This window comes from Streptomyces sp. NPDC007346 (assembly GCF_040703535.1).
Classification (GTDB): domain Bacteria; phylum Actinomycetota; class Actinomycetes; order Streptomycetales; family Streptomycetaceae; genus Streptomyces.
In genome coordinates, this window is the sequence record NZ_JBEYKR010000002.1 from 115,343 (window position 1) to 161,954 (window position 46,612).

Here is a 46,612-nt window from a genome sequence, read left to right on the forward strand (position 1 = left end):
GGGAGAAGGCGCGGACGGTCCTGCGCTCGTCCATGCGCTCCCGCAGCCGGGCGGCGCGGGCGAGGGACTCCTCGGGGGCGGTCCTCGCGGGGCGGTAGGGGGTGGGGCGGTACGGGTCGCCATGGGTGGGCGACCACTGCTGGGGTGCGGGTGTCGTGTCGGACATGGGCGCAGTGTGCGCGGCGGGGACGGCGGGGGGAAGCGGGGCTTCGGACAGGACGGGCACGGGTCCCGGTCAGTGTCCGGTGACCGGAACCGCCTGTCCGCCCGCCCGTTCGCCTGTCTGTCTCTGTCTGCCTTCTCTGTTTGTCTGCCCGCTTGTCCTCCTGCCTGCCTGCCGCCCGTTCGCTTGCTCGCCGGCGGGTCTCGGGGTGCGCGGATCAACTCCCTCCGGGACACGCGGTCTTGTGAGTTAGGTAATGTCCATGTCAAATTCCTTCTCGGTACGTCCCCACACGTCACCCGAGAAGGAGTTCCCCCATGAGACGCGACTCCCGTGCCCGCCTGGGCCTTTCCCTGCTGCTCGTCGCCGGCGCCCTCGGCCTCGGCGCGGCTCCCGCCACCGCGGCCGACGTCCACTCCGCCACCCCCACCACCGCGGCGATACCCTCCGCCTCCGCGTACGCGCTCGACGCCGCCGTCGAACGCACGCTGGGCGCCGACACCGCCGGAACCTACCTCGACTCCAGGACCGGGAACCTCGTCGTCACCGTCACCACCGACCGGGCCGAGGAGCAGGCCCGAGCCGCCGGGGCCACTGTGCGCCGGGTGGCCCGCAGCGCCGCCCAGCTCGACGCCGCGATGGAGACCCTGGAGGCCGAGGCGAAGATCACCGGGACCTCCTGGGGTGTCGACCCGCGCACCAACCAGGTCGTCGTCGAGGCCGATTCCTCCGTCTCCGTACGGGACATGGCCCGCATCGAAGCCGTCGCCGAGCGGCTCGACGGTGCGGTCGCCATCAAGCGCGTACCCGGCGAGTTCCGCCGCGAAGTGCTCGGCGGTGGAGCCATCTACGGCGGCGGCAGCCGCTGCTCGGCCGCCTTCAACGTCACCAAGGGCGGGGCACGTTACTTCGTGACCGCCGGGCACTGCACCAACCTCTCCGCCAACTGGTCGGCCAGTTCGGGCGGTTCGGTCATCGGCGTCCGCGAGGGCACCAGCTTCCCGACCAACGACTACGGCATCGTCCGCTACACCGACGGTTCCTCGCCCGCCGGAACCGTCGACCTCTACAACGGCTCCACCCAGGACATCACCTCCGCCGCCAACGCCGTCGTCGGCCAGGCGATCCGCAAGAGCGGCTCCACCACCCAGGTGACCTCCGGCACCGTCACCGCCGTCAACGTCACCGTGAACTACGGTGACGGGCCTGTCCACGGCATGGTCCGCACCACCGCCTGCTCCGCCGGAGGAGACAGCGGCGGCGCCCACTTCGCCGGCTCCGTCGCCCTCGGCATCCACTCCGGCAGCTCCGGCTGCTCGGGCACGAGCGGCTCGGCCATCCACCAGCCGGTGGTGGAGGCGCTCTCGGCGTACGGCGTCACGGTGTACTGAGCCACTGCCCGCCCCCCGGCCCGCAGCCCGCCCGGACCACCGCGCACCTCGGTCCGGGCGGGCCCCGGCCGTGTCCCGCATCGCCCCTGCGTGCCTGGTCGGAGCGGGCCCCTGGGAAACTGGGATCATGACCGAGCCCCCCGCGGTGCGCGCCGCCCACACCTATGAGCTGACCGCGGCTGTACGGGACGAGATCCGCACCCTGCTGGACACCGCCTTCGACGGCGGCTTCGGCGACGACGACTGGGAACACTGCCTCGGCGGCGTCCACGCCCTGGTGCGCGACACCGGCGGGCTCCTGATCGCCCACGGCTCCGTCGTCCAGCGCCGGGTGCTCCACGACGGCCGCTCGCTGCGCGCCGGGTACGTCGAAGCCGTCGCCGTCCGCCCCGGCCGCCGCCGCCAGGGGCTCGGCCACCGGGTGATGGCCGCGCTGGAACGGGTCGTCGACGGGGCGTACGAGTTCGGCGCCCTGTCCGCCTCCGACGCGGGCGCGGCGCTGTACGCGGCGCGCGGCTGGCAGGTGTGGCCGGGGAGCCTCGCCGCCCTCGGCCCGCAGGGGACCCTCGCGCTGCCGCAGGAGGAGGGCAGCACCTACGTCCGCCCGGCCGCCGGCCACGCGCTGCCGGCGGCCGGCCGCCCGCTCGTCTTCGACTGGCGCGAGGGCGACTTGCTCCGACGGCGGCTTGCTCTGACGCCGAACTGCTCCGACGGCGGCCTGCTCCGACGCCCATCTGCTCCGACGGCGGCCTGCTCCGACTGCGGCCTACTCTGACAGCGGCCTGCTCCCACGGCGACGTGCGCTCACGGTGACGTGCACTCCCGGTGATCCGCTGCGACGGTGGTCCGCCGTGGAGCGCGGGGAGGGGGGCAACTCCCCGCCGGGCGGGCTCAGTCGGCGACCCGGATCAGCATCTTCCCGGTGTTCTCGCCCCGCAGCATCCCGAGGAACCCCTCCACCGTCCGCTCGAATCCGTCCACCACCGTGACATCGGGCACGACCACTCCGCTCCGCACATGCGGGACCAGGAAGTCCTCCAACTCCTGCTGCACGTCACGGTGGTTGCGTACCATCACCCCTTCCAGGCGCAGGCTCTTCTCCACGATGTCGAACAGGTTGCGCGGGGCGGCCGGCGGCTCGTGCGCCGAGTGGTACTGGGCGATGGCCCCGACCCACGCGATCCGCCCGTGCTCGCGGAGCACCGAGATCGCGCCCTCCAGATGGTCCCCGCCGACGTTGTCGACGTAGGCGTCGATGCCGTCCGGGGCCGCCTTCGCCAGCAGCTCCCCGACCGGCCCGTCGTGGTAGTCGAACGCCGCGTCGAAGCCGAGCTCCCCGGTCAGCCGGGCCACCTTCGCGGGCGTTCCCGCGCTGCCGACGACCCGGCCGGCGCCGAGCAGCCGGGCGATACGTCCCACCGCCGTACCGACCCCGCCCGCCGCCGCCGAGACGAAGAGATCCTGACCAGCCCGGAACTCCAGCGTCCGGGTGAGCGCCACATAGGCGGTGAGCCCGGTACCGCCGAGGATCGACATGTACGCGGTGAGCGGGACCCCGTCGTACGCGGGCACCTTCCGCACCCCGGTCCCGCCCGGCGCCACCACGGCGTGGGTCCGCCACCCCTCGCGGTGCAGGACGAGGTCGCCCTCCGCGAGGCCGGGGGCGCGGGAGGCCGTCACCCGGCCGAGGGCGCGGCCCTCCAGCGGGACGCCCAGCTCCCAGCCGCCGTCCATCTCCTCGCGGTGGTACGGGTCCACGGAGAGGTAGAGGTTCTCCACCACGGCCTCCCCGGGAGCGGGATCCGGCACGGGCGACGTGGCGACGGAGAAGAGATCCGCCGTCGGGAAGCCGTGCGGGCGGGCGGCGAGGTGGAGGGTGCGGGAGGTGGGGGCGGTGCGGCCGGTGCGCTGTGTCGTCATGCTGCTGACGGTAGAAGGGAACGCGGTGGCCGGGCAGGGGGTCGCGTCGATGGAAGAATCGTTTCCATGAGCAGCTTTCATGGGTCTTCGGTGTCTCGTCCGGTCGAGGGTGCGGGACGGGCCCCGCGATGACCGACCTCGCCCCGCACGAGCTTCGCGTCATCGTCGCCGTCGCCGAGGCGCGCGGGTTCTCCGCCGCCGCCCGGGGCCTCGGCATGACCCAGTCCGCCGTCTCCCACTCCGTCCGCACCAGCGAGCGCCGGATCGGCGCCGTGCTCTTCGAGCGCGGCCGCCGGGGCGCCACGCCGACCCCGGCCGGTGAGGTGGCCGCCGCTCACGCCCGGCGCGTCCTGCGGCTGCTCGACGTGATGGGCGCCGAGGCGCGGGGCATCGCCGCAGGCCCCGCCGGATCGGACACCGTGAGCGGCCCGCTGCGGATCGCCGCGTTCCGCAGCGCGGCCCTGCACCTGCTGCCGCCGGCCCTGGAGCGCCTCGCGGCCCGCCACCCCGGCATCGAGCCGGTGGTGCGGATGGTGCGTGAAGTGGGGCCGGGCACGGCCGGTGAGGTGCTGGAGGGACGGGCCGACCTGGCCGTCGCGACGATCGGGACCACCTCGCCCGTGCCACCCGGGCTGACCGGCGGCGTACTCCTGGAGGAGGAGTACGCCCTGGTGCACCCGGCCGGGCACCCCGCGCCCCGGACGCTGCCGCTGGTCGACTGGGACGAGAACTGCACCTCGTACACGCGTGACTGGTGGGCGGCCCAGACATGGCTGCCCCGGGCGACGGTGCAGGCGGAGGACGACGGAGCGGTGCTCTCGATGGTGTCCCGTGGTCTCGGCATGGCGATCATGCCCGGTCTGTCCCTGTACGGAGCACCCGACGGAATCGAGATCACCGCTCTCGGACCCGACCGCCCCACCCGCTCGATCGGCTATCTCACCACTCCTGAGCAGGCACGATCCCTCGCCGTAAGGGCGCTGATCCGGGAGCTGCGAGCCGAGCGCGGGGGAGCGGCCGTCTCAGATAGTAGGAAGTCCGACTAACTGTAGAGACAGAGCGGCCCGACTGTCCTAGCTTTGTAGGAGCCGAACGAATCGCTCGATCGAGCGACTGTGGCGGTTGCGGGCGCACGCCTTGAGGCAGGTAACCCCTGCGGCGTACGCTCCCCGCCCCTTCCGGCACCTCGAAATCCGATCCCGGCCCGGCCTCGGCGCCGCACCGCGATGTGCGGCCTGCCCCCGGCATCCATGCGATCTCAAGGAGTCGATCCATCATGGCCAACACCACCACCCGCCGCGTCCGTCACTCCTCCCGCCAGGCCGAGGCCGAGCGCAAGAACGCCGCCGCCGCCCTCCAGCGCGCCCTCGACCGCCGGGACAACGGCGGCGCGACCGGCCACTGAGCCGCCGCGACGGCCGCGCAGAGGCCCGCCCGCACGCACCGCTCGCCGCTCGCCCCCACCCCGTACAGTCCCCACGCCCCCAGCAGTCCGCACACCCGAACGCGCTTGCGCTCGTCCGCATGGTGGACGCCGGATGTCATGGGGTGGGACGCACCGTTAGGCTTCCCGTATGTCTCGCAGCATCGATCTCGCAGTGATCCCCGGTGACGGAATCGGCCAGGAAGTCGTGGCCCAGGGCCTCAAGGTCCTCAACGCTGTCCTCCCGCAGGATGTGAAGCTGGAGACCAAGGAGTACGACCTTGGCGCCCAGCGCTGGCACCGCACCGGTGACACCCTCCCGGACGCGGAGCTGGCGGCGCTCAAGAACCACGACGCCATCCTCCTGGGCGCGATCGGCGACCCGTCCGTGCCCTCCGGTGTCCTGGAGCGCGGGCTGCTGCTGAAGCTGCGTTTCGCGTTCGACCACTTCATCAACCTGCGGCCCTCCAAGCTCTTCCCCAACACCGCGACCCCGCTCGCCGGCCGCCCCGACATCGACTTCGTCGTCGTCCGCGAGGGCACCGAGGGCCCGTACACCGGTAACGGCGGCTCGCTGCGCACCGGCACCCCCGCCGAGGTCGCCACCGAGGTCAGCGTCAACACGGCGTACGGCGTCGAGCGCGTGGTGCGGGACGCCTTCGAGCGCGCGGCCGCCCGCCCGCGCAAGAAGCTGACGCTGGTCCACAAGAACAACGTCCTCGTCTACGCCGGCCACCTGTGGAAGAACACCTTCGACCAGGTCGCCGCCGAATACCCGCAGGTCAGCACTGACTACCTGCACGTCGACGCCGCGACGATCTTCTTCGTCACCCAGCCGGAGCGCTTCGACGTCATCGTCACCGACAACCTCTTCGGCGACATCCTCACCGACCTCGCCGCCGCCGTCACCGGCGGTATCGGCCTGGCCGCCTCCGGCAACATCAACCCGACGGGTGCGTTCCCGTCGATGTTCGAGCCGGTCCACGGCTCCGCCCCCGACATCGCGGGGCAGGGCAAGGCCGACCCGACCGCCACGGTCCTCTCCGTCGCCCTCCTGCTGCGCCACCTCGGTTACGAGGCCGAGGCCGCGCGCATCGAGGACGCCGTCTCCGCCGACCTCGCGGAGCGCGACGGGGCCGCCACGCGTACGACCGACGAGATCGGTGACGCGCTCGCGGTACGCGTAGCGAGCTGACCCGACGACTCCACTTCGAAGCCGCCGGGTCGCATCAGCGCCCGGCGGCTTCACCTGTGCGGCCCCCGGGTGCCACCATCGACCCCCGGACCGCATTCCCACCATTTCGTGCACGGCCCCCCGCAAGTGATAATCGAACGCGGGGCCGTGGCTCGCGGTGAAGCTCGGACGTCCTAGGACCTGACCGGAAAGCATCGGTCATGAACGGGCGTGGGCGCGGTCCATCACACACAAGACCGGTGAAGGACACGCACTCATGACGACGCCCACGATCGAGCTCAAGCCCTCCTCGAACCCGCTGTCCGACGCGGAGCGCGAGGCGATCCTGGCCAACCCCGGATTCGGCCGGCACTTCACCGATCACATGGTGACGATCCGCTGGACCGAGGGCCGTGGCTGGCACGACGCCGAGCTGGTCCCCTACGGCCCGCTGTCGCTGGACCCGGCCAACATGACCCTGCACTACGCGCAGGAGATCTTCGAGGGGCTCAAGGCCTACCGCCAGCCCGACGGCTCGGTCGCCTCGTTCCGCCCCGACGCCAACGCCCGCCGCTTCCAGCGCTCGGCCGCCCGCCTCGCCATGCCGGAGCTGCCCGTCGAGACGTTCATCGAGGCGTGCGACGCGCTGGTGCAGCAGGACAAGGCGTGGGTCCCGGCGCACGGCGGCGAGGAGTCGCTGTACCTGCGCCCGTTCATGATCGCCACCGAGGTCGGCCTCGGCGTGAAGCCGGCCAACGAGTACCTCTTCCTGGTCATCGCCTCGCCCGCCGGCGCCTACTTCCCCGGCGGTGTGAAGCCCGTCTCCATCTGGCTCTCGGAGAACCGGGTCCGCGCCGTCCCGGGCGGCATGGGCGACGCCAAGACCGGCGGCAACTACGCGGCCTCCCTCCTGGCCCAGGCCGAGGCGGCCGAGCACGGCTGCGCCCAGGTCGCCTACCTCGACGCCGTCGAGCACAAGTGGGTCGAGGAGCTCGGCGGCATGAACCTGTACTTCGTGTACACGCGGGAGGACGGCTCCAAGAAGATCATCACGCCCGCCCTCACCGGCTCCCTCCTCGCCGGCGTCACCCGTGACTCCCTCCTCAAGGTCGCCCGCGACCTCGGTTACGGCTCCGAGGAGGGCCGCGTCTCCATCGACCAGTGGCGCGACGACACCGCGAAGGGCGTCCTCACCGAGGTCTTCGCCTGCGGCACCGCCGCCGTCATCACCCCCGTCGGCATCGTGAAGTCCGCGGGCGGCGAGTGGACGCAGGGCGACGGCGCCCCCGGCGAGGTCACCATGAAGCTGCGCGACCGCCTGCTGGACATCCAGCGCGGCATCGCCGAGGACACCCACGGCTGGATGCACCCGCTCGGCTAGGGCGTGTCCGGCGGATCAGGACCGGAGAGGCCGTGCCAGGCGTCGCGGACCCGGTCAAGATCCCCGGGCGCGACCTAGGCCCGCTGTCCCACCCAACATCCGCCCAGGACCCGCACGCTTCGGCGCGCGGGCCCTGGGCGGCAGCGGTGGCGTGCACGAGGGGCAGGCGCCGGATGGCCACCGGCGAGAGCGGAGAGCCGGTCACCACGGCACGGCGGCCGGGCCGGGGGCACGAAGGAGGGGGCGCCGCAGTCCTTCCCCCGGCCCCACCGCCCGTGTCCCGTGAGCGCGTCCCCGCCCGACCCGCCGTGCCGTACAGATGCGACCAGCGTCACGCCCGCATCCTGAGACACGGCCGTCACCGAGCCGTCGCTGTGCGAGACTTCTGCCGTGCCCTCGTTCGTCATGATTATTGGCAGCAGGCGCGCCGGTCCGCAGTGACCGTCCCGTACCACCATGTACGGCGCGGCCATCGTGCCCCAGACCCGCGCGCAGACCTCTCGCACCCGCGAGGGGTTTTTTCGTTTTCCGGCCCGTACCCGGGCAGGGCGGAGCGCGCGGGATGATGGGGGCAAGTGGAGCCCGATCGTCCGGATCCACTCATCCGACAGGAGTCAGATCAGCATGACCACCAAGGCCAACGCCACCGACGACAGTTTCCATGTCTTCGACACCACACTGCGCGACGGTGCTCAGCGTGAGGGCATCAACCTGACGGTCGCCGACAAGCTGACCATCGCCCGGCACCTGGACGCCTTCGGGGTGGGGTACATCGAGGGCGGCTGGCCGGGCGCCAACCCGCGCGACACGGAGTTCTTCGCCCGCGCCCGGCAGGAGATCGAGTTCGAGAACGCCCAGCTCGTGGCGTTCGGCGCGACCCGCAGGGCCGGTGGCAGCGCGGCCGAGGACCCCCAGGTGGCGGCGCTCCTGAACTCCGGCGCCCCGGTGGTCACGCTGGTCGCCAAGGCGCACGACCGCCATGTGGAGCTGGCCCTGCGCACCACTCTGGAGGAGAACCTGGAGATGGTCCGCGACACCGTCTCCCACCTGCGAGAACAGGGCCGCAGGGTCTTCGTGGACTGCGAGCACTTCTTCGACGGCTACCGGGCCAACGCCGCGTACGCCAAGTCCGTGGTCCGCACCGCCCACGAGGCGGGCGCCGAGGTCGTCATCCTCTGCGACACCAACGGCGGCATGCTCCCCGCCCAGGTCCAGGCGGTCGTCTCCACCGTCATCGCCGACACCGGAGCCCGGCTCGGCATCCACGCCCAGGACGACACCGGCTGCGCGGTCGCCAACACCCTGGCCGCCGTGGACGCCGGCGCCACCCACGTGCAGTGCACGGCCAACGGCTACGGCGAGCGCGTCGGCAACGCCAACCTCTTCCCGGTGGTCGCCGCCCTGGAGCTGAAGTACGGCATGAAGGTGCTGCCCGAGGGCGCGCTCGCCGAGATGACCCGGATCTCGCACGCCATCGCCGAGGTCGTCAACCTCACCCCCTCCACCCACCAGCCGTACGTCGGTGTCTCGGCCTTCGCCCACAAGGCCGGGCTGCACGCCTCCGCGATCAAGGTCGACCCGGACCTCTACCAGCACATCGACCCGGAGCTGGTCGGCAACACCATGCGGATGCTGGTCTCCGACATGGCGGGCCGCGCCTCCATCGAGCTGAAGGGCAAGGAGCTCGGCATCGACCTCGGCGACGACCGCGCCCTGGTCGGCCGGGTCGTGGAGCGGGTCAAGGAGCGCGAGCTCCAGGGCTACACCTACGAGGCCGCCGACGCCTCCTTCGAGCTGCTGCTGCGCGGCGAGGTGGAGGGCAGGGCCCGGCGCTACTTCCGTACGGAGTCCTGGCGGGCGATCGTCGAGGACCGCCCCGACGGCACCCACGCCAACGAGGCCACCGTGAAGCTCTGGGCCAAGGGTGAGCGCATCGTCGCCACCGCCGAGGGCAACGGCCCGGTCAACGCCCTGGACCGGGCCCTGCGCGTCGCCCTGGAGCGGATCTACCCCCAGCTCGCCAAGTTGGAGCTGGTCGACTACAAGGTCCGCATCCTGGAGGGGCGTACGGGCACCGAGTCCACCACCCGGGTCCTGATCACCACGGGCGACGGGGACGCCGACTGGGCGACCGTGGGCGTCGCCGAGAACGTCATCGCCGCGTCCTGGCAGGCGCTGGAGGACGCGTACACCTACGGGCTGCTGCGCGCGGGCGTGGAGCCCACCGAGTAGCCCCGGACCCTCCCACCGAAGCCGCCGCCCCGCAACGGGGTGGCGGCTTCGGCATGTCCGGGGCCCGCGCCACGCTTACGTGTTCCTGTCAAGGAGCTATGCATTCAAGAAGTGAACACATGAGGCGTCCTGCCTGGTCGGGAGATGGGTCCGGACCAATCTCGGTGTGAAGTATTGACGGTCCTGTGTCGGCGGGGTTAACTCCTGCCGCAACAGCCGGTACCGGTTCCGGAACCGGTACCGGAGGCACCGGGCACCCGTGCCCGGCCATGCCCCGGCGTGCTCGCGCCACCCCGCTCCCGCACCGCTCCTTGCCTGCTCCTGCCCTGTTCCCGCCTTACTCCCACCCGGTCCGACGGAGGCCCAGATGCGTGTCACCATCGCCGATGTCGCCCGTGAGGCCGGCGTCAGCAAGACGACCGTGTCCCGGGTCATCAACACCAAGGGCGAAGTGGACCGTTCCACCGCCGCCCGCGTTCGTGAAGTGATCGCACAGCTCGGTTATGTGCCCAGCTCCGGAGCCGTGGGCCTGGCCCGCGGCTCCAGCCGTACGGTCGGCATGTTGGTCCCCTCGCTGACCTGGCCCTGGATGGGCGAACTGCTCCAGGGGGTCGTCGACACCGTCGAGGCCGCCGACTACGGGCTGCTGCTGTTCACCTGCAACCGGGGCGCCGAGTCCGTCCAGCGCTTCACCAGCCAGGTGTCGGCACGCGCCTTCGACGGGCTCGTCGTCGTGGAGCCGGAGAACACCCTCAGCCACCTCACCGCCCTGCACCGCGACGGCCTGCCGATCGTCCTCATCGACGACCGCGGCCACCACCCCGAATTCCCCTCCGTCGTGACCACCAACCACGAGGGAGGAGCGTCGGCGGCCCGCCACCTGCTCGCCGCCGGACGCTCCAGGCCCGTCGTCCTCACCGGCCCCCAGCACTTCGGCTGCGTACGGGACCGGCTCGGCGGATTCCGCTCGGTCCTGCCCGAATGCCTCGTCGTCGACGGGGACTTCACCGAACTCGGCGGGCGCCTGGCCATGGAGGAACTCCTCGCCCGGGGCGTCGAGTTCGACTCCGTCTTCGCGCACAACGACATCAGCGCGGCCGGCGTGCTGCGGGCCCTGCGGGGTGCCGGCCGCCGGGTCCCGGACGACATCGCGGTCGTCGGCTTCGACGACATCCCGATGGCCGAACACACCGAACCGCCCCTCACCACCGTGCGCCAGCCCACCCGCCGCATGGGTGAGACGGCCGCCCGGATGCTGCTCTCCCACCTCGGCGGCACGCCCGTACCCGACGGCCCGGCCGTGCTGCCCACCGAACTGGTCGTGCGCCACTCGGCGCCGTGACGGACCCGGCCGCCCGGCCGCGCCCCGCTCGCCCCCTTCCACCCTCCGCCGGGTCGCACCGACCCGGCAGCCCCTCCCTGGAGTCGCCATGTCCGTACGCCGTCGCACCACGCTCAGAGCGGTCGCCGCAGCCACCGTCGCCATCGCGCTCGCAGCCGGTTGCTCGAACGCCAACTCCGGTGCCAACAAAGGCGACGGCGGTGCCGCCACCGGTGTGCTGACCCTCGGCAAGCCGGACGGACCGCAGACCAACAACAGCAACCCGTTCCTCAGCACCTCGGCGGGCGCCACCCTCGGCTACCGGTTCATGATCTACGAGCCGCTGGCCATGACGAACATGATCAAGCCCACCGACAAGGCGGACCCCTGGCTCGCCACCGACTGGGAGTGGGAGGACAACTTCACCAAGGTCACCTTCACCCTGGACGAGCGGGCGAAGTGGTCCGACGGCAAGCCGCTGACGGCCGCCGACGTGGAGTACACCTTCAACCTCCTGAAGAAGCACCCGGCGCTCAACGGCAACGGCATCCCCTTCGACGGGATCGCGGTCGAGGACGGGAAGGTCGTCCTGACCTTCGAGGAGTCCCAGTTCGTCAACCAGAACAAGATCATCCAGACCTTCATCGTGCCCAAGCACATCTGGGAGAAGGTCGAGAACCCGGAGACCTGGCCCAACCGCACCCCGGTCGGCTCCGGCCCGTACAAGCTCAAGACGTTCACCCCGCAGACCACCACCCTGATCGCGACGCCGACCTACTGGAACGGCAAGACGAAGGTCAAGGAGCTGCGCTACACCGCGTACAACGACAACAGCGCCGCCACCACCGCGCTGGCCACCGGCAAGGTCGAGTGGTCCTTCGTGTTCATGCCGAACCACAAGCAGCTCTTCATCGACAAGGACCCCAAGAACCACAAGCTGTGGTTCCCCTCCGGCCTCGGCATCCACGGCCTGTGGTTCAACACCGCCCGCAAGCCCTTCGACAACCCGGCGCTGCGCAAGGCGATGGCGATGGTCGTCGACCGCAACGCCATCCACGTCCAGGCCCAGGCCACGCTCTACCCGGAGATCACCAACCCCACCGGCATCCCGCTCCCGGCCGGTGAGCCCTTCCTCGCCCCCGAGTACCAGAACGCCACCACCAAGCCCGACGTCGCCGGGGCCAAGAAGCTGCTCGCGGACGCCGGCTTCAAGCTGGAGGGCGGGGTGCTCAAGGACCCGTCCGGCAAGCCGGTCACGCTCACCTTCACCGACCCGGCCGGCTGGAACGACTACATCACCGGCCTCGCGATCATCAAGGACAACATCAAGCAGCTCGGCATCGAGGCCAAGGTCAAGACCCAGACCGCCGAGGCCTGGGGCGTGGACGTGGCCAACGGCAACTTCGACGCCACCCTGCACTGGACCAACAGCGGCGCCACGCCCTACGACATGTACCAGAACGTCATGGACGGCGCGATCCTCCAGCCCATCGGCAAGAGCTCCCAGCTGGGCAACTTCGGCCGCTTCAAGAACGACGAGGCCACCAGCGCCCTGAAGGAGTACGCCAACGCCAAGGACGAGAAGACCCGTACCACGGCCCTGAACACCCTCCAGAAGATCTTCGTCGAGGAGGCGCCCATGATCCCGACGGCCGCCGCGCCCATCGGCGCCGAGTACTCCACGAAGAACTGGATCGGCTGGCCCACCGAGGCCAACCCCTACGCCCCGCCGCAGCACACCCAGCCCAGCGCGCTGGAGATCGTGCTGAACCTCACGCCCGCCAAGTAAGTACGGGGAAGAACCGGCCATGACCACCGATCAGTCCGAGACCGTGCGCACCGGCACCGACGTGGTGCTGGAAGCGCGCGGTGTCACCAAGCACTTTCCCCTGCGCCGCACCGCACGCGACCTGTTCGCCCGCGAGCGCCGCAGCGTCCACGCCGTCGACGACGTCTCGCTCCAGCTCAGGCGCGGCACCGTCACGGCCCTGGTGGGGGAGTCCGGCTCGGGCAAATCCACCGTCGCCCGCCTGCTCGCCCAGCTGTACCCGCTCACCTCGGGTGAGATACGGCTGGGCGGCACGCCGGTGAAGGCCGGTCGTGGCCGGTCCTTCCGCCGCTACGTACGCCGGGTCCAGCTGATCTTCCAGGACCCCTTCGCCTCGCTGAACCCGGTGCACACCGTGCGCTACCACCTGACCCGCGCCCTGAAGATCCACGACCGGGCGGGCAGCGGCGAGAAGGAGCTGGAGCAGGCCCTCACCGACCTGCTGAACCGGGTCCAGCTGACCCCGCCCCACCAGTACCTGGACAAGTTCCCGCACGAGCTGTCCGGCGGGCAGCGCCAGCGCGTCGCCATCGCCCGCGCGCTCGGCGCCGACCCGCAGGTCCTCCTCGCCGACGAACCGGTCTCCATGCTCGACGTGTCGATCCGGCTCGGCGTCCTCAACCTGCTGCGGGACCTCAAGGAGCGCCTGCACCTGGCGATCCTCTACATCACCCACGACATCGCCTCGGCCCGCTACTTCGCGGACACCACGCTGGTGATGTACGCGGGGAGGATCGTCGAGGGCGGTGACAGCGAGAGAGTCACCCAGCACCCCGCCCACCCCTACACCCAGCTCCTCATCGCCTCCGCGCCCGACCCCGACCGGGTCGTCGCCGAGGCGGAACAGCAGGAGACCGGCACCGGCGAGCCGCCCTCCCTCATCGCCCCGCCGGCCGGCTGCCGCTTCCACCCCCGCTGCCCCAAGGCCATGGAGCGCTGCCGCACCGAACTCCCGCCGCGCTTCGACCTGGCCAACGGGCAGTGGGCGGCCTGCTGGCTGTACGAGGGCGGCGAGGCGACCCCGTACGACGGCACGGGCACGCAGCCGCACGAGAGCACGGGCGTCACACCGCACGACAGCACGGGCGTCACACCGCACGACGGCACGGGCACCACGCCGCACGACGGCCCGAGCCCCCGCACGACCACCGAGGAGGTCTCCCGGTGAAGTACCTCCTGCAACGGATGGCGTTCTACGCGGTCACCGCCTGGGCCGCCATCACCATCAACTTCCTCATCCCCCGCCTGATGCCCGGCGACCCCGTCCAGGCGCTGCTCAGCCGCTACCAGGGCCAGCTCGACACCAAGGCCATCGACTCCCTCAAGGCCCTCTTCGGCCTCGACGAGAAGCAGTCGCTCTGGCAGCAGTACACCGACTACTGGGCCCATCTCCTCGACGGCGACCTCGGCCTCTCCTTCACCTTCTTCCCCACCCCGGTCAGCGAGGTGATCGTCCAGTCCCTGCCGTGGACGCTCGCCCTGGTCGGCGTCACCACCCTGCTCAGCTTCATCCTCGGCACTGGCATCGGCGTCTACAGCGGCTGGAAGCGCGGCTCGTGGCTGGACGGGCTGCTGCCCGTCACCACCTTCATCTCCGCCATCCCCTACTTCTGGCTCGGCCTCGTCGCCATCGCCCTGTTCGCCGAGAAGTGGTCCCTCTTCCCGAACTCCGGCGGTTACGACAACGGCCTCGTCCCGGCCTTCGACTGGCCGTTCATCTCCAGCGCGCTCTACCACGCCGTCCTCCCCGGCGTGACGATCGTGCTCAGCGCCGTGGCCGGCTGGATCCTCGGCATGCGCAACATGATGGTCACCGTCTCCTCCGAGGACTACGTGATGGTGGCGCAGGCCAAGGGGCTCTCGGAGCGGCGCGTGATGTTCGGCTACGCGGCCCGCAACGCGGTCCTCCCCAACATCTCCGGCTTCGCCCTCTCCCTGGGCTTCATCGTCGGCGGCACGCTGCTGGTCGAGATGGTCTTCACCTACCCGGGCATCGGCTTCCAGCTGCTCCAGGCGGTCGGCGCCAAGGACTACCCGCTGATGCAGGGCGTCTTCCTGATCATCACGCTCTCCGTCCTCGCCGCGAACCTGCTGGCCGACCTCGTCTACGCCGCCCTCGACCCCCGCACCCGGAAGGAGGCGTAGGTCCCCATGTCCATCACCGCCACCGATGTCGCCGTCCTGGACGGCGCGCCCGCACCCGAGGCGCCCACCCGCCGGGCCCGGCTCCGGTTCCTGCGCGGGGGCAAGACCCGCACCGGGCTGCTCATGCTCGCCTTCTTCGTCCTGCTGGCCGTCATCGGCCCGTGGATCGCCCCGTACGACCCCGACGCCATGAGCGACCAGCTGCTCCGACCCCCCTCCGGGGCGCACTGGTTCGGCACCACGCACACCGGGCAGGACGTCCTCTCCCAGATCCTCGTCGGCACCCGGGGCGTCCTGATCGTCGGGTTCGTCGCGGCGGTCATCGCCACCGTGCTCTCGGTCCTCATCGGGGTCACCGCCGGGTTCATCGGCGGGGCCGTCGACGAGATCCTCTCCGCGCTCGCCAACATCTTCCTGGTGCTGCCCGGTCTCCCGCTGATCATCATCGTCGCCAGCTTCGTCCCGGACACCGGCGACCTGCTCATCGCCTTCGCCATCGCCCTGACCTCCTGGGCCTGGGGATCGCGCATCCTGCGCGCCCAGACCCTGTCGCTGCGCCGCCGCGACTACGTGGAGGCCGCCCGCGCCACCGGCGAGTCGACCTGGCGGATCATCCTCTTCGAGATCATGCCGAACCTCACGGCGGTGATCGCCTCCGGCTTCGTCGGCACGGTCATCTTCGCCGTCCTCACCGAGATCACCCTCGCCTTCATCGGCGTCGCGGACATCTCGCACTGGAACTGGGGCACGGTCCTCTTCTGGGCCCAGTCCAACCAGGCCCTCGCCCAGGGCGCCTGGTGGTGGTTCGTCCCCGCCGGCCTGTGCATCGCCCTGCTGGGCACCGCGCTCACCCTCATCAACTTCGGCATCGACGAGTTCGTCAACCCGCGCCTGCGCACCGCCACCGGCTCCTCCCGGAAGGTCAAGATGCGCGTCGGCTTCACCCCCGTCGCCCGCAGGCCCCTGGACGGCGGGCACCGCAAGCCGCCCGGCGGCGACGGCCACCGTCAGCACAGCAGCAGCAGCAAGGAGCCGCGCACATGAGCGCCGAGCCGGTCCTGACCATCAGCGGACTGAACGTCGACTACGGCACCGACGACCGGGCCGTGCACGCCCTGCGGGACATCGACCTCACCCTCCACCGGGGTGAAGTCCTGGGCCTGGCAGGGGAGTCGGGGTCGGGTAAGTCGACCCTCGCGTACGCCGTGACCCGGCTGCTCTCGCCGCCCGGGGTGATCACCGGGGGAGAGGTCCACTACCACCGGCCGGGCGGCGACCGGCTCGACATCCTCTCGCTCTCCCCCGAGCAGCTGCGCGCCTTCCGCTGGCAGGAGCTGTCCATCGTCTTCCAGGGGGCGATGAACTCCCTCAACCCGGTGCACACGGTCCACAGCCAGCTCACCGACGTGCTGAAGGCCCACCGCCCCGACCTCAAGAAGGCCCAACGCACCGACCGGGCCAAGGAGTTGCTGAGCCTCGTCGGGATCTCCGCCGACCGGCTGGCCGCCTACCCGCACCAGCTCTCCGGCGGGATGCGCCAGCGCGTGATGATCGCGATGGCGCTCGCGCTGGAGCCCGAGATCGTCATCATGGACGAGCCGACGACCGCCCTGGACGTCGTGATGCAGCGCCAGATCCTGCGGCGGCTGGTCCAGTTGAGGGAACAGCTCAACTTCTCCGTCGTGTTCATCACCCACGACATCTCGCTCCTGATCGAATTCTCGGACCGGATCGCGATCATGTACGGGGGCCGCATCGTGGAGGAGGCGGGCGCGGCGGAGATCTACCGTGACCCCCGCCACCCCTACAGCGACGGGCTGCTCCACTCCTTCCCCGCGCTCCACGGCCCCCGCCGCGAGCTGACCGGCATCCCCGGCTCGCCCCCGCACCTGTCCGCGATGCCCACCGGCTGCGCGTTCCACCCGCGCTGCGGCAAGGCGTTCGAGCCGTGCGACGTACGGGTCCCGCTGCTGGCGCCCCCGGCCGGCGGCCCGGACTCCGCCGCGCCGCCCGCCGATGACCGCCGCACGGTCGCCTGCCACCTGCACGCCTGACCAGGACCCTCCCTACGTACGGAGACCGGATGAACCCCGCCACCACCCCGCAGCGCACCCTTCGGCCCACCGCGGTACGCGGGCTCCCGGCCGGCTTCCGCTGGGGCGTCGCCACCTCCTCGTACCAGATCGAGGGTGCGGCCGCCGAGGACGGCCGCACCCCCTCCATCTGGGACACCTTCTGCCGGGTGCCCGGGGCCGTGGAGGGTGGTGAGAACGGGGACGTGGCCTGCGACCACTACCACCGGATGGAGCAGGACGTGGAGCTGATCGCGGGCCTCGGCGTGGACACGTACCGCTTCTCGCTCGCCTGGCCCCGCATCCAGCCGGGCGGCCGGGGCCCGGCCAACGCGAAGGGCCTCGACTTCTACAAGCGGCTGATCGACGAGCTCCAGGGGCGCGGCGTCACCCCCTGGATCACCCTCTACCACTGGGACCTGCCGCAGGAGCTGGAGGACGCGGGCGGCTGGCCGGCGCGGGACACCGCCCTGCGCTTCGCGGAGTACGCCTCCCTCGCCTACGAGGCCCTCGGCGACCGGGTCGAGCACTGGACCACGCTCAACGAGCCCTGGTGCTCGGCGATGCTCGGTTACGCGTACGGCCTCCACGCCCCCGGCCGCAAGGACCTCGGGGCCTCCCTGCACGCCGTCCACCACCTGCTCCTGGGCCACGGGCTGGCCGCCCAGGCGATGCGGGAGGCGGCGGGGAGCAACCCGCTGGAGCTCGGCATCACCCTCAACCTGGGCACCGCCACCCCCCAGACCCCCAGCGAGGCCGACCGGGAGGCCTGCCGCCGCGCCGACGGGATGGGCACCCGCCTCTACCTGGACCCGCTCGTGCGCGGCCACTACCCGCAGGACGTCATCGTGGACCTGGCCGCCCACGACATCGAACTGCCCATATATGAAGGTGACTTGGCCGCCATCTCCACGCCCCTCGACGTCCTCGGCGTCAACTTCTACCGAGGGATGCAGTTCTCCGGTGTCACCGAGGACGGATCACCGACCGACGCCGAAGGGCTGCCCGTGGTCCGCGTGGTGGAGCGGGACCTGCCGCGCACCGCCATGGACTGGGAGATCACCCCCACCGAACTGACCGACCTGCTGGTGCGGTTGGAGCGGGAGTACGGCCTCCCGACCGTCGTCACCGAGAACGGCGCCGCGTTCGACGACACCGTGGCCGACGACGGCTCGGTGCCCGACGCCGACCGCACCGCCTACCTCGCCGACCACATCGACGCCGTCGTCGCCGCCCGCGCCCAAGGGGCCGACGTCCGGGGCTACTTCGCCTGGTCGCTGATGGACAACTTCGAGTGGGCCTACGGCTACGACAAGCGGTTCGGCATCGTCCGCGTCGACTACGCCACCCAGACCCGCACCCTCAAGGACAGCGCCAAGTGGTACCGCGACACGATCCGGCTCACCCGGGACGAGAGCGCGTAGCACCTCCAAGCCACTGACGTACAGGCCCGTTCGTGCACTCGACCGCCGGAGGAGAAGCCGCCCCCATGCTCCCCACACCGCACCCCCGCTCCCGCCCCCGCAAGGGCAGAAGCAGACCCGCCACGGCCGCCCTGGCCGCCGCCGCGGTCCTGGCCACCCTGCTCGCCGGAGCCGCGCCCAGCCAGGCCGCCGCCGACGACCCGGCCCCCGTGCTCATCGACCGCTTCGAGGGCGAGGTGCCCCTCGGCGACGAGCCGCCCGCCGACGCCCTCTTCACCTGGGGCGGCGGCGCGGACGACCACCCGCAGCTGAAGCTGGCCGAGCGGGACGACGCCCCCGAGGGCGAGAAGGTCCTCGAAGGCACCTACGACATCAGCGCGTACGGCGGGTTCAGCCACGAGTTCGCCGTGGACACCCCGCCGCAGGACTGGACCGCGCACAAGGGCATCCGCTTCTGGTGGTACGGCCAGAACACCGCGCCCCTGCCGCCCGGTTCGGGCAAGCGCATCCACTTCGAGATCAAGGACGGCGGCGCGAACGGCGGCGCCTCCGAGCTGTGGACCACCTCCTTCACCGACGACTGGGAGGGCTGGCAGCTCGTCGAGATCCCCTTCGCGGACTTCGTCTACCGGGCCGACTACCAGCCCGTCGGCGGCATCGACCAGATCCTCGGCCTGAACGAGATGTGGGGCTACGCCCTCACCCTGCCGACCGGCGCCCCCGGCACCTTCGCCCTGGACGCCGTCGAGCTGTACGGCAAGGCGGACCCGGCGCTCACCGCGAGCGTCGTCACCGACGCGGCCGTCCACCCCGTGAAGAACGGCAACAGCGCGGACATCGCACTCTCCGTCGCCACCACCGGCTCGGTCCCCACCGAGGAGCCCATCACCGTCACGTACGCCACCCAGGGCGGCACGGCGCAGGCGGGCAAGGACTACACCCCGGTCACCGGCAGCCATACCTTCCCCGCGGGTACCGCCTCCGGCACCACCCACAAGGTCACCGTCCGCACGGCGAAGGCGTCCACGCCCGCCGAGGCCAGGACGATCCCCCTGGAGCTGACCGTCACCGGCGCCAAGGCCCCCGCGGAGAACCCGCAGGTCGTCATCGACGCCCACGGACTCCCGTACCAGAACGCCAGGTTGCCGGTGAAGCAGCGGGTCGCGGACCTGCTGGCCCGGATGTCCCCGGCCGAGAAGGCCGGCCAGATGACCCAGGCCGAGCGCAACGCGCTGCGCACCCCCGGCGACATCGCCGCCTACGACCTCGGCTCGCTGCTCTCCGGCGGCGGCTCGGTCCCCACCCCCAACACGGCCGCCGCCTGGGCCAGGATGGTCGACGCCTACCAGCTGCGCGCCCAGGCCACCCGCTTCCAGATCCCGCTGATCTACGGCGTGGACGCGGTGCACGGCCACAACAACGTCGTCGGCGCGACGATCATGCCGCACAACATCGGCATCGGCGCGGGCCGCGACCCGAAGAGCGCCGAGAGGACGGGCGCCGTCACCGCGAAGGAGGTGCGCGCCACCGGCGTCCCGTGGGACTTCGCCCCCTGCGTCTGCGTCACCCGCGACGAGCGCTGGGGCCGCTCCTACGAGGCGTTCGGTGAGGACCCGGCCCTGGTCGAGGCCATGGAGACGGTCATCCAGGGCATGCAGGGCGCCCCCTCCGGCAAGGACCTGCACCGCAACGACAAGGTCCTCGGCAGCGCGAAGCACTTCGTCGGGGACGGCGGCACCGAGTACGGCTCCGCCACCACCGGCTCGTACACGATCGACCAGGGCATCACCAAGGTCACCCGCCAGGAGCTGGAGGCGGTGCACCTGTCGCCGTTCGCGGAGTCGGTCAAGCGGGGCGTGGGCACGATCATGCCCTCGTACTCCTCGCTCGACATCATCGGCGACGACCAGGGTCCGGTGAAGATGCACGCCCACGCCGAGATGATCAACGGCGTCCTCAAGGACCGCATGGGCTTCGAGGGCTTCGTCATCAGCGACTGGCAGGCCATCGACCAGATCCCCGGCGACTACCCGAGCGACGTCCGTACGTCGATCAACGCCGGACTCGACATGATCATGGTCCCGACCGCGTACCAGGAGTTCACCAGGACACTCCAGGACGAGGTGGCGGCGGGCCGGATCAGCCAGGCCCGGATCGACGACGCGGTCTCCCGCATCCTCACGCAGAAGTTCCGCCTCGGCCTCTTCGAGAAGCCGTACGCGGACACCACCCACCTGGACAAGGTCGGCTCGGCCGAGCACCGCGCGGTGGCCCGTGAGGCGGTCGCCAAGTCGCAGGTGCTGCTGAAGAACGAGGGGTCCGTCCTCCCGCTCAAGCCGAACCAGAAGGTGTACGTCGCCGGGTCCAACGCCGACGACATCGGCAACCAGGCCGGCGGCTGGACGATCAGCTGGCAGGGCTCCTCCGGCGACATCACCCCGGGCACGACGATCCTGGAGGGCATGAGGAAGGCGGCGAAGAACCCCGGCTCCGTGACGTACTCCCAGGACGCCTCCGCCGCCACGGACGGTCACGACGTGGGCGTGGTGGTCGTCGGGGAGACTCCGTACGCCGAGGGCATCGGTGACGTCGGCAACGGCCACGACCTGGAGCTGACGGCCGCCGACAAGGCGGCGGTCGACACGGTCTGCGCCGCCATGAAGTGCGCGGTCCTCATCGTCTCGGGCCGCCCGCAGCTCATCGGCGACCAGCTCGGCAGGATCGACGCGCTGGTGGCCTCCTGGCTGCCGGGCTCCGAGGGCGACGGCGTGGCCGACGTCCTCTACGGTAAGCGCGCCTTCACCGGCCAGCTCCCGGTGACCTGGCCGAAGTCACAGGCGCAGCTCCCGATCAACGTCGGGGACACGACGTACGACCCGCAGTTCCCCTACGGCTGGGGCCTCACCACCCTGAACAAGCCCCCGGCCGGCGGCGAGCTGACCCTCGCGGCCCTCGCGGTGGCCGCGCAGGTCGCGGAGAAGGCGAAGCTGGGGAAGACCCCGGCGGGCAAGGCGATCGTGGACCAGGCGCGGCTGCTGGTCCAGCAGAAGATCGGCGGGAAGTTCGGTCAGGGCGTCTCCAAGCCGTTCGCGGAGGCGGACCACCTGCTGCTGAAGGGTGACCTGACGGGCGCGGTGGCCAAGCTGCGTACGGCGTACAGGGCCGCCTAGTCATAGGGCCTCCAGGCGGGCGACAGCGTTTGTCGCCCGCCTGGAGTAGCGTGAAGTATGAGGAAAAGGCTCTTCCCCACGCTGCTGGCGGGCCTGCTGCTCATCATCGCAGCGGCTGCACTCGCCCTGACCTCCCCTGCGTCGGCCGCCCCCGCGGCGACGATCACCGACGCCGCCCAGGCCCTGCGCGAGGACCCGGTCTACGTGGACCCGGCCGCCCGCGATCAGCTCTCCGTCGCTGACGAGAAGGCCCTGGAAGCCAAGATCCAGGACGCCGACAAGCCGGTCTTCGTCGCCGTCCTGCCGAACACCGAGGCCTTCCCCGAGGAAGGCCTCCTCCGGACCCTGCGCAGCGACACCGGCATCACCGGCGTCTACGCGGTACGCCTCGGCGACGGCTTCAACGCCGGCGCGGACCCGCAGGTCATGCCCACGAGGGCGGTCCAGAACCTGACCGCCTCCGTCAAGAACCCGGCCACCGACACCGACGCGACCGCCCAGCTCAACGCCTTCGTCGACCGGGCCGTCGAACAGGCCCGGGGCACCGCCCCCGCCTCCTGGTCGGGTGGCTCCGGTTCGGCCGACGAGTCCGGCGCCCCGGTCGGCGGCCTGATCACGCTCGGCGCCCTGGTGGCGGCGGGCGGCGCGGGCGCGTACGCGATCTCCCGCCGCAACAAGAACCGGAAGGCGGCGGAGGAGCAGGCGGCCCTCGACAAGCTGCGGGTCGTGGTCGACGAGGACATCACCGCGTACGGCGAGACGCTGGAACGCCTGGACTTCCACCCCGCCGAACCGGGCGCCGACGACACCATGCGCGGCGACTACGAACGGGCCCTGGACTCCTACGAGAGCGCCAAGACGAGGATGGAGAAGGCCGAGCACCCCTCCGACGTACGCGGGGTCACCCAGTCCCTGGAGGACGGCCGCTACTCCCTCGCCGTCCTGGAGGCCCGCCGCACGGGGGCGCAGATCCCGGCCCGCCGCCCACCCTGCTTCTTCGACCCGCGCCACGGCCCCTCGATCGCGGACGTGCGCTGGACCCCCTCCGGCGGCGCGCCCCGCGAGGTCCCGGTCTGCGGAGCCGACGAGATCCGGCTGACCCGGGGCGAGGACCCCATGAGCCGTACGGTCGACGTCGGCGACGGCAACCGCCGCCCGTACTGGGAGGCGGGCCCGGCCTACGGCCCCTGGGCCGGCGGCTACTTCGGCGGCGGCCTCCTCCCCGGCCTCCTGATGGGCACCATGCTCGGCTCGATGCTCGCCACCCCGGCGTACGCCTCCGAGTACGGCGGCGGCGACTTCGGCGGCGGCGCGGGCGGCGGCGAATGGGGCGGCGGCGACTTCTCCGGCTCGGACTTCGACTCCTCCGGCTTCGGCGGGGGAGGCGGCTTCGGGGACGGCGGAGGGTTCGGGGGCGGTGACTTCGGCGGCGGATTCTGACCGCCCGCCCGCCGGCCGCGCGCCACCGCACCGCCGCCCACCGGACGAGCACGCCACCACCGCCGGGGGCGTGGTCCGGCGTGCGCACAGGTAGGTGCGAGGGCAGGTCGGCGGACGGGCAGGCGGTCCCCGGCAACGGGTGGAGAAGGGCCGCTGTGACAGGCTGCGGCGCATGGGGTGGACATACAAACTGCACGGCGGCGTAGCGGCCGCGCTGAGTGCCGCGCTTCTGGTGCTGGCCGTACTCACCTGGGTGCCGGGAACCTCACCGCTGTTCGAGCCGCAGTGGACGGTGGCGGCGGCGTTCGTGACGGCTTTCCTGGTCTGCGGGGCGGTGGTGGTGCGCATGTTCCTGGCGAGCGCGGACAACCGCGCCCTGTGGCAGGCCTTCCGGTGCCTTCCCGGCAGGGCGCAGGCTGGGCTCGCGGCCTTGGTCGTGGCGGGCGTGGCCGTTCTCGTGTTCGACGTGGCGGGGTGGGGTTCGGAGCCGGGAAGGCTACAGGACGCCGAGACGAGGGACGGCCGGTACTTCGCCCACGACCCGAGGCCGGATACGCGCGGCACGGTCGAGATCTCGAAGAGCGAGTACCAGGCCCTTGTGCCGGGCAGCCGCCGGATGTTCATCGCGATCCCGGGAGTGCTTCTCGCCGGTGCCTCCTGCGCCGTGCTGGCGGTAGGGGAGGTGCGCCGGGCGGACCGTGGGCTCGCGGCACGGTGACGGCCACGGCCCGTCGGCACCCCGGGAAATCCGGGCGTGCCCTTTCCAGGGGCTGAGCCGTTGAACCCGGCATGAAGAAGCGAAGCGTTCTCGCCGCCGTCACCCTCGCCACCGGAGCGGTCATCGCCGCGATCTCCCCGCACCCCGGAGGCGGGGACACCGCCCACGCGGCCGAGCCGCCCGTCAGCCTGGGCGCACTGGACAACGTCAGCGAACTCGGCGCGCTGGTCGACGGAGCGGCGGAGACGACCTCCTCCACCGCAGGCACGGTGACCACCACGCTCTCCGAGGCCCGGTTCAGCTGAGCCGACCGGCAGCACGGGGCGGCCCACCGGGAAGAACCGGTGGGCCGCCCCATTTCGTTGTCCCTGCCGTTGCACGCGTCGTTGCACACGTCGTTGCGCTGAGGACGAGCACCCTCTCGGTGGCCCCGGGGGCAGCGGTCCTTCGAGAGCCCGACCGATCCGGGCACGGACGGTCGGGTCCGGCAGGCTGGTCCCTTCCTACGCTGAACGGGAAAGGAAGGCGGGACAAGGTTGCTGGACCGACTGAACGAGGCCATGGAGTACATCGAGTCGCATCTCGGTGAGCGCATCGAGGCCGAAGAGCTGGCGCGCATCGCGATGACCTCGGAGTACCACTTCCGCCGGATGTTCTCCGCACTGGCGGGCGTGCCGCTGGCGGAGTACATCCGCCGACGCCGTATGACGCTCGCGGGAGCCGAGGTGCTGGGCGACCCGGACCGGACGCTGCTGGACGTGGCGGTGCGGTACGGGTACGACACGGGGGAGGGCTTCGCCCGCGCCTTCCGGTCGGTGCACGGCATCGGACCGGGCGAGGCCCGGCGGAGCGGCGCGGTTCTGCGGTCCCAGCAACGCCTGACCTTCCGGCTCGTCGTCGAAGGGAGTAGTGCCATGCGATACAAGCTGGTGGAGAAGGAGGAGTTCCGTGTGGTGGGGAGGAAGGCGCGCGTACCGCTGATCCACGAGGGACCGAATCAGGCCATCGCGGAGTTCATCCGGGGTATCGGCCGGGAGGAGCTGGACCGCATCGCGGCCCTCTCCGACCAGGAGCCGGCCGGGCTGGTCGGAGTGAGCGACCAGCTCGACCCGAGCCGCGCGGAGGGGACCGAACTGGACTACTACCACGGGGTGGTGACCAGCGCGGAGGCTCCGCAGGACCTGGACGTCCTGGCCGTACCGGCCGGGACGTGGGCGGTCTTCGAGAGCGAGGGCGAGTTCCCGCAGACCCTCCAGTACCTCTGGCGGGACGTGTTCACCCAGTGGTTCCCGTCGAACCCGTACGCCTCCCGGCCCGGCCCGGAGATCCTGCGGGTGCGGCTGTACGAGGAGGGGAAGCGGGCGGAGGCGGAGCTCTGGATCCCGGTGGAGCGGTCGGGGGCTGCCGGCTGAGCGTAGGGGGCCGCAGAACGCAGGTTTACGGCCAGGGGGCATATGCGATGCCTTATTGGTCCAGACCTATTGTGTGGGGGCTCGTCGCTCGCTAGCTTTCTCTCGGCGGCGCGCGCCGATCGGTTCGGCTCTACCTATTCACTGATGCACGGTCATGTGCATTGACTGAAAACGGAGTTACCGACATGCGTAGACGTATCACCACGCTCGCGGTCACCGCTGTAGCGGCGGCCACGATGGTGCTCGGCACGGCCTCCACCGCCTCCGCCGTGGGCCTGGGCTACACGCTCCGCGGCCACTACGAGTCGCAGGCGGCCTGTCAGGCCGCCGGAGCGGCCGGCGCCGCCGCCCACATCTGGAGCCCGCTCTACATCTGCAACCCGTACGCGGCCAAGCCCGGCGTGTACGAGCTGTGGGTGCGCTTCTAGACCGTCCCGCCCTCACGAGAACCGCCCCGCTTCCGGCCGATGTGCCGGGGGCGGGGCGGTTCGTGGTTCCCGGGGCCGGGGGTCGGGAAGCGTGCGGCTCAGAGGGCGGTGCTGCTGTGCACGAAGGCGTCCCAGGCGGCGGGCTCGACGGTGAGGACGGGGCCGTCGGTGACCTTGGAGTCGCGGATGTGGACGGCGGAGGGGTGGGCAGCGACTTCTACACAGTTTCCGCCGTCACCGTTGCTGTAGCTGGACTTGTGCCAGTGGTAGGCGACTTCGATGCAGGCGCCGCCGTTGCCGTTGCTGTAGCTGGACTTGAACCAGTGGAGGGCGGTGTGGCTGGGGGCCGGGTGTGCTGCGCGGGACATGTCTCTCCAAGCAGTGCGTCAAGCAGTGCGTCCAGTAGCCGGGCGCTTTCCTCGACGGTGAGCGCCTGGGAACGCAGCATCCCATACCTCTGCATAAGAGCGCTGACGTCGGCCGGGTCGTCGTACAGCTCTGCGCGCAGCTGGCCCTCGATGTAGGCGAGCTGGTCGTGGTCGGGGGTCTCCAATAGGACGAGCGGGCCCGCAAGTCCAGCGTGCCGAGGAGTGTTCCGGGGCATGATCTGGATGGTGACGAACGGAAGATCCATGCAACGCCGCAGATGGAGAAGCTGCTCCCGCATCATCTCGGGGTCACCCAGTTGGGTGTGCAAGATGCTCTCCTCCAGGATGAAGTGGAGGATGGGCCTGGGCCTGCGCCCCAGGATCTTCTGGCGGTCGAGGCGATCCGCCACCCGTTTCTCGATCTCCTCCTCTTCGAGCGGTGGGTAGTTGCAGCCGAAGATGAAGCGTGCGTACGCCTCGGTCTGGAGCAGTCCCGGAATGAGCTGGGACTCGTACGAGATCAGGCTCACCGCGTCCTGCTCGTACTGGACGAAGTCCTTGACCAGAGCCTGGTAGCGCTCCTTCCTCGGCACCTTCTCCACTGCGACCCTCAATGCGCCCTTGGTGTCCAGCAGTTCATCGATCTGGATGGCCAGGTCCAACTGAAGGGCCCGCCGCCCCTGTTCGATCGAGGCGATGGTGTCCTCGCCCACCCCGACCCGCTCGGCGAGGACGGCCTGCGTCAGCCCGGCGATTCTGCGGAAGTGGCGCAACTGAGCCCCGATCAACTGCCACGAAGTAACCCGCCTGATGCCGCTCTGCTTTCCCGGTTGCATGACCTGGCTCTCCCCCTACCGGCACCGCTGTCAACCCGTCAGAACCCGTACAAAAGCTTTTGTACGTCTCTCCGCTCTGCCTCAGCGTAGTTACTCCGTGTGAGCGTGGAAGCATGAACGAGACAACCCAACTCCCCTGCCTCCACACGGCCTTCTACTGCCGCGACCGCAGCTCCATCCCGGTCGTACGCAAGTTCACCCGCAAGGCTCTGATCGAGTGGGAGTACGAGGAGCGCGCGTATGACGTACTGCTCTGCGTAACCGAATTGGCGACCAACGCCCTCCGCCATGGCGTCCCGCCGGGGCGCGGCTTCCGGGTGAAGATCTCCCTGGAGCGGATGGAGCAGGTGATCCGCATCGAGCTTCACGACAGCGGCGACGGCGAGGTCCGGGCGGCGGACCGCTGGCCGGGCGTGGAGGACGAGGGTGGCCGCGGGCTGCTGCTGGTCTCGGCGCTGGCGGACAGGTGGGGGGTGGCGGAGCGGAACCCCGGCAAGATCGTGTGGTGCGAGTTCAACCTCGGGTGATTTGCCGCTTCAGCAAGCATGTTTGTCGTTCCGGGTCTGCCGGGCGCACTATCTCCACCAACTGGAGGTGGTCCGCATGACGAGCAGGACGAAGAGCGCGAACGTGAGTGACGTGAAGCAGCAGAGGTACGACGTGGTGATCGTGGGAGGCGGGGCGGCCGGCCTGAGCGGGGCGCTGACCCTGGCACGGGCCCGGCGCTCGGTGCTGGTGATCGATGCGGGGGAGCCCCGTAACGCTCCCGCGTCGCACGTGCACAACTACCTGGGCCGCGAGTCGACCCCGCCCGGGGAACTGCTGGCGATCGGCCGGGGCGAGGTGGCCGGGTACGGCGGGGAGATCGTCGAGGGCCGGGTGGCCTCGGCCGAGCGGTTGTCGGGGGAGGGTGAGGGCGGCTTCCGGGTGGTGATGGAGGGCGGCTCCACCGTCGAGGCGCGCAGGCTCCTGGTGACGACGGGGCTCGTGGACGAGTTGCCGCCCGTACCGGGGCTGGCGGAGCGCTGGGGGCGTGAGGTGCTGCACTGCCCGTACTGCCACGGGCGCGAGGTGGCGGACCGCCCGGTCGGGGTGCTGTCCACCGGCCCCCTCGCCGTACACCAGGCGCTGATGTGGCGGCAGTGGAGCGACGACGTCACCCTCTTCCGCCACACGGGCCCGGAGCCGACGGACGAGGAGTACGAGCAGCTCGCCGCGCGCGGGGTGGCCGTGGTGGACGGTGAGGTGACGGGGCTGGAGGTCGCCGACGACCGCCTCACCGGCGTACGCCTGGCTGGCGGCCGGGTGGTTCCGCGCGAGGCCCTCGTGATCCAGGCCCGCTTCATCGCCCGCTCGGCCGTACTCGAATCGCTGGGCCTGGTCCCGGTCGCGCAGGAGATGGGCGGTGAGGTGATCGGCACGTACATCCCCACCGACCCGGTCGGCGCGACGGAGGTGCCCGGTGTCTGGGCGGCGGGCAACGTCACCCGCCTCATGGAACAGGTCATCGGCGCCGCCGCGAGCGGCCTGATGGCGGCGAGCGCGATCAACGGGGACCTGATCGCCGAGGACACCCGTGACGCCGTGGAGGCGCGGCGGCGCGGCTGAGCGGGTGCCGTGACGCGTGCGGCGGGCGCCGGGACTTTGCTCGTCGGCTCGTCGGCTCATCAGCTCGTCATCGGAGTCCCCGGCTTTGTGGGGTGACGGGCGAGCCGCTGAACTGCTTGGTCACCATGAGGTTCCTCCGTCACCAAGAAGTGCGTTCTTCCACGTCAGCGCTGACTCTCCTACGGTTCCCGAGTAACCACAAGAGACCGGGAAGGTCCCGGTCTCCCATGAGGAGGCGCCGGACATGGCCATCACTCTGTCGGACCCCGAGGGGCTGCCGAAGACCGGTGTCTACCGGCAGGTCGCGGTCGCCACGGGCTCGAAGCTCGTCTTCATCGCCGGGCAGGTCGCCTGGGACGCCGACGGCCGCACGGTCGGTGAGGGCGACCTCGCCGCCCAGGTCGAGCGGTGCTACCTGAACATCGGAACCGCCCTGGCCGGGGCCGGCGGTTCCTTCGATGACGTGGCGAAGCTGACCGTGTACGTCGTCGACTGGACGCCCGACAAGATGCCGCAGTTCCTGGAGGGCACGGCTCGGGCGGCGGCGAAGCTGGGGGCCACCCCGGTCCCGCCGGGCACGCTGGTGGGCGTCGCGGCCCTGGACGTACCGGAGCACCTGGTGGAGATCGAGGCGACGGCGGTCCTGGGCTGAGCACCGTCCGGCGTAACGCCTCCCGGCGAATGATCGGCCCCCGGGTGACGCCGGGGCCCGGTCCATGTGTGAGCTTCCGTTACGGGGATACGCGGAGGGGGCCGGGCACCGCAGGGGCGCCCGGTATGTCGGCAACGTAAAGGGAGACTCTCGTGAGCATCATCGCCTGGATCCTCATCGGCCTGTTCGCGGGCGCCATCGCCAAGGCGCTGACTCCGGGCAAGGACCCCGGGGGCTGCCTCATCACGATGGTGATCGGCATCGTGGGCGGGCTGCTCGGCGGCTGGCTGGGCAAGGTGATCTTCGGGGTGGACTCGATCGACGGGTTCTTCAGCCTCTCGACGTGGATCGCCGCCATCGTCGGTTCGGTGATCGTGCTGCTCATCTACCGCGTGGTCTCGGGCCAGCGATCCCGCTGACGCGGCCCGGAGGTCCGGCGCGGTCGATTTCTCGACGGGTCGATTCGTCCGCGTTTGCCTACATTGGCAGAGGGTCAGTAGGGCAGCCGTAGTGGGAGCCAACGCCGACACGTCTGCGGAAGACAAACAAGAGGAAACGACGACATGACCGACACCTCGCGCAAGCCGACCACCTCCGATTCCGGCGCCCCCGTGGAGAGCGACGAGCATTCGCTCACCGTGGGGCCGGGCGGGCCGATCCTGCTCCAGGACTCCTACCTGATCGAGCAGATGGCCCAGTTCAACCGGGAACGCATCCCCGAGCGCCAGCCGCACGCCAAGGGCAGCGGCGCCTTCGGGCGGTTCGAGGTGACCGAGGACGTCTCCGCGTACACGAAGGCCGCGCTCTTCCAGCCCGGCACCACGACGGACCTGGTCATCCGGTTCTCCACCGTCGCCGGGGAGCGGGGCAGCCCGGACACCTGGCGGGACCCGCGTGGCTTCGCGGTGAAGTTCTACACCACCGAAGGCAACTACGACATGGTGGGCAACAACACCCCCGTGTTCTTCGTGAAGGACCCGATGAAGTTCCAGCACTTCATCCGGTCCCAGAAACGCCGGGCGGACAACAACCTCCGCGACCACGACATGCAGTGGGACTTCTGGACCCTCTCGCCGGAGACGGCCCACCAGGTCACCTGGCTGATGGGCGACCGCGGCATCCCGCGCACGTGGCGCCACATGAACGGCTACACCTCGCACACGTACATGTGGATCAACGCGCAGGGCCGGCGGTTCTGGGTGAAGTACCACTTCAAGACCGACCAGGGCATCGAGACGTTCACGCAGCACGAGGCCGACCAGATGGCCTCCGCGGACACCGATTACCACACGCGTGATCTCTTCGAGCACATCCGCGACGGGCAGTACCCGAGCTGGACCCTGAAGGTCCAGATCATGCCGTACGAGGACGCCAAGGACTACCGGTTCAACCCGTTCGACCTGACCAAGGTGTGGCCGCACGGCGACTACCCGCTGATCGAGGTCGGCCGGATGACGCTGGACCGCAACCCCACGGACAACCACGCCGAGATCGAGCAGGCGGCCTTCCAGCCGAACAACCTGGTGCCGGGCATCGGCCCGAGCCCGGACCGCATGCTCCTGGCGCGGCTGTTCAGCTACGCGGACGCGCACCGCTACCGCATCGGCGGCAACTACCAGCAGCTGCCCGTCAACGCCCCCATCGCGCCGCTGCACACGTACTCCAAGGACGGGGCGATGGCGTACCGGAAGACCACCGACCCGGTCTACGCCCCGAACTCCAAGGGCGGCCCGGCGGCCGACACGGACCGCTACGGCACCCCGCCGAGCTGGTACGCCGACGGTGACATCACCCGGGCGGCCTACGTCGACCACGCCGAGGACGACGACTGGGGCCAGGCCGGCACCATGGTCCGCGAGGTCCTGGACGACGCGGCCCGGGACCGGCTGGTGGACAACATCGTCGACCACCTGCTCAACGGCGTGACCGAGCCGGTGCTGAAGAGGGCGTTCACCTACTGGTCGAACGTCGACAGCACGCTCGGCAAACGCGTCGAGCAGGGCGTACGCGCGAAGGCGGGCCAGAAGGACCCCAAGGCGGCGGAGCAGGGCAACCCCGCCCGCACCGACATGCAGCGCAAGGCCTGAGCCCGGCCGGGCCCCAGGGGAGGGCGACAGGCCCCCGCCTCCGTCACGGACGGAGGCGGGGGCCTTGTCACGTGCCGGACACCCGCGCCCTCAGGCAGCGGCGTGATGCGGGGTGAGGGCGATGGTCAGGTCGGCGTCGAGGGCACGGGCCAGGCGCCGCAGAAGAGGGATGGTCGGCATGGTGCCGCCGCCTTCGATCCGGGAGATCTGCGGCTGCTTCATACCGCAGCGTTCGGCGAGTTCCGTCTGGGACAGGCCGAGGGCCGTGCGCCGGTCGTGGACGAGCTGGCCGAGGTCGTGCGCCAACTCGGCCTCCTCGTACAGCCGGTCGTACTCCGGGTTCTCCTCGACCACTTCACCGAGGAGCGCACGGTGGCGGCGGGTCTTCCACTCGGCGTGGTTCATCGCAGTTCCTCCTTGACAGGGCGGCTGTAGACCTCGTGCTCGGCGGCCGGCCCATGGCTCGACTCGCAGATCTCCTGGGCGGCGAAGGCGCGTTCGATCTCGGCCGTCTCGCGCATCCTGGTCTTGCGGAAGACGGTGAGCAACACGACGCGGCGGTTCGGGGCCGGCCAGTACGTGACGCGCTGGGCGTGGTCCCCGAGGTCGAAGCGTAATTCCCGGAGCTTGCCGCCCAGGTGTCTGCTGTAGGGCTCGCCAAGGGTGGTGGCGTACTCGGCGAGACGATCGACCTTCTGCTCGGCCATCACGTAGTGGTGGGGCGGGAGGCCCTCCAGCCAGAGGCGCACCTCGGGCTCGATCTCGATCGTGAACCGCTCACCATGCATAGCGTCAATGATATATACCGCGAGTGTTATGCCCCACCCGGCCGATGTCCCTCGGCCGATGTCCCACCCGGCCGATGGCCGACCCCGGTCAGCCCGTCGCCCCCTCCCACGTCTCCGGCGCCCACACCCCCGACCGCCGCAGCGCGTTCGGGCAGTGGCGGAAGATCTCGTCGATCTCGACGACCAGGGCCAGCTTCGGGCGTTGGCCCTTCAGTGTCATCGCGTCGAAGAAGGGGGCGTCCATGACGATGCGGGCCCGGCCGTTGACGCGCAGGACGTCCATCGCGCCGGGTATCAGGAAGAGCAGGCCCACGCGCGGGTTGGACAGGATGTTGTGGAAGCTGTCCGCGCGGCGGTTGCCGGGGCGCTCGGGGAGGGCCAGGGTGCCGGGGTCCAGGACGTGGGTGAAGCCGGGGCCGTCGCCGCGCGGGGTGGCGTCGCAGTTGCCGTACGCGTCGGACGTGGCCAGCGTGCAGAACGGGGAGCGGGCCAGCAGGGCCAGGTCGTCGTCGGTGAGCCGGTCGTGGACCTTGTCGACGACGATGGGGTGCGGGGTGCCCAGGATCTCGCGCAGCTCGTCCGCCGAGCCCAGGGGTACGGCCCCGGCCAGCGGGCCGGAGGCGGGGGCGGCGGTGTCGGCGGCGTACGGCAAGGGGTGGGCTCCGTAATCGTGGGGTGCGGCAGCACGCGGTCGAACAGGCGCTGTTAGGGTGACCTTACTTTGGGCCCCCTTGTCTTCCCCGCCCGGGGTGGGCCGGGTGCGGATCGCCGTGCCCCGGGCCGCTGGGTGAGGGTCTTCACGTGTGCGGGGCCCGTGTGTGCGGGCGCCCCCGTTGTGAGGGGGCCCGCGCAGTCAACGACGCCCAGGCGTGCAGGCGCCGACGAGCAAGGGTGAGGAACCGAACCGTGCACCACCGCATTCCGGCCGCCGCCCCGGTGGCAGGGCCGTGAGCGGCTCCGCCGTCCTGGACGCGCGGGGACGGACGCGCGAGCGGAGAGCGGCAGCGCCTCGGCGCAGCCGGCCCGTCCTCGCCCTCGGGCTCCTGGCCGCCCTCGGCGTGCTGGTCCTCACCGTCGTGGCGAGCCTCGCCATCGGCTCCGGGGACGTGCCGCTGCGCGATGTGCTGCCCGGCGTCCTCGACCCCGACCTCACCGTCAAGGGCCAGCTCGTCATCCAGGAGGTCCGCATCCCGCGCACCGTCGCCGGGCTGCTCGCCGGGGCGGCGCTCGGGCTCGCGGGGACCGTCATGCAGGGCGTCGCCCGTAACCCCCTCGCCGACCCCCAGCTCCTCGGCATCAACGCGGGCGCCTCGGTCGCCGTCGTCTGCTCGATCACGCTGCTCGGCTTCACCGTCGCCACCCAGTTCATCTGGTTCGGCTTCCTCGGCGCGCTGCTCGCCGCCCTCCTCGTGTACGGGATCGGCTCGCTCGGCCGCGAGGGCGCCACCCCGGTCAAGCTGGCGCTCGCGGGAGCCGCCACCAGCGCCGTACTCACCTCCGTGACCAGCGCGATCCTGCTCCAGGACCGGGGGAGCTACGACCAGTTCCGGTTCTGGCAGCTCGGGGCGCTGACCGCCCGCTCCTCCGAGGTGCTCTGGCAGGTCTCCCCGTTCATCCTCGTCGGGACCGTCCTCGCCCTCGCCCTCGGGCCGCAGCTCAACGCCCTCGCCCTCGGCGACGACCTCGCGCGCGGCCTCGGCCAGCGGGTCGGGACGGCCCGGATCGTCTCCGCCCTCGCCGTGGTGGTGCTCTGCGGCGCCGCCACCGTCGTCGCCGGACCGATCGGCTTCGTCGGCCTCGCCGTACCGCACGCCGCCCGCCTCATCACCGGGCCCGACTACCGCTGGGTGCTGCCCTACAGCATGGTGCTCGCCCCGGTCATGCTGCTCGTCGCCGACATCGTCGGACGCGTGATCGCCCCTCCCGGCGAGGTGCAGGTCGGCGTGATCACCGCCGCGATCGGCTGCGTCCCCTTCATCTGGCTGGTCCGGCGCAGGAAGCTGGTGGAACTGTGAGCCCGGGGCCCGCCATCACCAAGGACGCCGCGCCTACGGACAAGGAGCGGCTCGCCGACGCCGTACGCCAGGTCTGCGCCGTACGCGGACGGGGGCGCCGGCGCTCCGTGACCGTGGGGGCGGCCCTGCTCGTCGCCGTGGCCGCCATGTTCTGCCTCTCGCTCAGCGTCGGCGACATGGTCATGCCGATCGGGAAGGTCGTCGAGACCCTCCTCGGAGGCGGCGACGGCGGCTCCCGGTTCGTCGTGCTGGAGCTGCGACTGCCCCGCGCCCTCATCGCGGTCCTCGTCGGCGCGGCCTTCGGCCTCTCCGGAGGCGTCTTCCAGACCGTGCTGCGCAACCCCCTCGCCAGCCCGGACCTCATCGGCATCAGCGCCGGGGCCAGTGCCGTCGCCGTCACCGCCGCCCTCCTCTTCCAGGTCAGCGGAGTCGCCCTCTCCGCCAGCGCTCTGGCCGGTTCGCTGGCCGCCGGGGTCGCCATCTACCTCCTCGCCTGGCGCCAGGGGGTCGCCGGACAGCGCCTGGTCCTCGTCGGGATCGGCGTCGGCATGGGGCTCTCCAGCGTGGTCTGGTACGTGATGGCCCGCTCCGACGTGACCGACGCGCAGGAGGCCTTCCGCTGGCTGGCCGGCAGCCTCAACGGCCGCTCCTGGAACCAGGCCTGGCCCCTCGCCGGCGCCCTCGCCCTGCTCGTCCCCCTCACCGCCCTCGCCGCGCACGCCCTGCGCCCCCTCCAGCTCGGGGACGACGCCGCCGCCGGACTCGGTACGAAGGTGGAGCCCAGCCGGCTCGCCCTGCTCGGCTGCGCCACGGCCCTGGCCGGGGTCGCCACGGCGGCGGCCGGACCCGTGGGGTTCGTGGCCTTCGTCGCCGCGCCGATCGCCCGCCGCCTGGTCCCGGGCCGGGGCGCGGCCCTCCCGCACGCGGCCCTGACCGGAGCCCTGCTGGTCCTCGTCGCCGACTTCGCGGCCCAGCACATGCTGCCCTCGGTCCAGCTGCCGGTGGGCGTGGTCACCAGCATCATCGGCGCCCCGTACCTGCTCCTTCTTTTGGCCCGCGCCAACCGCGTGGGCAGCGGGGGCTGACATGCCGGTTCATCGGGACGGCCCGGTCCATCGGGATGGTTCGGCCCATCGGGACGGTCTGGTTCATCGGGACGACGACAACGAAAGGCGTGGCCCGGTCGTGGCTGAGCACACACTTGAAGCCCGGGACGTCAAGCTCGGCTACGGCGACCGGGAGATCGTCCCCGGCCTGAGCGTGAAGGTCCCGCCCGGACGGATCACCGTCATCGTCGGCCCCAACGCCTGCGGGAAATCGACCCTGTTGCGGGCGATGGCCCGGCTGCTGGCCCCCTCCGCCGGGGCGGTGCTCCTGGACGGCCGGTCCATCCAGGAGATGCCGACCAAGGAGGTCGCCTCCGTGCTCGGCATCCTGCCGCAGAGCCCCACCGCCCCGGAGGGCATCACCGTCTCCGACCTGGTCGGCCGTGGCCGCTACCCGCACCAGGGCTGGTTCCGCCGCTGGGGCCCCGAGGACGACGAGGCCGTCGCGCGGGCGCTGCTCTCCACCGACGTCCTGGAGCTGGCCGACCGGCCGGTGGACGAGCTCTCGGGCGGTCAGCGCCAGCGGGTGTGGATCGCGATGGCGTTGGCGCAGCGTACGGACATCCTGCTGCTCGACGAGCCGACGACGTTTTTGGACGCCAGTCACCAGCTCGACGTCCTGGACCTGCTCACCGACCTCAACCGGGAGCGCGGGGTCACGATGGTGGCCGTCCTGCACGACCTGAACCTGGCCTGCCGGTACGCGGACCACATGATCGCCATGAAGGGCGGGCGGATCCTCGCGGAGGGGCGGCCGGTCGACATCGTGACGGAGGCGCTGGTGGGCGAGGTCTTCGGGATGCGCTGCTCGGTGATCGAGGACCCGGCGTCGGCCACTCCGATGGTGGTGCCGCTGGGCCGCCACCATGTGAAGCACCCGGCGGCCTGAACCACGTACGGAACCAGTCGGGGCAGGACCACGTACGGGACCCCATGGGCCGAAACCGGCGTTACGGGACCCCACCGGCCGACCCCGATAGCACCGTTGTCATTAGGTGAGGCTAACCTAAAGACATGAACGCTTCCGCTCCCCGGCGCCCGCGCCGCACCCCCGTCCTGATGGCCGGTGCCGTTGCCGCGCTGCTCGTCGGCGTCTCCGCCTGCGGCTCGTCGGACGACTCCTCCGACACGTCCGCCCCCGCCTCCTCCGCCGCCTCCGAGGGTGCCTTCCCGGCCAAGGTCGCGACGAAGTTCGGCGAGGTCACCGTCGACAAGCAGCCCAAGCGGATCGTCGCCCTCGGCTGGGGCGACGCCGAGACGGTCCTGGCGCTCGGCGGCCAGCCGGTCGGCGCGAGCGACTGGCTGCCGTTCGGCGGCGAGGGCGTCGGCCCCTGGGCCAAGGGCATGTACGACAAGGCCCCGGAGCTCATCGGCACGATGGAGCCGGAGTTCGAGAAGATCGCCTCCCTCCAGCCGGACCTCATCCTGGACACCAAGTCCAGCGGCGACCGGACCCGGTACGACACCCTGAAGAAGATCGCCCCGACCGTGGGCGTGCCCAAGGACGGCGACCAGTACATGATCTCGTGGGAGCAGCAGACCACGATGATCGCCGCCGCCATGGGCGTGCCCGAGAAGGGCAAGGAGCTGATCGCGGAGACCGGGAAGAAGTTCGAGGCCGCCGCGCAGGCGCACCCCGAGTTCAAGGACGCCACGATCGTGCTCGGCTCGCGCACCTCCGAGGGCTACGGCGCGTACGTCGGCGGCACCGGCCGGGTCGACTTCGTCGAGCGCCTCGGCTTCCGGAACAGCCCGGCCGTCGAGGCCAAGGCCGGTGGGAGCTTCTCCGTCTCCGTCTCCAAGGAGAACCTCGAACTCCTGGACGCCGACCTCACGGTGATGACCCCGATCGGCATCCCCGCCACGGACATCGGCAACGACCCGCTGTACAAGGCGGTCCCGTCGGTGAAGGCCGGCAACGCCCTGATCTTCGACGACAAGGACATCGCCCAGGCGTTCGCCACGGACTCGGTGCTCTCCGTCTCGTACGCCCTGGAGAAGGTCGTCCCGCTCTTCGCGGAGAAGGTCAAGAAGTAACCCCGTACGCGAGACGTAACCCCGTACGCGAGACGTAGCCTCGTACGCGAGACGTATCGACGTACTACGCGAGGCGTATCGGCCTACCGACGCGCGCGGGAAGTGACCCCGTACCTACGACAGCGCGCCCCCCACCCGGATGTCACGGGTGCGGGGCGCGCTGCCGTACGTACGGCCCTGGATCAGCCCTGCGGGGCGGCGGCCTTGATCGCGGAGATGTCGAAGCTCAGCTTGACCTTGTCGCTGACCATGACCCCGCCGGTCTCCAGCGCCGCGTTCCAGGTCAGGCCCCAGTCGGAGCGCAGGATCTCGGTGCCGCCCTCGAAGCCGACGCGCTCGTTGCCGTAGACGTCGGTGGCGGAGCCGTTGAACTCCAGGTCGATGGAGAGCGGGCGCGTGACGTCCTTGATGGTCAGGTCGCCGGTGATCCGGTACGCCTCGCCGCCCAGCTGCTCGGCGCGCGTCGAGCGGAACGTCATCAGGGGGAACTTCTCGGCGTCGAAGAAGTCGCCGCTGACCAGGTGGCCGTCGCGGTCGGCGATGCCGGTGTCGATGCTCGCGATCTTCACGTCGATGGCGGCGGAGGAGTTCGCCGGGTCGGTGCCGTCCAGGGTCAGGGTGCCCTCGTGCTCCCCGAAGGAGCCGCGCACGTTGGTGACCATCGCGTGCCGCACCGTGAAGCCGATGCTGCTGTGGGCCGGGTCGATGGTGTACGTGCCGGTCAGGGCGGCCAGCGCGGGGTCCACCGCGGGGGCCTCGGTGACGGCGGTCGGGGCGGCGGTCGACTTGCGGGTGAACAGAGCCATGGCTCCTCCTCGGGGGACGTGTGCGAGCGGTGCTGTGCGGGGGTGGCACAGGTGCACCGGCGAATGTGTCGCCGGGCGGTGTTGTTTAACCTTCAACGAGAACGACAGTAGCCCTATCTTGTTCAAGTTTCAACTTTTTGCTGTGCCGGGGGTGCCGACCCGGGCCACACCTGGGCTGGCACCCGGGTCACACCCAGGCCCACACCCGGGTCGCCCCCGGCGATCAGGCGATCGGGTCGACCGTCGGCCCCTCCCGCTCCAGCAGCTCCAGGGCGAACCGCTCCCACCGCGCGTACCGGTCGGGGTGCTAGGAGCGCTGTACCGCCTGGCACGCCCTGCTCGGCTCCATCGACTCCCAGCCCTTGACCTGGAGCAGCCCCGGGTTGCTCGTCAGCGAAGGCAGTCCGTAGAAGGACTTCGACGCGGTCGGGACGTGGGTGATCTGCCGCGGGGTGCCCCAGCCCATGCTCGGGCGCTGCTGGAAGACGCCGAGCGAGTCCTGGTCCACCGGGGTCGTGTGGTTGACGAACGTCGACTCCTGCGAGCGCCGCGAGTGTGCGGAGGGGGAGCCTGTTCTTTCGCATGCGGAACGGTTCCGGGAAGCCGGAACGAAAGACAAGAACGCCGCGAACGGTATGAATTGACGGCGTGTCGTGCCTCAGGGGGCGGTGCGCGCCCGGACAGGTGAGGACAGATGAGCGCCCTCCGCCGGCCGGGTCCGGCGGAGGGCGCTCATCGGTCGGCCGCGAGGGTCGTCAGGACCCCACGCTCACCGTGAAGCGGCGCGGGTTCCCGTCGTGCGCGGCGCCCGAGACGTCGGGCTCGCCGTCCGGGCGGACGTCGTCGTACGGGAACGCGTAGCCGATCGGGCTGTTGGCGTGGACCACGCGGGACCAGTGGTTGGTCACCGGGGTCCTGTAGTAGTCCGACACCGACGTGCCGTTCGGCTGGCTCGGGTGGCTCAGCATGATCGAACGGTTGAAGCCGGCCGCCAGCCGGGCCAGGATCGCCTTCTTGTCGTCGGAGTCGCCCGGGTTGTTGGTGAACGGCCCGTGGTTGCAGGTGAAGATGTCCTTCGTCTCCGGCTTGGTGAACGTGTGGCCGCCCTCGAAGGTGAGGACGTCACCGCTGACCCGGCCCGCCAGCGTGCCCCGGCCGCCCTGGAGGTCGATGCGCAGGTCCTCGGAGCGGTACTTCTCCCAGACCTCGTCGATCTGGGCCTCGAACAGGCCCCGGAACGGCATCTCGTCGGGCCGGTCGAAGTACGGCGCCATGATGTTCTGCGGCGAGACGACCCGCAGCACGTTGCCGTCGTCGCCCCGGGTGACCAGCTGGTCCCAGGGCTGCCCGTCGGCGGCGGCCTGGGCGGTCAGGTCCGCCGCGATCCGCTCCGCCGCGCCCTCGGGGTGGGGGGCCACCACGTGGGTGCCGTCGCCCTCCAGCGTGATGCCGATCGGGAGGGCGGTGATCAGGTCGACGTAGCTGATGTTGGAGTACAGCTGCTCGGTGTTGAAGGTGAACTCGGCGAACGCCCAGGTCCGCCCGTAGTTCGGATCCGTCGGCGTCGCGAAGGCGGGCTCCACCAGCGAGGGGCCCGGGTTGAGGAAGAAGTCCAGCTTGTCGTCGCGGACGAAGTAGACCCGCGCCCCGTACATCTGCGGCAGGGTCAGCACCACCGGGGCCGCGCCCGCGCCGTTGAGCGGGATCGCGCAGTCCACCGGGAGCGGGGTCTGCGGGGCGCCGGGGGAGTCGGGGTGGTAGACCTCGCCGTTGGGCCGGAGCAGCACCCAGCGGTCGGTGCCCAGCTCGTGGCCGGTGACGTAGGCGTGCACCGTGCCCGGCAACGACTTGTTCTCCAGCGCCAGTTCGCAGGTGGCCGGAGCCGCTGAGGCGCGCGGGCTGAGGGCGGTGCCCCAGGCGGGGTACGTCAGCGCCGCGGCCGAAGCGGCGACGCCGGTCAGGAACATTCTGCGCGAAATCACGAGGGAACTCCCGATTGTGTGGGGGCCGCAGACGGGTCGTGGGGGTGCGTGGGGAGAGGCCGGACAGTGGGGGTGTCTGCGGGTGCGCACCACTCTCGCGAGGGGTGGAGCGGCCGTCAATACTTATCGCTGAGAGCGCTCTCAAAAACTCCGGGTCTTCACAACTCGACGCCCGGAAGCGGTACTTGCCGGAGCCGGGTGGGTGCGAACCGTGACCGTACGGAGGTGGCCGCGGCCAAGAGGTGAACGAGAGGCCGGCCGTGGCCGGCGCCGAGGCCACTTGGACTAACGGACCGCGGTTGTTGGACGGAGACGGCCCCCGGGACCGACATGCGTTGACGGTGTCCCGACACGGCGACTACTCAGGGGCCATGTCGCCAAGATTCCCCTCCGTCGGCCTGGTCGCCGTCGCCTCAGCCGCCGTCCTGGCGCTCGTGGGGGCAGCCCTCCCCGCCGCAGCCGCCGATCCGTCCCCCGCACCGGCCGGGGCGGCGAAGCCCGGCGCGACCGCCACCATCGGGTCCCGCCAGCTCACCGTCGCCGTGGCCGACGACTTCCCGCGCGTCCTGTCGTACACCGACCGGGCGAGCGGCGAGCACCTCCTCGGCAGTACGCGGCCGGTCACCGCCGTCACCCTCAACGGCACCGCCCACCCGGTGAAGCTCAAGGCCGCGCCGAAGGTGAACGCCGCCTCCGCCCGCTACACCCTCGCCTTCACCGGCCTCCCCGGCGTCGAGATCGACGCCTCGCTCACCGTCTCCGGCCGGACCACCACCTTCAAGGTGACCGCCGTCCGCGACACCGCCGCGTTCCGGGTGTCCACGATCGACATCCCCGGCCACGACCTGATCTCCGTCGGCTCCACCGAGCCCGGCGCCGCCACCGCCTTCACGATGCTGGACCCGGACTCCACCCGTACCGCCGACGTCTTCGGCGAGGTCACCGGGGACACCGAGCCGGATCCCGCACCCGTCGGCGCCACCTACGCGATCCTCAACACCGCCTCCCTCGCCGCCGCCGTCGAGTCCAACTCCTCCTACGACAAGCCCTCCGGCCCCACCGACGGCGACGACGCCCGCCTCTGGCGCCAGGCGCGCGCCGAGGCGGACGGCAGCGTCCGGGTCGGCGTCAGCTCCGGCCAGTGGACCTACCGGGGCGAGGGCGCCCCGAAGCCGGAGAGCGGCGAGAACCTGCCCTGGGCCAAGGTCGTCGTCACCCCCGACGCCAACGGCGACAGGTCCGTCGACTGGCAGGACGGGGCCATCGCCTTCCGCTCCATCGGCATCACCGCCCCGGGCAGCGAGGAGACGGCCGACCGGGTCGTCACCCACATCCCGTTCAACTTCGCCAGCCAGGCCACCCACCCCTTCCTGCGCACCCTCGACGACGTCAAGCGGATCTCGCAGGCCACCGACGGCCTCGGCCAGCTCGCCGTCCTCAAGGGGTACGGCTCCGAGGGCCACGACTCAGCCCACCCGGACTACGGCGGCAACTACAACAAGCGGGCCGGCGGGCTCAAGGACCTCAACACCCTGCTGAAGAACGGCAAGAAGTGGGGCGCCACCTTCGGCGTCCACGTCAACGCCACCGAGTCCTACCCGGAGGCCAACGCCTTCAGCGAGCAGCTCGTCGACAAGACCAAGCCCGGCTGGAACTGGCTCAACCAGAGCTACTACATCGACCAGCGCCGCGACATCAACAGCGGCGACCTGGCCGAGCGCTTCCAGCAGCTGCGCGACGAGACCGACAAGAACCTCGGCTTCCTCTACATCGACGTCTACTACTCGCACGGCTGGATCGCCGACAAGACCATGCGGGCCGTCCAGAAGCAGGGCTGGACCGTCGGCACCGAGTGGGCCGACAAGTTCGAGCGCGCCTCGCTCTGGTCGCACTGGGCCAACGACCTGAACTACGGCGGAGCCACCAACAAGGGCCTCAACTCGCAGATCATCCGGTTCATCCGCAACGGCGAGAAGGACATCTGGAACGACCACCCGGTCCTCGGCCAGAGCGTCCTGGAGGACTTCCAGGGCTGGACCGGAGAGAATGACTGGAACGCCTTCACCGCCAACATCTGGCAGAAGAACCTCCCCGCCAAGTACCTCCAGCAGCAGAGGATCACCCGCTGGGACGGCAACGACATCACCTTCACCGGCGGTGTGCGCGGCACGGTCGAGGACGGGAAGCGGACCTTCTACCACCAGGGCCGCAAGGTGCTCAGCGGCACCGACTACCTGCTGCCCTGGGACGGCGGGAAGAAGCTCTACCACTACAGCGGGACCGGGGGCACCAGCACCTGGGAGGTGCCCGGGAAGGGCCCGTACACGGTCTACGCGCTGAGCGACAACGGGCGGGAGAAGGTCACCACCGTACGCCCGGCCAACGGGAGGATCACGCTCACCGCCACCGCCGGACAGGCCTACGTCCTCCACCCGGACCAGGCGCCGAGGGCAGCCGACCCGGCATGGGGCCAGGGCACCCCCCTCAAGGACCCCGGCTTCAACGACCGTGACCTCAGCGGCTGGACGAAGACCGGCACCGTCGCCCGCTCCACCGACGAGCAGGGCCGCAACAGCGCCGCCCTCTCCGGCACCGCCACGGCCGCCCTCTCCCAGCCCGTCACCGGCCTCGAGCCCGGCAGGCGCTACACCGCCTCCGCCCTCATCGAGGTCGAGCCCGGCCAGACGCGCCGTACGGTGCTGAGCGCGGGCGGGAAGTCGGTGGCCGTCGACCGGTCCACGGCCAAGGACTTCGTCGCCGCCTCCGACTGGCACGGCACCTACTTCCAGCGCGCCAAGGTGAACTTCACCGCCCCCGCCGACGGCCGCACCACCCTGCGCGTCGAGGCGGCGGCGGGCTCCTCGGCCACGGTCCGCGCCGATGACGTACGGATCGTCGAGAACGCCCCCGCCACCCGGCCCGGCACCCTCGTGCACGAGGACTTCGAGGCGGTCGACCAGGGCTGGGGCCCCTTCCTCAAGGGCGACGCGGGCGGCTCCACCGACCCCCGCACCAGCATCTCCCAGCTCCACGCCCCGTACACCCAGGCAGGCTGGAACGGGAAGCTGATCGACGACGTGCTCGGCGGGAAGGAGTCCCTGAAGTCCCACGAGGAGAACACCGGGCTCGTCTACCGCACCGCTCCCTGGACCGTCCCGATGCGGGACGGCCACCGCTACGAGGTCGCCTTCGACTACCAGTCCAGCCACGCCGGCGCCTACACCTGGGTCGACGGCCACGACCGGATCACCGCCGACGGAACCCCCGCCTCCACCGAGGTGCGGTCCACCCCCATCGGGCAGCAGCGCACCACCGGCCGCTTCAGCCAGACCCTCACCGCGGGCTGCGGCGACACCTGGACCGGGCTGCGCAAGCGGGCCGGAGCACCCCAGGGCGCCGACTTCGTGCTCGACGCCTTCACCGTGACCGACCTCGGCCCCGCCCCCGCCGGGCAGGAGGCCGTCTGCGGCACGCTCGACGTGGCCGCCGACGCGCAGACCCTGGAGCCGGGCGCCCCCAACACCGTCAAGGCCACCTTCGGCAACGACGAGGCGAGCGCCGCCACCGGGGTGGAGCTGGCGCTGACGGTCCCCGAGGGATGGCGGGCCGAGCCGGCGGGCGCGGTCGCCTTCGACTCCGTGGCCCCGGGCGCGAAGGTCACCGGCAGCTGGCGGGTCACCCCGCCGGTGGACGCCCCGTACGAGACGTACCAGCTGGCCGCCCAGGCCACGTACGCCGTGGAAGGCGCCCCGCGCACGCTCGACGCGCAGACCTCCGTACGGACCCTGCCGCCCCCGCCCACCGAGGACAGCTGGGCCAGTGACCTCGACTGGACGGCCGCCGAGAACGGCTGGGGACCCGTCGAGCGCGACCGGTCCAACGGGGAGGCCGGGACGGGCGACGGCGGCCCGCTGACGATCGGCGGCGTCACCTACACCAAGGGCCTGGGCACCCACGCCCCCGCGAAGATCCGCTACTACCTGGGTGGGAAGTGCACCTCCTTCACCGCCGAGGTCGGCGTCGACGACGCCCAGGCCACCCGCGGCAGCGTGCGGTTCTCCGTCACCGCCGACGGCACCGGGAAGGTGGTCTCACCGGTGCTGGGGGCCGCCGACCCGGCCTGGAAGCTCACCGCCGACGTCACGGGCGCCGCCTACGTCGAGCTCGTCGTCGACGACGGCGGTGACGGCAACGGGAACGACCACGCCGACTGGGGCAACGCCCGTTTCCACTGCGGAGGTTGAACCTTCGTCGAACAGTGGCGGAGGCGTGATGGAGCCGAGCTGAACAGTGCTCGGCCATACTGAGGGGGCCTGCGGGCCCCCTCAGGGGCGTGTGGCCCACGGCACACCGGCCCCTTTGTGGGCTTCCCACAGTGCGGGGCGGCGTTTCGCTGGTGGATCGTGTGCCCGGAGGGCTGGTTCTGTTGACACCCACCACGAAACGGGGCAGGAGACTGTACGGAGTCGACGGCACGATTTCTGGGTCGGGGTTCGTAGGGTCGATGCATGACCGTTGTGGACGAAACCCAGGGTGAGCCGAGCGACACGCGTGGCCGGGTGGCCGAACTGCTGGCCCTGCGCGAGCAGGCCCGGCGCGGCCCCAGCGAGCGCGCGACCCAGGCGCAGCACGCCAAGGGCAAGCTGACCGCGCGTGAGCGCATCGAGCTGCTGCTGGATCCGGGCTCGTTCAAGGAGGTCGAGCAGTTGCGCCGGCACCGGGCGACCGGGTTCGGCCTGGAGGCCAAGAAGCCGTACACCGACGGTGTCATCACCGGCTGGGGCACGGTCGAGGGCCGTACGGTCTTCGTCTACGCGCACGACTTCCGGATCTTCGGCGGGGCGCTCGGTGAGGCGCACGCCACGAAGATCCACAAGATCATGGACATGGCCATCTCGGCCGGTGCCCCGCTGGTCTCGCTGAACGACGGCGCCGGCGCCCGTATCCAGGAGGGCGTCTCCGCGCTCGCCGGCTACGGCGGCATCTTCCAGCGCAACACGCGCGCCTCGGGCGTCATCCCGCAGATCAGCGTGATGCTCGGCCCGTGCGCGGGCGGCGCGGCCTACAGCCCGGCGCTCACCGACTTCGTCTTCATGGTCCGCGAGACCTCGCAGATGTTCATCACCGGACCCGACGTCGTCAAGGCGGTCACCGGCGAGGAGATCACCCAGAACGGCCTGGGCGGCGCCGACGTCCACGCCGAGACCTCCGGCGTCGCGCACTTCGCGTACGACGACGAGGAGACCTGCATCGCCGAGGTCCGCTACCTGCTGGGGATGCTGCCCTCCAACAACCGGGAGAACCCGCCGGTCGCCGAGAGCGACGACCCGGCCGACCGGCGCGGCGACGTCCTGCTGGACCTGGTCCCGGCCGACGGCAACCGCCCCTACGACATGCACCAGGTCATCGAGGAGCTCGTCGACGACGGCGACTACCTGGAGATCCACGAGCGCTGGGCCCGCAACATCATCTGCGCGATGGCCCGCCTGGACGGCCAGGTCGTCGGCATCGTCGCCAACCAGCCGCAGGCGCTGGCCGGGGTGCTGGACATCGAGGCGTCCGAGAAGGCCGCCAGGTTCGTCCAGATGTGTGACGCCTTCAACATCCCCATCATCACCCTTCTGGACGTCCCCGGCTTCCTCCCCGGGGTCGACCAGGAGCACGGTGGGATCATCCGGCACGGCGCCAAGCTGCTGTACGCCTACTGCAACGCCACCGTGCCCCGGATCTCGCTGATCCTGCGGAAGGCCTACGGAGGCGCGTACATCGTCATGGACAGCCAGTCCATCGGAGCCGACCTCACCTACGCCTGGCCCACCAACGAGATCGCGGTGATGGGCGCCGAAGGCGCCGCCAACGTCATCTTCCGCCGCCAGATCGCGGACGCCGAGGACCCCGAGGCCATGCGCACCCGCATGGTCAAGGAGTACAAGGCCGAGCTGATGCACCCCTACTACGCGGCCGAGCGCGGCCTCGTCGACGACGTCATCGACCCCGCCGAGACCCGTGAGGTGCTCATCGCCTCGCTCGCCATGCTCCGCAACAAGCACGCCGACCTGCCCTCCCGCAAGCACGGCAACCCCCCGCAGTAGTCGCCCCTCCGCAGCGGCGCGATCCGCCGCACGGTCCACGACACCCTGCCCAGAAGACGGAGACACCCCACCATGAGCCTGACCACCGCCGAGTCCGTCCTGCGCGTCGAGAAGGGTCACGCCGACCCCGAGGAGCTGGCGGCCATCACCGCCGTCCTGATGGCCCGCGCCGCCGCCCAGCCGGCCGCCCCCGCCCACCGCGGCCGCGACACGGCCGGCTGGCGCCGCCTGGAGCGCACGCCGGGCTTCCGCGCACCGCACAGCTGGCAGGGCTGACCCGCCCGCCGGGCATGACGGGAAGGGCCCCGCACTCCGTGAGGAGTGCGGGGCCCTTCCCGTACGGGCGATACAGGCGGTACGTCCTAGCGCAGGCGGGCCATCAGGGCGTGCTCGACCAGCGTGATGAGCGCGCTCTTGGCGTCGGCGCGGTGCCGGGCGTCCGTCGTCAGGATCGGGGTGTCCGGCCCGATCTGGAGCGCTTCGCGTACCTCGTCGGGAGTGTAGGGCTGGTGTCCGTCGAAGCCGTTGAGGGCGATGACGAAGGGGAGGCCGCTGTTCTCGAAGTAGTCGACCGCGGGGAAGCAGTCGGCGAG

At 71.0% G+C, this 46,612-nt stretch carries 40 protein-coding genes and 3 pseudogenes (1 of these 43 only partly in view); 32 read left to right on the top strand and 11 right to left on the bottom strand.

All coding sequences use genetic code 11. The features are described 5' to 3' along the window. Positions 1–166, bottom strand: the 5' end (the start) of a protein-coding gene (locus AB0917_RS01310) for a nitroreductase family protein (RefSeq protein ID WP_366817361.1). It extends 545 nt beyond the left edge of the window; the window shows 166 of its 711 coding nt (coding positions 1–166); it begins with the start codon at positions 164–166; its stop codon lies off the left edge, out of view. 314 nt (positions 167–480) lie between these two features. Between AB0917_RS01310 and AB0917_RS01315 the strand changes: the two genes are divergently transcribed. Together AB0917_RS01315 and AB0917_RS01320 are read left to right on the top strand one after the other, a co-directional pair. Then, positions 481–1,554, top strand: coding sequence for a S1 family peptidase (locus AB0917_RS01315; protein ID WP_366817362.1), 1,074 nt, complete (start codon positions 481–483; stop codon positions 1,552–1,554). 127 nt (positions 1,555–1,681) lie between these two features. Next, positions 1,682–2,230: pseudogene (locus AB0917_RS01320) on the top strand (GNAT family N-acetyltransferase); the annotation flags it as partial. A 215-nt stretch (positions 2,231–2,445) separates the two neighbouring features. Here the strand turns inward: AB0917_RS01320 and AB0917_RS01325 are convergent. Continuing rightward, complete coding sequence (locus AB0917_RS01325) at positions 2,446–3,474, bottom strand: NADP-dependent oxidoreductase (protein WP_366817363.1); 1,029 nt, start codon at positions 3,472–3,474, stop codon at positions 2,446–2,448. Between the two features lie 128 nt (positions 3,475–3,602). On the opposite strand from AB0917_RS01325, the gene AB0917_RS01330 reads away from it, so the two are divergent. The 18 genes from AB0917_RS01330 to AB0917_RS01415 all read left to right on the top strand — a co-directional run bounded on the left by AB0917_RS01330 (position 3,603) and on the right by AB0917_RS01415 (position 25,642). After that, on the top strand, positions 3,603–4,520 hold the full coding sequence (locus AB0917_RS01330; RefSeq protein ID WP_366817364.1) for a LysR family transcriptional regulator: 918 nt from the start codon (positions 3,603–3,605) through the stop codon (positions 4,518–4,520). Positions 4,521–4,750: 230 nt separating this feature from the next. Continuing rightward, entirely contained in the window at positions 4,751–4,879 is a 129-nt protein-coding gene (locus tag AB0917_RS01335; protein WP_093692577.1) for a hypothetical protein, read from the top strand. 169 nt (positions 4,880–5,048) lie between these two features. After that, the gene (locus tag AB0917_RS01340; RefSeq protein WP_366817365.1) at positions 5,049–6,092 is read left to right on the top strand and encodes a 3-isopropylmalate dehydrogenase; all 1,044 of its coding nucleotides are present in this window, start codon (positions 5,049–5,051) and stop codon (positions 6,090–6,092) included. A 256-nt stretch (positions 6,093–6,348) separates the two neighbouring features. After that, on the top strand, positions 6,349–7,452 hold the full coding sequence (locus AB0917_RS01345; RefSeq protein ID WP_366817366.1) for a branched-chain amino acid aminotransferase: 1,104 nt from the start codon (positions 6,349–6,351) through the stop codon (positions 7,450–7,452). 624 nt (positions 7,453–8,076) lie between these two features. After that, positions 8,077–9,684: a citramalate synthase gene (cimA, locus tag AB0917_RS01350; RefSeq protein ID WP_366817367.1), complete on the top strand. Its 1,608-nt coding sequence runs from the start codon at positions 8,077–8,079 to the stop codon at positions 9,682–9,684. Between the two features lie 367 nt (positions 9,685–10,051). After that, the gene (locus AB0917_RS01355; protein ID WP_366817368.1) at positions 10,052–11,026 is read left to right on the top strand and encodes a LacI family DNA-binding transcriptional regulator; all 975 of its coding nucleotides are present in this window, start codon (positions 10,052–10,054) and stop codon (positions 11,024–11,026) included. An 88-nt stretch (positions 11,027–11,114) separates the two neighbouring features. Then, positions 11,115–12,794: an ABC transporter substrate-binding protein gene (locus AB0917_RS01360; RefSeq protein WP_366817369.1), complete on the top strand. Its 1,680-nt coding sequence runs from the start codon at positions 11,115–11,117 to the stop codon at positions 12,792–12,794. 19 nt (positions 12,795–12,813) lie between these two features. After that, complete coding sequence (locus tag AB0917_RS01365) at positions 12,814–14,001, top strand: ABC transporter ATP-binding protein (protein ID WP_366817370.1); 1,188 nt, start codon at positions 12,814–12,816, stop codon at positions 13,999–14,001. Further along, the gene (locus tag AB0917_RS01370; protein WP_366817371.1) at positions 13,998–14,978 is read left to right on the top strand and encodes an ABC transporter permease; all 981 of its coding nucleotides are present in this window, start codon (positions 13,998–14,000) and stop codon (positions 14,976–14,978) included. Before AB0917_RS01365 ends, AB0917_RS01370 begins: the two co-directional genes overlap by 4 nt. A gap of 6 nt (positions 14,979–14,984) precedes the next feature. Beyond that, entirely contained in the window at positions 14,985–16,022 is a 1,038-nt protein-coding gene (locus AB0917_RS01375) for an ABC transporter permease (RefSeq protein ID WP_366817372.1), read from the top strand. Then, positions 16,019–17,032: an ABC transporter ATP-binding protein gene (locus AB0917_RS01380; RefSeq protein WP_366817373.1), complete on the top strand. Its 1,014-nt coding sequence runs from the start codon at positions 16,019–16,021 to the stop codon at positions 17,030–17,032. Before AB0917_RS01375 ends, AB0917_RS01380 begins: the two co-directional genes overlap by 4 nt. A 29-nt stretch (positions 17,033–17,061) precedes the next feature. Next, positions 17,062–18,474 carry a GH1 family beta-glucosidase gene (locus AB0917_RS01385; RefSeq protein WP_366817374.1) on the top strand — a complete coding sequence of 471 codons (1,413 nt, stop codon included), beginning with the start codon at positions 17,062–17,064 and terminating at the stop codon, positions 18,472–18,474. A 65-nt stretch (positions 18,475–18,539) separates the two neighbouring features. Next, the gene (locus tag AB0917_RS01390) at positions 18,540–21,644 is read left to right on the top strand and encodes a glycoside hydrolase family 3 N-terminal domain-containing protein (protein WP_366817375.1); all 3,105 of its coding nucleotides are present in this window, start codon (positions 18,540–18,542) and stop codon (positions 21,642–21,644) included. Positions 21,645–21,701: 57 nt separating this feature from the next. Then, the gene (locus tag AB0917_RS01395) at positions 21,702–23,084 is read left to right on the top strand and encodes a hypothetical protein (protein ID WP_366817376.1); all 1,383 of its coding nucleotides are present in this window, start codon (positions 21,702–21,704) and stop codon (positions 23,082–23,084) included. A 172-nt stretch (positions 23,085–23,256) separates the two neighbouring features. Continuing rightward, complete coding sequence (locus AB0917_RS01400) at positions 23,257–23,802, top strand: hypothetical protein (protein ID WP_366817377.1); 546 nt, start codon at positions 23,257–23,259, stop codon at positions 23,800–23,802. A 71-nt stretch (positions 23,803–23,873) separates the two neighbouring features. Further along, a complete protein-coding gene (locus tag AB0917_RS01405; protein WP_366817378.1) occupies positions 23,874–24,107 on the top strand; it encodes a hypothetical protein in 234 nt (77 codons plus the stop codon). Positions 24,108–24,338: 231 nt separating this feature from the next. Further along, entirely contained in the window at positions 24,339–25,214 is an 876-nt protein-coding gene (locus tag AB0917_RS01410) for an AraC family transcriptional regulator (protein ID WP_366817379.1), read from the top strand. Between the two features lie 185 nt (positions 25,215–25,399). Then, complete coding sequence (locus AB0917_RS01415) at positions 25,400–25,642, top strand: hypothetical protein (RefSeq protein ID WP_366817380.1); 243 nt, start codon at positions 25,400–25,402, stop codon at positions 25,640–25,642. Positions 25,643–25,740: 98 nt separating this feature from the next. On the opposite strand, the gene AB0917_RS01420 is transcribed toward AB0917_RS01415, so the two are convergent. Both AB0917_RS01420 and AB0917_RS01425 read right to left on the bottom strand, forming a co-directional pair. Continuing rightward, the gene (locus tag AB0917_RS01420) at positions 25,741–25,923 is read right to left on the bottom strand and encodes a DUF397 domain-containing protein (RefSeq protein WP_366817406.1); all 183 of its coding nucleotides are present in this window, start codon (positions 25,921–25,923) and stop codon (positions 25,741–25,743) included. Further along, positions 25,860–26,846, bottom strand: a complete 987-nt coding sequence (locus tag AB0917_RS01425) for a helix-turn-helix transcriptional regulator (RefSeq protein WP_366817381.1) — start codon at positions 26,844–26,846, stop codon at positions 25,860–25,862. Before AB0917_RS01425 ends, AB0917_RS01420 begins: the two co-directional genes overlap by 64 nt. 113 nt (positions 26,847–26,959) lie before the next feature. Between AB0917_RS01425 and AB0917_RS01430 the strand changes: the two genes are divergently transcribed. The 5 genes from AB0917_RS01430 (at position 26,960) to AB0917_RS01450 (ending at position 31,193) form a co-directional block, all read left to right on the top strand. Next, positions 26,960–27,373, top strand: coding sequence for an ATP-binding protein (locus AB0917_RS01430; RefSeq protein WP_366817382.1), 414 nt, complete (start codon positions 26,960–26,962; stop codon positions 27,371–27,373). Between the two features lie 76 nt (positions 27,374–27,449). Then, positions 27,450–28,454, top strand: coding sequence for an NAD(P)/FAD-dependent oxidoreductase (locus tag AB0917_RS01435; RefSeq protein ID WP_366817383.1), 1,005 nt, complete (start codon positions 27,450–27,452; stop codon positions 28,452–28,454). Between the two features lie 244 nt (positions 28,455–28,698). Then, positions 28,699–29,106 (top strand): RidA family protein, encoded by a 408-nt coding sequence (locus AB0917_RS01440; protein WP_366817384.1) that lies wholly within the window; start codon positions 28,699–28,701, stop codon positions 29,104–29,106. Positions 29,107–29,258: 152 nt separating this feature from the next. Next, a complete protein-coding gene (locus AB0917_RS01445; RefSeq protein ID WP_366817385.1) occupies positions 29,259–29,525 on the top strand; it encodes a GlsB/YeaQ/YmgE family stress response membrane protein in 267 nt (88 codons plus the stop codon). Positions 29,526–29,669: 144 nt separating this feature from the next. Further along, on the top strand, positions 29,670–31,193 hold the full coding sequence (locus AB0917_RS01450) for a catalase (protein WP_366817386.1): 1,524 nt from the start codon (positions 29,670–29,672) through the stop codon (positions 31,191–31,193). Positions 31,194–31,283: 90 nt separating this feature from the next. Here AB0917_RS01450 and AB0917_RS01455 read toward each other — a convergent pair whose 3' ends face one another. The 3 genes from AB0917_RS01455 to AB0917_RS01465 all read right to left on the bottom strand — a co-directional run bounded on the left by AB0917_RS01455 (position 31,284) and on the right by AB0917_RS01465 (position 32,633). Then, positions 31,284–31,598: a helix-turn-helix transcriptional regulator gene (locus AB0917_RS01455; RefSeq protein ID WP_366817388.1), complete on the bottom strand. Its 315-nt coding sequence runs from the start codon at positions 31,596–31,598 to the stop codon at positions 31,284–31,286. Beyond that, complete coding sequence (locus AB0917_RS01460; RefSeq protein WP_366817389.1) at positions 31,595–31,981, bottom strand: type II toxin-antitoxin system RelE/ParE family toxin; 387 nt, start codon at positions 31,979–31,981, stop codon at positions 31,595–31,597. Before AB0917_RS01460 ends, AB0917_RS01455 begins: the two co-directional genes overlap by 4 nt. Before the next feature lie 88 nt (positions 31,982–32,069). After that, complete coding sequence (locus tag AB0917_RS01465) at positions 32,070–32,633, bottom strand: MSMEG_1061 family FMN-dependent PPOX-type flavoprotein (RefSeq protein ID WP_366817390.1); 564 nt, start codon at positions 32,631–32,633, stop codon at positions 32,070–32,072. 295 nt (positions 32,634–32,928) lie between these two features. Here AB0917_RS01465 and AB0917_RS01470 point away from each other — a divergent pair, with 295 nt between their 5' ends. The 4 genes from AB0917_RS01470 to AB0917_RS01485 all read left to right on the top strand — a co-directional run bounded on the left by AB0917_RS01470 (position 32,929) and on the right by AB0917_RS01485 (position 37,139). Beyond that, positions 32,929–33,996: an iron chelate uptake ABC transporter family permease subunit gene (locus tag AB0917_RS01470; protein ID WP_366817391.1), complete on the top strand. Its 1,068-nt coding sequence runs from the start codon at positions 32,929–32,931 to the stop codon at positions 33,994–33,996. After that, positions 33,993–35,081, top strand: a complete 1,089-nt coding sequence (locus AB0917_RS01475; RefSeq protein ID WP_366817392.1) for an iron chelate uptake ABC transporter family permease subunit — start codon at positions 33,993–33,995, stop codon at positions 35,079–35,081. Before AB0917_RS01470 ends, AB0917_RS01475 begins: the two co-directional genes overlap by 4 nt. 100 nt (positions 35,082–35,181) lie before the next feature. After that, positions 35,182–35,991, top strand: coding sequence for an ABC transporter ATP-binding protein (locus AB0917_RS01480; RefSeq protein ID WP_366817393.1), 810 nt, complete (start codon positions 35,182–35,184; stop codon positions 35,989–35,991). 125 nt (positions 35,992–36,116) lie between these two features. Continuing rightward, a complete protein-coding gene (locus AB0917_RS01485; RefSeq protein ID WP_366817394.1) occupies positions 36,117–37,139 on the top strand; it encodes an iron-siderophore ABC transporter substrate-binding protein in 1,023 nt (340 codons plus the stop codon). A gap of 182 nt (positions 37,140–37,321) precedes the next feature. Here the strand turns inward: AB0917_RS01485 and AB0917_RS01490 are convergent, their stop codons facing one another. The 3 genes and pseudogenes from AB0917_RS01490 to AB0917_RS01500 all read right to left on the bottom strand — a co-directional run bounded on the left by AB0917_RS01490 (position 37,322) and on the right by AB0917_RS01500 (position 39,912). Further along, entirely contained in the window at positions 37,322–37,945 is a 624-nt protein-coding gene (locus AB0917_RS01490) for a YceI family protein (protein WP_366817395.1), read from the bottom strand. A gap of 223 nt (positions 37,946–38,168) precedes the next feature. Next, a pseudogene (locus AB0917_RS01495) lies at positions 38,169–38,486 on the bottom strand (peptidoglycan-binding protein); the annotation flags it as partial. 214 nt (positions 38,487–38,700) lie between these two features. Beyond that, positions 38,701–39,912 carry a glycoside hydrolase family 64 protein gene (locus tag AB0917_RS01500; protein ID WP_366817407.1) on the bottom strand — a complete coding sequence of 404 codons (1,212 nt, stop codon included), beginning with the start codon at positions 39,910–39,912 and terminating at the stop codon, positions 38,701–38,703. Positions 39,913–40,298: 386 nt separating this feature from the next. On the opposite strand from AB0917_RS01500, the gene AB0917_RS01505 reads away from it, so the two are divergent. The 3 genes from AB0917_RS01505 (at position 40,299) to AB0917_RS01515 (ending at position 46,295) form a co-directional block, all read left to right on the top strand. Then, the gene (locus AB0917_RS01505; RefSeq protein ID WP_366817396.1) at positions 40,299–44,171 is read left to right on the top strand and encodes an endo-alpha-N-acetylgalactosaminidase family protein; all 3,873 of its coding nucleotides are present in this window, start codon (positions 40,299–40,301) and stop codon (positions 44,169–44,171) included. Between the two features lie 264 nt (positions 44,172–44,435). Continuing rightward, complete coding sequence (locus tag AB0917_RS01510; protein ID WP_366817397.1) at positions 44,436–46,019, top strand: acyl-CoA carboxylase subunit beta; 1,584 nt, start codon at positions 44,436–44,438, stop codon at positions 46,017–46,019. Between the two features lie 72 nt (positions 46,020–46,091). After that, on the top strand, positions 46,092–46,295 hold the full coding sequence (locus tag AB0917_RS01515; protein ID WP_366817398.1) for an acyl-CoA carboxylase subunit epsilon: 204 nt from the start codon (positions 46,092–46,094) through the stop codon (positions 46,293–46,295). Positions 46,296–46,381: 86 nt separating this feature from the next. On the opposite strand, the pseudogene AB0917_RS01520 reads toward AB0917_RS01515, so the two are convergent. Continuing rightward, positions 46,382–46,612 (bottom strand): annotated as a pseudogene (locus tag AB0917_RS01520) (ATP-binding protein); the annotation flags it as partial.

Coding starts and splice junctions, on each gene's coding strand:
- AB0917_RS01415 (WP_366817380.1), top strand. CDS start 25,400: ATGCGTAGACGTATCACCACGCTCGCGGTCACCGCTGTAGCGGCGGCC.
- AB0917_RS01335 (WP_093692577.1), top strand. CDS start 4,751: ATGGCCAACACCACCACCCGCCGCGTCCGTCACTCCTCCCGCCAGGCC.
- AB0917_RS01405 (WP_366817378.1), top strand. CDS start 23,874: ATGAAGAAGCGAAGCGTTCTCGCCGCCGTCACCCTCGCCACCGGAGCG.
- AB0917_RS01450 (WP_366817386.1), top strand. CDS start 29,670: ATGACCGACACCTCGCGCAAGCCGACCACCTCCGATTCCGGCGCCCCC.
- AB0917_RS01345 (WP_366817366.1), top strand. CDS start 6,349: ATGACGACGCCCACGATCGAGCTCAAGCCCTCCTCGAACCCGCTGTCC.
- AB0917_RS01505 (WP_366817396.1), top strand. CDS start 40,299: ATGTCGCCAAGATTCCCCTCCGTCGGCCTGGTCGCCGTCGCCTCAGCC.
- cimA (WP_366817367.1), top strand. CDS start 8,077: ATGACCACCAAGGCCAACGCCACCGACGACAGTTTCCATGTCTTCGAC.
- AB0917_RS01340 (WP_366817365.1), top strand. CDS start 5,049: ATGTCTCGCAGCATCGATCTCGCAGTGATCCCCGGTGACGGAATCGGC.
- AB0917_RS01425 (WP_366817381.1), bottom strand. CDS start 26,846: ATGCAACCGGGAAAGCAGAGCGGCATCAGGCGGGTTACTTCGTGGCAG.
- AB0917_RS01390 (WP_366817375.1), top strand. CDS start 18,540: ATGCTCCCCACACCGCACCCCCGCTCCCGCCCCCGCAAGGGCAGAAGC.
- AB0917_RS01330 (WP_366817364.1), top strand. CDS start 3,603: ATGACCGACCTCGCCCCGCACGAGCTTCGCGTCATCGTCGCCGTCGCC.
- AB0917_RS01385 (WP_366817374.1), top strand. CDS start 17,062: ATGAACCCCGCCACCACCCCGCAGCGCACCCTTCGGCCCACCGCGGTA.
- AB0917_RS01365 (WP_366817370.1), top strand. CDS start 12,814: ATGACCACCGATCAGTCCGAGACCGTGCGCACCGGCACCGACGTGGTG.
- AB0917_RS01440 (WP_366817384.1), top strand. CDS start 28,699: ATGGCCATCACTCTGTCGGACCCCGAGGGGCTGCCGAAGACCGGTGTC.
- AB0917_RS01510 (WP_366817397.1), top strand. CDS start 44,436: ATGACCGTTGTGGACGAAACCCAGGGTGAGCCGAGCGACACGCGTGGC.
- AB0917_RS01430 (WP_366817382.1), top strand. CDS start 26,960: ATGAACGAGACAACCCAACTCCCCTGCCTCCACACGGCCTTCTACTGC.
- AB0917_RS01500 (WP_366817407.1), bottom strand. CDS start 39,912: ATGTTCCTGACCGGCGTCGCCGCTTCGGCCGCGGCGCTGACGTACCCC.
- AB0917_RS01490 (WP_366817395.1), bottom strand. CDS start 37,945: ATGGCTCTGTTCACCCGCAAGTCGACCGCCGCCCCGACCGCCGTCACC.
- AB0917_RS01460 (WP_366817389.1), bottom strand. CDS start 31,981: ATGCATGGTGAGCGGTTCACGATCGAGATCGAGCCCGAGGTGCGCCTC.
- AB0917_RS01375 (WP_366817372.1), top strand. CDS start 14,985: ATGTCCATCACCGCCACCGATGTCGCCGTCCTGGACGGCGCGCCCGCA.
- AB0917_RS01355 (WP_366817368.1), top strand. CDS start 10,052: ATGCGTGTCACCATCGCCGATGTCGCCCGTGAGGCCGGCGTCAGCAAG.
- AB0917_RS01395 (WP_366817376.1), top strand. CDS start 21,702: ATGAGGAAAAGGCTCTTCCCCACGCTGCTGGCGGGCCTGCTGCTCATC.
- AB0917_RS01360 (WP_366817369.1), top strand. CDS start 11,115: ATGTCCGTACGCCGTCGCACCACGCTCAGAGCGGTCGCCGCAGCCACC.
- AB0917_RS01435 (WP_366817383.1), top strand. CDS start 27,450: ATGACGAGCAGGACGAAGAGCGCGAACGTGAGTGACGTGAAGCAGCAG.
- AB0917_RS01515 (WP_366817398.1), top strand. CDS start 46,092: ATGAGCCTGACCACCGCCGAGTCCGTCCTGCGCGTCGAGAAGGGTCAC.
- AB0917_RS01325 (WP_366817363.1), bottom strand. CDS start 3,474: ATGACGACACAGCGCACCGGCCGCACCGCCCCCACCTCCCGCACCCTC.
- AB0917_RS01455 (WP_366817388.1), bottom strand. CDS start 31,598: ATGAACCACGCCGAGTGGAAGACCCGCCGCCACCGTGCGCTCCTCGGT.
- AB0917_RS01315 (WP_366817362.1), top strand. CDS start 481: ATGAGACGCGACTCCCGTGCCCGCCTGGGCCTTTCCCTGCTGCTCGTC.
- AB0917_RS01380 (WP_366817373.1), top strand. CDS start 16,019: ATGAGCGCCGAGCCGGTCCTGACCATCAGCGGACTGAACGTCGACTAC.
- AB0917_RS01485 (WP_366817394.1), top strand. CDS start 36,117: ATGAACGCTTCCGCTCCCCGGCGCCCGCGCCGCACCCCCGTCCTGATG.
- AB0917_RS01400 (WP_366817377.1), top strand. CDS start 23,257: ATGGGGTGGACATACAAACTGCACGGCGGCGTAGCGGCCGCGCTGAGT.